Here is a 57,671-nt window from a genome sequence, read left to right on the forward strand (position 1 = left end):
GAGTCGACGAAGGAGATGCTGCGCGACCGTGCGTCCGTGCGGGTCAACCAGCTGTGGGAGCGGCTCGGGCCGCGCGGCCTCGACGGGGTCGAGCCGCCGAGCACGCAGTACCGCAGGGCGCGGCTGAAGATGCTCGACGCGGAGCGCAGCGAGGTGCTGCGACTGCGTGACGAGGGGCGTGCCGACGACGTCGTGCTGCGCACGGTGCTCGGCGCCCTCGACCTCGAGGAGACGATGCTCGACCGCCTCGAGGACCAGGAGAACCGACTGGCAGAAAGTGAGATGTTGCCCGTGGACACCATCGAGGCTCCGTGTGAGCATCTCCAGGAGAGCGACGCCTGCTCCGAGCCCCGCACCCCGGAAGGGTGTGAGGAGTGCCTCCGCGACGGCACGACGTGGGTGCACCTGCGCCTGTGCCTGGCGTGCGGGCACGTCGGCTGCTGCGACTCCTCGGAGTTCAAGCACGCGTCCGCCCACTTCCACGATAGCTCTCACCCGGTCATGCGCTCGCTCGAGCCCGGGGAGTCGTGGCGGTGGTGCTTCGTCGACGAGGTGGTCGGCTGAGGGTCGCGTCAGTCGCGACCCGGCGTCAGTCGAGGCGCTGGGTGATGGTGTGCGTGCCCGCGACGGGGTCGTGCACGACGGTCGTCGAGGCGCCCTGGACCAGCGCGAGGTTGGGCGCGACGTGCCCGCACTCCACGTCGGCCAGAATCGGCACGCCGAGCAGGCCCAGGGCGTCGCGGACGGCGTCGTGCTGGGTGAAGCCGTCGCGACCCGGAGCGTTCGTGCGCGACACCAGCACGCCGCTGGCCGCCTCGAAGAAGCCGTGCAGGCGCATCGCGTGCAGCGTGCGGCAGATGTCGTACGAGCCCCACTCGCAGATGTCGAGCACGACGACGAGACCCTCCGGGGCGTGCCGTGCCGCAAAGGAGTTCGCGTCGCCGTAGCGGCCGCCTGCGAGGAACCCGATCGTCTCGACGCAGCCGCCGACGACACGGCCGGCCAGCATTGCGGCCTCGCCCTCGTGGCCCGGGTCGATGCGAGTCCACGTGCCGCGTCCCTCGAGGGTCATCTCCGAGACGCTCGGGTCGGCCGCGTAGTCGTCCCAGCCGGTCGAGCGGAAGCGGCCGGGGGAGTGCTGCTCGAGCTCCGTGCCGGGGATGGCTGAGGCGACGTCGACCCAGTGGAGGATGCCGTCGGGCAGTCGGTACGGGGTGTCCATGAGGTTCTGGCCGTGGATCGTCGCGATGCCCGTGGCCAGGGTGAGTGGTGTGAGCCAGGTCGACGTGTCGGAGAAGCCGACGCACCACGTCGGTTCGGCGGCCGCGACCGCGTCGAGGTCGAGCAGGTCGAGCAGGTCCATGCCCGTCTCCCCGCCCCAGGGTGGCACGACGGCCCTGATCGTCGGGTCGAGCAGCATCGACATGAGCTCGGCCGCGCGCGCCTCGCGGGGCCCGCTCACGTGGGAGGGCGCGTGGTTGAGCTCGCCCACGACGACGTCGAAGCCGCGGTCGCGAAGGCACCCGACGGCATACGTGAACCGCCCCCAGAGGGCGTCGCCGACACCGGAGCTCGGCGACGTCACGCCGATGCGGTCGCCGGGACGGAGCGGGGCGGGGTAGCGGATCGGCATGGCCGACATGGTGCCAGCCGTGCCGATCCGCCACACCCCGGTGTTCCGGGTGTCAGGCCTTCGCGGCGGTGAAGCCCTGCTCGAGGTCGGCGACGATGTCGTCGATGTTCTCGATGCCGACCGAGAGGCGCACGAGGCCGGGAGTCACGCCCGCAGCCAGACGGTCCTCCTCCGGACCCTGCGAGTGGGTCGTCGACGCCGGGTGGATGACGAGGGAGCGCACGTCGCCGATGTTCGCGACGTGGCTGTGCAGCGTCAGCGCCTCCACGAACTTCTTGCCCGCCTCGAGTCCGCCGGCGATCTCGAAGGAGAGCACGGCACCTGCCCCGCGGGGCGCGTACTTCTGCGCGTTCGCGTGAGAAGGGTTGTCGGGCAAGGACGCCCACACGACGCGCTCGACCTGGTCGTGGGCCTGGAGGTAGGCGGCGACCTTGGCCGCGTTCTCCAGGTGACGCTCGATGCGCAACGACAGCGTCTCGAGTCCCTGCGCGATGAGGAACGCGTTGAAGGGCGCCGCTGACGGGCCGAGGTCGCGCAGCAGCTGCACGCGGGCCTTGAGGATGTAGGCGAGGTTGGCGCCGAGCGGGCTGCCGACGCCGAGGTCACGCGCGAAGACGAGGCCGTGGTAGCTCTCCTCGGGCGTGTTGTAGTTGGGGAATTTCTCGGCGTCCTTGGCGTAGTCGAACCGGCCCGCGTCGACGATGACGCCCGCGATGGACGTGCCGTGGCCGCCGAGGTACTTCGTCGCGGAGTGCACGACGACGTCGGCGCCCCACTCGATCGGGCGGATGACGTACGGGGTCGCAATGGTGTTGTCGACGACGAGCGGCACTCCGACCTCGTGGGCGAGACCGGCCACGGCCTCGATGTCGAGCACCTCGGCCTTGGGGTTGGCGATCGTCTCGCCGAAGAACGCCTTGGTGTTGGGCCGCACGGCCGCGCGCCAGGAGTCGATCGACGTCGGGTCCTCGACGAAGCTCACCTGGACGCCGAGCTTGGGCAGGGTGAACTTCAGCAGGTTCACCGTGCCGCCGTAGAGGCTCGGCGACGCGACGATGTGGTCACCGGCCTCGGCGATGTTGAGCAGGGCCAAGGTGGTGGCGGACTGGCCCGACGCGACGAGGAGCGCGCCCACGCCGCCCTCGAGAGCGGCGATGCGCTGCTCCACGACGTCGGTCGTCGGGTTCATGATGCGGGTGTAGATGTTGCCGAACTCCCTGAGCCCGAACAGGTTCGCCGCGTGGTCCGTGTCGTTGAAGACGTAGCTCGTGGTCTGGTAGATCGGCAGGGCGCGCGCCCCGGTGGCACTGTCGGCGCTCTGGCCGGCGTGGATCTGCTTGGTCTCGAAGGACCAGTTGGGCTCGGTCATCTCTCGTGTGCTCTTCCTCAGTCGTGTCGATGACCGGGCCCGTGACGGGTGATCGGGCCGGCGCACCGACGGGTCGGTGCGGGAGAGGAGCTCTCCGCGCTTGCCCGAGCGCCGGATGGCGTCGACGGGCCAGGTCCTCACCCGGGGCACCCCGCCGCGGTGGGAGGGTTGCCGGCCAGCGAGCCGGGGCTTGGCGCTGGCACTCATGACCTACTCGCGAGTGTACGTACGCGCGTCCGGCAGGTGGGAGCGCGTGTCCTCATCGTGGGACGGAGAGTCGGAAGGCGGCCGATTCGGCGGCGAGACGATTCGCCGGAAGTGTGCAAGGCTCGGTAAGTTTCGCGAAATGTTTCCGTCCCCACCCGCCCCCGTCAGCGGGCGACGCACGCCATCAGGCGGTTCGCGTCTCGCCCTGCTCGACCTGCTGCGGTTCGTGGCGGCAGCCGCGGTCGTGCTCTACCACTTCACCGCCCGCTCGGGGCCTGCGTGGCCCGAGCGCACCGTCGAGATCTTCCCGACACTGCACCAGTTCACGAAGTACGGCTACCTCGGCGTGGAACTCTTCTTCTTCGTCTCCGGCTTCGTGATCCTCATGACGGCCTGGGGCCGGGACCTGCCCGGCTACGTGGCGTCGCGCATCGCGCGACTCTTCCCCGCCTACTGGGTCGCCGTGCTCGCCACGGGTGCCCTCCTCATCTCCGCCGGCTCACGCCTCAAGCACGTAGGCCCGCGTGAGGTACTGATGAACCTCACCATGGTGCAGGCGCCGTTCGGCGTGCGTGATGTCGACGGCGTCTACTGGACGCTCTGGGTGGAGCTCCGGTTCTACGTGCTCATCGGCCTCTTCCTGCTCGTCGGCATCACGCGCAACCGCGTCATCGCGTTCGCGATGCTGTGGCCCGTGGTCGGGGCGCTCGCCCGCATCACCGGCAGCGACCTCGTCGCCGGTCTCCTCATCGCCGACTGGGCTCCGTTCTTCGCGGCGGGAATGCTCGTGTTCCTCGCCCGACAAGAAGGTTGGACGCTGACCCTGGTAGGTCTGTGCGGTTTCCAGCTCGCTTGGGCCGTGACGCTGGCCGTCGATGACTCCGCCAAGTACGCCGCTATGTCGGCCGCGCTGAGCCCCTTCGTCGTCGCAGCCGTCGTGTTTCTCGCCTTCTTGGCGGTCGCGTTCGCCACGACGACCTCGATGGCGAGCTTCCGCTGGCCCCTTGCCACTGCGCTCGGGCTGCTGACCTACCCGCTCTACCTCATCCACGAGTTCTGGGGATGGTTCGTCATCTCGAAGCTGTCACCCCAGTTCGCCGACGAACTGGTGCTGGGGCTCGCCCTGCTCACCGTGGTGCTGCTTGCCTGGCTCATCCAGCGTCTCGTGGAGCGCCCCTTCGCGCGCCCGTTGCGCAAGAGCGTGGAGTCGTTCCTCCGGGACCAGCCGGGGCCTGGCACGGTGCGCGCCCCGAAGGAGGCTGCCCACGCCCGAGAGGGTGAGGGTGGCAACGATCACGAGGACGTCCTACTGGTCCGAACTGACCAGTAGTATCGCCGCGTGAGTGCTGCTGCTGACTTCGACCTCTTCCGCACGAGCGAGGACCACGAGGCCCTCAGGGACGCGATCCGCGCGATCGCCGAGGACAAGATCGCCCCGTACGCGGCCGCCGTCGACGAGGAGGCGCGCTACCCGCAGGAGGCGCACGACGCCCTCGTCGCCTCCGACTTCTTCGCCCCGCACGTGCCCGAGGCCTACGACGGCATGGGGGCCGACGCTCTCGCGACGTGCATCGTCATCGAGGAGGTCGCCCGCGTCGACGCGTCGGCATCGCTGATCCCGGCCGTCAACAAGCTCGGTTCGCTGCCGCTCATCCTCGACGGCGACGAGGCCGTCAAGGCCCGCTACCTGCCGCCGCTTGCCAAGGGTGAGACAACCTTCTCCTACGGGCTCTCCGAGCGCGAGGCCGGCTCGGACACCGCGTCGATGAGGTGCCGAGCACGCCGCGACGGTGACGACTGGGTGCTGACTGGTCAGAAGTCGTGGATCACCAACGCCGGCGTGTCCGAGTACTACACGGTTCTCGCCGTCACCAACCCCGACGGCCCCCGCGGCGGCAACGTGACGGCGTTCGTCGTCGAGAAGTCCGACGACGGCTTCACCTTCGGTGAGAAGGAACGCAAGCTCGGCATCAAGGGAAGCCCGACCCGCGAGCTGCACTTCGACAACGTCCGCATCCCTGGTGACCGCGTCGTCGGCCAAGTCGGCGAGGGCCTCAAGATCGCGCTCCGCACCCTCGACCACACGCGGGTCACCATCGGTGCGCAGGCCGTCGGCATCGCCCAGGGCGCCCTCGACCACGCCGTCGCGTACGTCAAGGAGCGCAAGCAGTTCGGCAAGCGGATCGCCGACTTCCAGGGCATCCAGTTCATGCTCGCCGACATGGCGATGGAGCTCGAAGCCGCACGCCAGATGGTCTACGTCGCGGCGGCCAAGTCCGAGCGCGGCGACAAGGACCTGTCTTTCTTCGGCGCGGCGGCCAAGTGCTACGCGTCCGACGCCGCCATGAAGATCACGACCGACGCAGTCCAGCTGCTCGGCGGCGCCGGCTACACGCGCGACTTCCCTCTCGAGCGGATGATGCGCGACGCGAAGATCACCCAGATCTACGAGGGCACGAACCAGGTCCAGCGCATCGTAATGGCACGGCAGCTCCTCAAGTAGGCTGGGCGCCGCTCGAGCGGGTGAGGTCGGGCCGGCGAGCCCGACAATCGATCACGACGAGAAGGACCCCCTGTGGAGCCCAGCAACGACGAGCTGCCGGTGGTCAGCGTCATCATGCCGATCCTCAACGAGGAGAGGCACCTTCGTGATGCAGTCGCGATGATCTTGGCGCAGGACTACCAAGGTGGGCTGGAGGTGGTGCTGGCCATCGGCCCCTCCACCGATCGCACCCAAGAGGTGGCGGCGGACGTGGCCGCCGCCGACGCGCGCGTGCGCCTCGTCGACAACCCGAGCGGTCGCACCCCGGACGGGTTGAACGCCGCTCTCAGCGCCAGCAGCGGCGAGGTCGTCGTCCGCGTCGACGGGCACGCCGAGATCCCTGACAACTACATCCGCGTCGCGGTGGACGAGCTGCTGCGCGTCGGGGCCGACAACGTCGGCGGCATCATGGACGCGCAGGGCACGACGACGTTCGAGAGGGCAGTCGCCATCGCGATGCGCAGTCCGCTCGGCGTCGGCAGCTCACGGTTCCACACGGGGGGCGCCGCGGGGGAGTCAGACACCGTCTACCTCGGGGTGTTCCGCCGCTCAGCGCTCGAGCGGGTCGGTGGCTACGACCCCCACTTCGCCCGTGCCCAAGACTGGGAGATGAACCACCGGATCCGGGAGACGGGGGGCACGGTGTGGTTCACGCCCACCCTCAAGGTGACCTACCGACCGCGGGGCTCGCTCAAAGCCCTCGCGCAGCAGTACTTCCACTACGGCAGATGGCGTCGCGTCGTGGCACGGCACCACGAAGGCACGATCAACCCGCGCTACCTGGCGCCGCCCACGATGGTGGTAGTGACCACTGCCGCTGTGGTCGCCGGATTCTTCTGGCGACCTGCCTGGGCCCTGCCCACCGCCTACGCCGCGGCTGTCGTCGCCGGCGGCGCCGCCATCTCGCGAGGCGAGTCGGCCCGCACGCGAGCTGCTACTCCTGTGGTCCTCGCCACCATGCACTGGTCCTGGGGGCTGGGGTTCATCACGAGCCCTCGGCGCCTTTCACGCTGAGCCTCAGCGGGCCGGACTACGTGCCGGCGCCGGCGCAGGCGGTTCGCTTGTACAACGTGTAGGGGGCCCTCTTGGCTACCTTCTGCCACGCCGGGGAGCTGCCGATGTTGTCGACGCCGGTGAACTCGGCGAGAGCCCAGCTCTGCGCCCACGAGAACGGCCGCCCGCCGGTGATGGCCCACTCGACGTGCTGGCGCTGCGCCGCGGCGCAGACCTCGGGATCCGTGCCGACCCTGTCGAGGTTCTTCGACAGCAGCTGCCGGTCGCCGGGGAAGTTCGTCTTCTCGGTGGGGACCAGCAGCTGGCGCCCGCTCACGATGTAGAGGTAGGTGGGCCCGTTCCAGGGGTTGGCAGCGACCACTGCGTCAGCGGGCAGGTACTTGGAGAGAGCTCGCAGGGAGCGCAGCTCCTTGTCGCTCGCCCACGAGTCGGCGGCCTTGGGGTGGAAGTACCGGTGCACGATGTGCAGGTGGGCGGACACGAAGCCGCCTCCGGTGGTCGCCAGGAAGAGGCCCACGACCAGCAGGGGCGCCACGAGGTGCGCGCCGGGCAGCCGTGCCTTACTGAGGCGGACCAGGCCGTTCGACACGAAGACGAAGCCGGCGGTTGCGAGCAGGGCGGCGGGCAGCACGGCGACGGACTGCAGCCTGACCGCGTTGTTGTACCACGGCCAGGTCAAGTACCGGGTCCAGGTGGCGTCCACCGCCACGTTGAGCCAGAAGAGCGCCGTCAGGGTGGCGAACGCCGCGACGACCCAGCGGGCACCGCGATAGCGCCAGATGACGGCGATGATGCCGATGCCGACGACGACGCTCAACAGTGTCAGAGGTCGGGTCGAGCGAGGCGCGAAGTTGAGCACGGCATACCACGCCTTGTCCGTGGAGGCCTCAGGGCCGGGCGCGCCGGTGGCGAACATGGAAGGTCGGCGCAGTGCCACGGTGACCGCGACCGACAGGAGGAGCGTCACGACCGTGCCGGCGGCCACGAGCAGAGCGACGCGCGGCCGTCGTGCCCGCAAGGCCCATGCCTGCGCGAGGGCGCGGCCGGTGAGGCAGAGCAGCGCGAAAAGGCAGAAGCTCGCGAAGGCGTTCGGGTGGGCCATCACCAGCCCGGGTAGGCATGCCACGACGATGAGCGTGGACGTAGGACGACCGGCGATGACGTACGGGGGCCGGGCACGGCTGCCGATGGCGGAGACGAGCCCGAGCAGGCACCCGGGCAGGAGCGCTCCTCCGAAGAGGTTGGGCCAGAGCACTCCGAAGCCCATGAGGAAGTACGGGAAGCCGGTGAAGGAGACAGCAGCGATGGACGAGGCCAGGGCCACGACCGGCCTGCGCCCGAAGAGACTGAGCGCAAGGCCCGTCACGCCCAGCGGCCACACGATGCCCGCGACGGCGATGACCCACACCGATGTCGCGACGGTGACCGAGACGCCCGTGAGCATCGAGATCGTCGCCGTGAACCCGTACATGGCAGCGGGGTAGAAGCCTGTCCACGTCTCGACGTTGAACTTGCCCGCCGAGAGCGACGAGATCGTCCCGTGCTCCAGCATCCACTGTGGCGCCGCCAGGTGGAAGATCGTGTCGGGGTGCTGGGGGAACGCCTCCGGGGAGTGGATCTCGCCGAGGACCGAGAACAGGAAGATCGTGAACGCGACGATCGCGCCGAACAGCGTGGTGAGCGTCACACCGTGCCGCGACCAGAGCTCGCGGCGACCGGCAGGGTCGATCCGCACCCGCAAGGGCGTTTCGCGGCTGCTCGATGCTCGCGCACGGACCCGCACACCGATCACGGCCGCGACGCCCCACATCAGCACGGTGCCGAGTGCGAGCGGCAGCAGGCCCCAGCGCAACCCGACCAGGGGGGCGATGATGCCGGACAGCCCCAAGCACGTGGTGGAGAGCGCCGGCGCCACGGCGAGCGTGGCGACGACCCGCAGTCGCAGCAGCGCGGCTGCTACCGCTCCGGGGGTCCACAGCAGGGCCAGCGCCACGAGAAAGGCCGGCGCGGCCTCGCGCCACGTCGTCGAGCCGGGTATCAGGATCCCCATCCTTACCTCCGCCCGCGGGCACGTCGACGATGACGTCCGGTGTCGGACGCCACGTCACTGTAACCGAACCAGTCGTGCCTGCAGTTTCGCGCTCGGCAGCGGCGGAAGAGCCGCCCCGTCCACGGCTGTAGGCTTGGGCGACTTTGATCCACGAGGCGCAAGGAGCACGCAACCACATGTCCCCCCGGCTGCGACCTATCACGCGAGGGAAGAGACTGCTTCGCAAGATCCGCAAGACGGGGCCCATCGAGTGGCGTGCCTACGCTCGCGGGCTGCCCGTGGAACAGGACGTCGTCCTCTACGAGGCCTTCGCCGGCAAGGGCATGCTGTGCAACCCCGAAGCCATCTTCCGAGAGCTGCTCGCGGACCCCTCGGCCCAGCACCTCCGTCACGTCTGGGTCCTGACACATCCCCGGCGCATGACCACGGTCGTGAACGAGTTCGCGGACAACCCGCGCGTGAGGTTCGTGCGGTACAAGTCGTCGGCGTACTACCGGGCATTGGCGACTGCGGGGATGTTGGTCAACAACGCCACGTTCCCGCCCGAGTTCAACAAGCGGCCGGAGCAGGTCTACGTCAACACGTGGCACGGCACCCCGCTGAAGCGCATGGGCTTCGACGAGCCGAGCGGAGCGAACGCCACCCGCAACGTCGTGCGCAACTTCCTGATGGCCGACTATCTCCTCTCCAGCGGCACGTACATGACGGAGCAGATGTACGCCGGGGGATACCGTCTCGCCAACCTCTACGACGGCCGGATCCTGGAGTTCGGGCAGCCGCGCACCGACCGCCAGTTCCTCGACGACGGCATGAAGGACACTCTGCGCCACAGGCTGGCGGCGGCGGGCGTCCGTGTCACGGGCAGGGTCGTCATCTACGCGCCGACCTGGCGTGGTACGTCCTTCTACACGCCCGACAACGACGCGTTGTTGCTGGCCGAGCGCGTCGAGCAGCTTCGCCGACAGCTTCCCGACGACGTCACGGTGCTGCTCAAGGTCCACCAGCAGGTCTACGACTTCGCCCGCGGCCACGCGCAGATCCGACGGTTCCTCGTGCCCAACGAGATCCCGACGAACGTGGTCCTCGGACTCGCCGACGTCCTCGTCACCGACTTCTCGAGCATCTTCTTCGACTTCCTGCCCACCGGTAGGCCGATCATCTTCTTCACGCCCGAGGGCGACGACTACGTGGACAGCCGCGGTGTCTACCTGCCCATGGAGACACTGCCCGGGCCGATCGCCAGTTCCGTCCCCGAGCTTGCCCGCCTCATCTCGCTCGTGGGCAGCGACTCCCCGGAGCGTCCAGAGGCGACGCATGCAGAGCTGTACAGCGCGGCCAGGGAGCGCTTCGCGGCGCGCGAGGACGGGACGGTGACCCGCAGGGTCCTCGATGTCGTCCGAAACCGGGCGCAGGATGGCGATGGTGTCGTAGAGATGCGCAGGGACGGCCGGGAGAAGGTCCTGATCTTCCTCGGCGGAATGCGGTCCAACGGCATCACGTCGTCCGGCATCAACCTGCTGGCCAACTTCGACTTCGACCGCTACGACGTCACCGCGGTGTTCGACAACCCGCGTGGGGCCGACCGGCGCCGCAACGTCGCGGCGCTCGACCCCAGGGTGCGGCCGCTGGCTCGCGTAGGATCCTTCTCCCCGAGCAAACGACATCGCCGTAAACGTCGTGAGCTGCTCACGAAGGGCACGCGGATGAACAAGCGTGACTTCGACTCGATGATGTCGCTCGTGCGCGAGGAATGGCAGCGGTGCTTCGGAGGGGCGACCTTCGACCACATCGTCGACTTCAGCGGCTACTCGCCCTTTTGGGCCTTCCTCCTCAGCGTGGGCCAGGCACGCACGCACTCGATCTGGCTGCACAACGACCTCAGGGCCGACCAGATGCGCTTGGTGGACGGGCGGCGGCCGCACATGCGCAATCTGGGCACCGTCTTCACGGCCTACGACCGCTACGACCACCTCGTCTCGGTGTCCCACGCCCTGCGTGACGTCAATGCCGGCAAGCTCTCCGAGTTCGGGACGCCCGAGAAGTTCACCTGGGCGCCGAACACCATCGATTACCGACGCGTGCTCCACATGGCGCACGGCGACCCCGACGGGGCCGAGTCGCTCACCGCGCACCCGCTGCTCACCTCGCTCGCGAACGGGGAAATCGACCTCCAAGACGACGAGACCGTCGCAAACCTCCGCACAGCCGAGCAGCTCGAGTCGATCAAGGGCGAGCTGGAGCGACTGATCAGCATCGGCCGCTTCGTCCCTGCGGCGCCCGACACAACGACCTTCGTCACGGTCGGTCGGCTCTCGCCCGAGAAGGCACAGGACCGTCTTCTGCGTGCTTTCGACATCGTGCATCAGCGCAACCCGAAGACGCGGCTCGTGCTCGTGGGTGACGGCCCGTTGCGGCGCCCCCTCGAGCGGCTCGCGCAGGAGCTGGGTCTGGGCGAGGCCGTGACGTTCACGGGCCTGCAGCGCAACCCTTTCGCCATCCTTGCGCACGCCGATGCCTTCGTCCTGTCCAGCGACTACGAGGGCCAGCCGATGGTCATCCTGGAGGCTCGCGTGCTCGGTGTCCCAGTCATCTCGACCGCATTCGACTCCGTGGGCGGGGCACTTCCCGAGGGCGTCGGGCTGGTTGTCCCGAAGGACCACGAAGCGTTGGCCGATGCGATGACCCGCGCCGTCGAGGGCACGGTGCCGAACCCGGTCTTCGATCCGGAGGAGTACAACCAAGCGGCGATCGACCGTTTCTACGTCGCGACAGGGATCGCAGCCCAACAGCGGGGCCAGGCATGAGGCCCTCCACCCAGCTACGTGGTGTGATCGCGCGGCGCAACGTCCTAGGCACGCTCGTCCGACGGGATCTGCAGGTTCGCTACGCCGGCAGCGCGATCGGCTACCTGTGGACCATCCTCGACCCGCTTGCGATGTCCGCGATCTACTTCGTCGTCTTCACTCTCATCTTCAAGGCCCGCAGCGTCGGTCTCCAGCCGTACGTGCTGTTCCTCATCATCGGCGTCCTGGTCTGGCAGTGGTTCTCGCAGTCCATGACGGAGACGGCAAGGGCCCTGTTGTCCGAGGCACGCCTCGTGCGGTCGACGAACCTCCCGCGGGAGCTGTGGGTGGCGCGCGTCGTCATCGCCAAGGGCATCGAGTTCGTCCTCTCGCTGCCGGTGCTCGCGGGCTTCGCCATCTACTTCATCGCCTTCGGCGACGCCTCCGTGAACTGGCGCATCGTGCTCATCCCCGCCGCCATCGTCCTGCAGTTCATGCTGCAGATGGGAATCGGCCTGATCCTGGCGCCGGTCACGGTTCTCTTCACCGACATGTCACGGATCGTGCGCATCGCCCTGCGCATGGGCTTCTACGCTACGCCGATCATCTACGGCGTTCATGCCGCCCCCGACAACCTCCAGCGGCTCCTGCTGCTCAACCCGATGACCGGCGTGCTCGAGCTCTACCGTGCCGGCTTCTTCCCCGCGGAGCTCAACGTCGCGGCGACGGTGAGCTCGTTCGTCATCACCGCCCTCATCTTCGTCATCGGCTCCATCGCCTTCCGGCGAATGGAGCCCGCCGTGCTCAAGGAGATCTAGTGCGTCCCGTGATCGAGGCCAAGGGCGTCGGGATCGAGTTCTACCGCTCTCGCCGCCGCAAGATGTCCCTACGCGAGATGGTCTTCAAGGGCGGCACCTCGAGCCCCGCCGAGACGTTCTGGGCCCTCAAGGACGTCTCCTTCACCGTCGACCCCGGCGAGGCCGTGGGGGTCATCGGCAGCAACGGGGGCGGCAAGAGCACCTTGCTGAAGATGATCGCGGGCGTCCTCATCCCGGATGAGGGCACGGTCAAGGTCCGAGGCGGTGTGGCGCCGCTCATCGAGCTCACGGGTGGCTTCCTCGGCGAGCTCACCGCCCGCGAGAACGTCTACCTGGCGGCGGGCCTGCACGGCCTCACCAAGAGGGACATCGACGAGCGCTACGACGAGATCGTCGACTTCGCCGGCCCGCAGGTGAAGGCCGGGATGGACATGCCGTTCCGCCACTTCTCCTCGGGCATGCAGGTGCGCATCGCCTTCGCCCTCATCACGACGCTCGACCAGCCCGTCGTCCTCGTGGACGAGGTGCTGGCCGTCGGCGACCGGGCGTTCCGGGAGAAGTGCTACACGCGGATGGAGACGATGCTCTCGGGGGGCAAGACCCTCTTTCTCGTGTCTCACAGCGAGGCGGATCTGCGCCGGTTCTCCGACCGGGGTCTGTACCTGCGGTCAGGGAGACTGCTCGCCGACGGCCCCATCCACGACGTCCTCGAGCAGTACAACGCCGACTCCGACGCGGACGCTGCTTCGTGAGGCTCGACGAGCCCCCGCTCGTCGGCGACGCGAAGGCTCGTGCTGTGCACGGCACGTCGGCCGGCGGTGACCTCGTCGTTCTCGGTGACGGACCGGCCGACGACCTCGTCGACTCGCTGGAGCAGTTGGGAGTACGCCGCGTAGCCCTGAGCGCTGGCTGCCGCGATGTGGCGGGGGAGCTCCGGAAGGCAGCAGCAGTTGCGGAGTCGCCCGCAGCCACCGGGCCGCTGGTGCTCGTCAGTCACGACGTGCGGCTCAGTCCGGTCGCACTGCTGGACGTCCTGGACGCGGCTCGCGACCTGACGTCGACCGCGGTGGTGACCGGTCCCCTCCACGCGCTGCGTCAACAACCCGTGTCGGAGGCGCCCGGGGGCTTCGCGCCCGTGTCCGTCGACGAGATCTCCCGCCGTGTCTTCTCCGTCGGCACGGCCCGGCACGTGGCCAGCGACCCTTCGGCGTATGCCGTGGGCGTCCTCCGCGTGGCGGCGCGCGACCGCGGCCGCGTCGCCCACGTGCTCCGGGCTGCAGCAGAGAGCGAGTCCGCCCGCCAGCCGGGCATGCAGGCCTTCGACTTGGCCCTGCTCGCGGTCGTCCGCGACGCGGCCGTGCCCGTACTGGCCACGCCGCTCGCCCACGTCACCGTCGAGCGCGGTCACGAGCAGCGCCCGGGAGTCGCCGGATCGGCGTGGCAACAGCGGCTCCGGGCAGCGTCGCGCGGCAACGACGGGGTGTTTTCGACGCACGCGATACGTCCGCTCTCACGCCGACTCACCGCACACGGCCTCGGGCGGGGATGGAGGCCCAATGTCGTCACGCTCGTGAGCCTCCTGCTCGGCCTTGCTGCCTGCGCGCTGGCCGCTGTCGACGCACGGTGGGCGTGGGTGCTCGCCGCCGTCCTGCTCATGGCGTCACTCGTCGTCGACTGCGTCGACGGGGAGATCGCCCGGTTCACGCGCCGCTACAGCTCGCTCGGTGGGTGGCTGGACGCGGTGAGCGACCGGGTCAAGGAGTTCACGATGGTCGCGGCGGTCGCCTGGGTCTCGGCGAGGCGCGGCACCGACCTGTGGTGGCTGGCCATCCTCGTCCTCGCGCTGCTCGCCGTCCGTCACGTCGAGGACCTCGCGTATACGAGTCGCCGGAAAGCCTCGCTCGACCGGCCCTTTTCCGCGCAGCCGCTCGACGTGCCGCACGACGGAGGTCGGGCAGGGGCGCGCACGAAGGTGCCTGAAGCCCCTGTTGGGCGCGCCAGGCTCGTCCGTGACGCCAAGCAGGTGCTGCACCTGCCGATCGCCGAGCGCTACCTCATCATGTCGGTGGGCCTGCTGCTCTTCGACCCCGCGTTCCTGCTGTGGGCGCTCGGCCTCGCCTCGGCCGTCGCGTTCGGCTGGACCCAGCTCGGTCGTCTCGCCCGGGCTGTCACCGGGCGGGACGGCTTCCGGCCCGACCGGCCCGACACGATGCTCCCGCACCTCGTCGACCTCGCTCTGGCGCCCCGGCCGACGGGCCGCGGACGCCTTGCGTGGCAGGTCCCGGCGCTGCTCCTCGCTCTCGAGGCGACAGCGCTGCTGCTCGTCGCAGGGGTCGACACTGCGGCTCGCGCGGCAGCCTACGCCTGGCTCGCCGCCGTGTGCTGGCACGTCTACGACAACGTCTACCGCCTCCGCGAGACCGGCCGCGGGACTCCCCGGCGCCTCGTCCGCGCGACCCTTGGCGTCGAGGGTCGCGTCGTGCTCCTCGCCTTGGTCGGCGGGATTACCGACCAGCCCGCAGTCCCGCTGTTCGTGGGCGCTGCCCTCCTCCTGCTCACGTACGCTGTCGAGTCCGCAGGCGCGTGGCGCGCCGTGGTCGGTGGTGCGGCCCGCGCCGATGCGGTGGCCGGGCAGACCGGGCAGGATGGCCCCTCGTGACGCACGACCCGAACGAGGACCGACCGACTCTTGCCGATCTGAGGGCGGTCGCGCAGCCGCCCGAGCACATCGCGCGCTACAACGCCGAGCACTGGGCCGGTGCTCTCTACATCCGACACCTGTCGATCTACGCGACCCGGGCCCTCCTACCGACGCACATCTCGCCCAACGGTGTCACGTGGCTGATGATCCTCACCGGTCTCGCCGGCGCACTGGTGATCCCGTTCGGCGGTGTCGTCGGGCCCCTCCTTGCTGTGGTCGGGATGCAGCTGCAGATCCTGCTCGACTGCTCCGACGGAGAAGTGGCACGGTGGCGCCAGCGCTTCTCACCCGCTGGCATCTACCTCGACCGCATCGGGCACTACGTCACGGAGGGAGCCATCCCGATCGCAATAGGCCTGCGGGCGGACGGCTGGAGCCCGGCGCACGCCGGCGAGGTCGGCGGGTGGACGGTGCTAGGCCTGCTGGTAGCCGTCGGTGTGCTGCTCAACAAGGCGTTCACCGACCTCGTCCACGTCGCACGCGCCAAGACGGGTCGGCCACCTCTGGAGGATGTCGCCGGCACCGCGCGGCCCAAGGTCACGGGCGTCGCAGCACTGCGGCGCGCGTTCGACTACCTCCCGGTCTTCCGTGCGTTCGTCGCCGTCGAGGCCTCCCTGCTCGCGCTCGCCGCGGCGCTCGTCGACGCGGTGCACGGAGATCTGATCGGGACGCAGGCGCTCGTCGTCGCCATGGTGCCGCTCATCGTCGTCACTGCCGGGGGGCACCTGCTGGGTGTGCTGTCCAGCTCGAGACTCGACTGATGGCTGTGCGAATCCTGCCCGTTCACCAGTGGGCGCAGGAACACGGTGAGGTCGGCGGCGTGCGCACGAGCCACCACCAGCTGACGACGGTGCTGCGGGCCCAAGGCATCCCGGTCGACTACGTCGACACCGGGTCAGTGAAGAGAGCAGTCGCGAAGCTGCCTGGTCTGCGTCACCGCGCCCTGCACCTTCTCCACCTGACCCGTTTGTGGCGGGCGATGCTGCTCGCCCCCGCCTTCGCAGTGCTACGGGGCCGCACCGTGCTCGTTCTGCACTCCGGCTCGACGGGCGGACAGCTGGCGCGGCTGTCTGGCTGGCGTCGGCGGGTCCTCCTGCTGGCCCTGCACGCGTACGACGAGATCTGGGCGGTCAACGACGAGATCGGAACGATCCTGCCGCCGTCGCTCCAAGGGAGGGTCACGGTGGTGACACCCTTCGACCCTTCGGCCGCCCCGGTTCCCAGCCCGTTCGCGAGGGAGCCGCATGCGGTGGCCCTTGCCACCAACGCGGGGCTGGCGCACTACAACGCGCTGCTGGGCGTGGACGTCGTGCGCAAGGTCAGAGAGCGCTGGCCGGACGCGACGCTCACCGTTCTCGCGTACGGCAGCGACACGCCCGAGGTCGAGGATCTGCGGAGGATTGCCGAGTCCGCCCATTGGGTGCACGTGGACTTCGACGCCAGCCCGGACGAAGTCTCCAGCGTCCTCTCCAGGGTCGGCACCTTCCTTCGTCCCACGAGCTGGGACGGCGATTCCGTCATCGTCCGCGAGGCCCAGGCGGCCGGTGCGACGGTGGTGGCCAGCGACTGCGCACCGCGACCAGCGGGCGTGGTAGTGGCGCCGCTCGACGTCTCTGCCCTGGCGACCGCGGTTCTCGACGGCGGAGCCGCCAGTGATGGACGAGGTCTCGCGTCGACGACGCTCGCCGAGGCTGCGCAGGCAGCCCTCGCGCGAACGCGGCGGTGACCTACTCGGGGGCATCGCAGGTAACCTCGTCTTCCCGAGACCAGTGCCCGAGCGGCACGAGCACGCACCGCACTCAAGGAGCACCGTGAGCAACCGCACCGTCATCACCTTCGGCACGTTCGACGTCTTCCACGTCGGCCACGTGCGCGTGCTGGAGCGCGCGGCAGCGCTGGGTGACCGTCTCGTCGTCGGCGTCTCGGCGGACGCGCTCAACGTGGCCAAGAAGGGCCGCGCACCGGTGTTCTCGCAGGACGAGCGGCTTGAGATCGTGGCCGCCCTCAAGGTCGTCGACGCCGTCTTCGTGGAGGAGTCGCTCGAGCTCAAGCGGGACTACATTCTCGAGCACAAGGCGGATGTCCTCGTCATGGGCGACGACTGGGCCGGGAAGTTCGACTGGGTCGGCGACGTATGCGAAGTCGTCTACCTTCCGCGGACGCCTTCGGTGTCGACGACGGGCCTCATCGAGCACATCGCGACGCTCGGCTGACCTCGCCGGGACCGGAGCTCACTGCCCCCACCGGCTGCTGTTGCTGAGGACGCCGGCGTCGAGCGGCGACACAGCGACTCGGGCCGAGTCCACGACGCGGTAGACCAGCAGCTTCCCGTCGCTGATCCGACGGGCGACGAGGTCGGTGCGTCCGTCACCGGTCAGGTCTCCGATACCCCGGACGGCGGTCATGGCCAGCCAGTTCGAGCCGTCCACGACACGCGGCGAGCGGAAGCCGCCGGCACCCGTGTTGGAGTAGAACACGAGCGCACCGTCGGACGCGCGCACTCCCATCAGGTCCACGTGTCCGTCGCCATCGAAGTCACCCGAGGTGACCTGGGCAAGGCCGTTCCAACTGGTGCCGATGCGGCGCTGAGAGACGAGGTGGCCCATCCCGTCGCCCTTCCAGAGCGTCAGGTCCCCACTGGTGTGGCGGGTGAGCACGTCGGTGTAGCCGTCGCCGTCCCAGTCGCCCGCACCGATGACGAGGTTCACGGTCGTCCACCCGCGGGCGAGCACGGCGCGCGATGCTGCCAGGCCGCGAGCTCCCATGCCGGGGTAGACCCATGCGGTGCCGTCCGTGGCGACCGTCACGACGTCGCCGAGGCTATCGGGGGTGAGCGCACCCACGGCGGCCACTGTCTTCATGCCGGACGTCGCCGAGGACGAGATGGACTTCGTGGCGAATCCCATCGACCCCGTGTAGACAAGCGCCAGGAGGCCGCCGTTGAAGGGGATCACCGCGTCGGCGCGACCGTCGCCCGACACGTCCCGCGGTGCGTAGGGAGTCGATGCGTCGGGAGCCGACGACACCGTCCACAGCGTGCTCTTGAGAGCGAGGGCGGAGCGAAAGGAATCGCCGGAGACAGTGACGCTGCCCGATGCTCCCGACAGCGTCACGGACGCCGTGCGACCACCCCACGGAGCGGCAGTGGTGCCGCCGGTACGGGACGGGATGGCGAGAGTGCGCAGCGTCCCGATCGACGGGTAGGCGCGCTGGATCTCGATGGCGGTGAGACTGCGGGTCCACGCGCGCGGGTTGGATGTCGAGGCGACGACCCCGTCGTACGGGTCGGACTGGGCGGGCAGGTAGGCGACCGAGCCGCTGTGCGACCAGCCACCGTTGGAGGCGCTGAACTGGGTAAGCGCCGGCTTGCCCCCGTAGCTGAGCACGAGTCCTGCGCTTGCCTGGACTGCGGCGGTGCTGCGGGCATCGGCCCAGGTGCGCTGGAGCGCGCCGGCGGAGCTGTAGTCCGCGCTTCCCTTGTAGACCTGGCACGAGACGTCGCACGTGTCATACACGCGCGAACCGGCGTCGGCGCGCTGGCTGGCGGCGTAGCTGCGTGCCGCTACCGCCTGAGCGGTCAGAGCGGCGGCCGGCCAACTGGGCGACATCTCGACGGGCACGACGCTGCGCAGGTAGGTCTCGAAGGGGACGACGTTGACGGCGAGCGCTTTGCCCGCGGACGGCACGACCCGAATGAAGCCGGGGTAGTCGCGCTGGGTGCTGCCCGGCAGGACCGTACGCACCGGGCTCGTGCCGCGGCTGAAGGTGAACGGCACGGTGGATGCGCGCCACGTGCTGCTCGTGACCCAGGTGCTGCCGGAGAGGTATTGCAGGTCCAGGTTGCTGCCGGCGGCCACAGTGCGCCAGCTCGCCGTCGCCGCGAGCTTCGCGGTGCGACGGCCGTCGGTGACGGTCAAACCTGTCTGCTTGGCGAACCGCGGGGCGGCGGTGCCCAGGGCGGACAGCCACACCCTGAGGGCGGGGGACCCCTGGGACCCCAGCGTGGTGCCGGGGTAATAAAACGCCAGGATCTGCTGCCACGTCAGGCCCTTGGTCGCGGCGCCGTACGCCCCCCACTGGGACATGCCGATCCCGTGTCCGAAGCCCGCGCCAGAGAGCGCGAAAGCGGCTGAGGCCGGCAGCGGGTAGGTCTCCACTGCCGTCTGGGACGCGACCGGGCGCCATTGGCCCGCCTTCCAGAGCGGGCCTGCGTTGCTGCGGATGGGAGCGATCTGCTTGGCGTACGCCGTGTCGCCGGGGCATCCGGTGAGACTGAGGTCGCGGTGTCCGACGGTGCGCGGGACGGTCACCTTCGCACCAGCGGGGTACTTCGACCCACCTGCCGACGTCAACGTCACGGACGATGTCGGGTCGAAGAGCGAACGGTCGGCCTCCCACGCCACAAGCCTGGTCACGGTGTCCTGCGTCGCTGCAGGGAACGGCACCGACGTGAAGTCGCCGATCACCGAGATGCCGGTCGTGTCCGCGTTGAAGCCGCCGACCTGGGCGCCCTGGACGAAGCCGGTGGTGCTGCCCTTCCGGCCCTCGTACGCCCTGCCGAACCGGTCGACGAGGATCTGGTAGCCGAGATCGCACCAGCCCTGCGACTTCGTGTGGTACGCGTAGATCGAGCGGATGATCGACGCAGCCTGGTCCGCGGTGTAGGTGTTCGCGTTCACGGTGTGGTGGATCACGACGGCCTTGAAGCCGGTGAGCCGCCCAGGGGTGCAGGTGCTCAGACTCTCGTCCGCACCCCACTGGGCACGGGTGATGATGGTCGGCTTCGTCACGGAGGCGACTGCCGAGCCCGCCGGAGCTGCAAGGTTGCCGTCCGCGGGTGACTCCCCGCCGTCGACCAGGCTGGCACGCACACCGCTCGGGACCGAGCCGTCGGGAGTGCTCACCCGCACGTCGATCGCGTCGGAGCCCGGGACTGTGATCGGCTCGGTGCCTGGGCGCGCGTGCAGTGCGTCGGGGGACCCCGGGTCTGGTCCGTCGTCACCGAGACCCAGGACGTTCCAGCCGGACCAGCCCGCCGGCCCGTGGGTGCGCACTTCGATCTTGGTGCCGGCGGGCGGGTTTCGGTCGAAGGTCACTCCCGCGAGGTCGAAATCGACGCCCGAGACCTGACCGGAGGCGACGACTTTCTCGCCCGTGCTGCGTGCCGAGGACGTCCGGGCCGACGCTGCCGCGACCGTCGGGATGCGCATCTCGTGGACGGAGGGGGAGACCGGGCGCGGCGCCGCCCCCGTCGTCACCGTTGGGACGACGACGAGGGCTGAGCTCAGGGCGACGACGGCGATGGAGGAAGGAATGACGCGCACGGTTCGTGACTCCTGGGTCAGTTGATGACAACAGCCCCAAATGTCGCATTGCACGCACAATCCCCGCCAGTGAATCGACGACAAATCCCTGTGAAAATGGAGATATTCATATGTCAGGTAACAGATCGGACACCAAAGTGTCTCAATCGGTAAAACCCGCAGGAAAGCCGTGGGTCGGCGGTACGGCCGGCACCGATGACACCATCTACGTTTCGTCTGAGCCGCGCGAGGGCGCCGGTTGCAGGTCCACGACGAGCTCCGGCTCGGTCTTCTTGCGCACCTCGTCCTCCGTGACGCCCGGGGCGAGCTCGCGCAGCACCAGGCCGGCATCCGTGACATCGAGAACGCAGAGGTCGGTGATGATGCGCTGGACGACGCCGCGGCCGGTGTAGGGCAGCGAGCACTCCTTGACGATCTTGTAGGAGCCGTCCTTGGCGTTGTGCTCCATGAGGACGATGACCTTCTTGGCCCCGTGGACGAGGTCCATCGCGCCGCCCATGCCCTTGACCATCTTGCCGGGGATCATCCAGTTGGCGATGTCGCCGCCCGCCGAGACCTGCATGGCGCCGAGGATCGCCGCGTCGACCTTGCCGCCGCGGATCATGCCGAAGCTCGTCGCGGAGTCGAAGAACGCCGCGCCCTTGCGCAGCGTCACGGTCTCCTTGCCGGCGTTGATGAGGTCGGGGTCCTCCTCGCCGTCGAACGGGTAGGCGCCGACGCCGAGGATGCCGTTCTCGGACTGGAGCACGATCTCGACGTCGTCGGGCACGTAGTTGGGCACGAGGGTCGGCAAGCCGATCCCGAGGTTGACGTAGGCGCCGTCGGACAGCTCGGCCGCCGCGCGGGCCGCCATCTGCTCACGGGTCAGTGCCATCTCAGGCCTCCTTGCTCTGGTCGGCCGTACCGGTGCCGGCGGGGCGCGGTCGGACGGTGCGACGCTCGATGCGCTTCTCGGCCGCCTGCTCGGGGGTGAGCGGCAGCACGCGCTGGACGAAGATGCCCGGCAGGTGGATCTGGTCGGGGTCGAGCGCACCGGGCTCGACGAGCTCCTCGACCTCGGCGACGGTGACGCGGCCGGCCATGGCGCACAGCGGGTTGAAGTTGCGGGCCGACTGGTTGAAGACGAGATTGCCGTGCCGGTCGCCCTTCGCGGCGCGCACGAGCCCGAAGTCGGTCGTGATGGCCTGCTCGAGCACGAAGGTCTTGGTCTCACCCATCCACTCGAAGTCCTGGGTCTGCTTCGGCGGGGACGCGACGGCGATGTTGCCGGCATCGTCGTAGCGCCAGGGCAGCCCGCCCTCGGCGATCTGGGTGCCGACGCCGGTCATCGTGAAGAAGGCGCCGATGCCCGAGCCGCCGGCCCGCAGGCGCTCGGCCAGTGTGCCCTGCGGGGTCAGCTCGACCTCGAGCTCGCCGGACAGGTACTGCCGCTCGAACTCCTTGTTCTCGCCGACGTAGGAGCTGACCATGCGACGGATCCGCTTGTCGCGCAGCAGGATCCCGAGACCCCAGTCGTCGACGCCGCAGTTGTTGGAGACGGCCTCGAGGTCGCTGATCCCGGCGTCGTGGATCGCTGCGATGAGGACGGAGGGAATGCCGCAGAGGCCGAAACCGCCGACCGACAGTGACATTCCGTCACTGATGCCGGCGATGGCCTCCTGGGGAGAGGAGACGACTTTGTCCATGCGTCGGACTCTATCCGCGCCGCCGTGCGCGGGAGCCGTGGGGTCGCCCCACAGGGCCACCGATCATGTGTTCGCGGCACACGTGCTCCACCTCAGAAAGTACAGCTCTGTAATTCGCGCAACTGCCTTGTGAGTCCTGTGACTGGAGTGCATAAATGGTGCGGGAGTTGCGTTTATCGCGAGCCCCGTCCGATCCGCGACCGACGACAAGAGGTTCCTCATGGCCCTGCGCCGACGCCCGCTGGGCCTCGTCCTCGCCCTTCCCGCCCTCACGGTGCCGATGGCCGCGGCTCCCGCAGCGGCGGTCCAGGCGCCCCCGACGCGCCCGCTGCCGAGCGGGCTCGACGTCTACGTGCCCTACCAGGGCCAGACGGTCTGCGACCCCGTGGCGCGTCCCGGGGTCCTGGCCTTCGCCCGCCTCATGACGTCGCACTACGGGATGGGCTCGACCGCCCTCATCGGACGCACGTGCGGCAGCGGGCCGTCCGAGCACTACGACGGCCGCGCGTGGGACTGGATGCTCAGCGTCGACAACCCGGCGCAGGAGGCCGTGGCGCAGTCGGTGCTGAGCTGGCTGACCGCGCCCGACGCGAACGGTGTCCAGGGCGCGATGGCCCGGCGCTTCGGGATCATGTACATCATCCACAACCGGAAGATGTGGCGCGCCTACGCGACCGACCGGGGCTGGGCCCCCTACACCGGGGTCTCGCCGCACACCGACCACATCCACTTCAGCTTCAACTACGACGGCGCCGCGGGTCGCACCTCGTGGTGGACCGGGGTGCCGACCCGCAGCTACCTCACCGCGCTGCCGCGGGCCGGCTCGCCTGCCACGCCTCCGGCCCCGGTGCCGACGACGCCGGTCCCGGCGACCACCCCCGTTCAGCTCTCCAGCGGCATGCGCTCGGAGGCCGTGCGCCAGCTGCAGGCCCGGCTGGGCAACCTGCCGACCACCGGCTTCTACGGCGACCTCACCAAGGCCCGGGTCACCGCCTACCAGGCCTTCGTGGGTCTGCCCCGGACGGGCGTCGCCGACCTGCGCATGCAGGAGATCCTCGCGACGCGGGCCTGGAAGAGCGTCACCGCCGCCTACCCGACCCTGTCGTTCGGCACGACGTCGGCGGCCGTACGCATCCTGCAGGCCAAGCTCGGCTCGCTGCCGACCACCGGCTACTACGGCACCCTGACGCGGGCGCGGGTGACGGCGTACCAGAAGCTCGCCGGCCTGCCGCAGACCGGCGTCGCCGACCCGGTCACGCAGGCCCGGCTCTGGGTGCGCGGCTGGAGCGGCGGCGCGACCACCAGCTCGACCGGCTCGACCGGCTCGACCGGCTCGACCGCCACTGCCGCCACCTACCCGACGCTGGCGTTCGGCACCACCTCCACGGCGGTCAGGACGCTCCAGACAAGGCTCGGGGCGCTGCCCGTCACCGGCTACTTCGGCCCGCTCACCCGGGCGCGGGTGACGGCGTACCAGAAGTTCGTCGGCCTGCCGCAGACCGGCGCCGCCGACTCGCGCACCCAGCAGACCCTCGTGACCCGTGGCTGGACGGCGACGGCGCGCACCGTCGCACTGACCCAGCCGACCGGTTCCGCACAACCCGGAGAGGACATCGTCATGACCGCCTACGCCAGCTCGTCGACATCCGGCACCTGGTCGACCTCCAGCCCGGGGGTGGCGAAGGTCGACGTCGCGACGAGCTACACGGCGTACAAGAGCCTCACCCTCGCGACCGGCTCACGTGGCGCGGCCGTCCGGGTGCTGCAGCGGGCGCTCGGAGGCCTCGCGGTCGACGGCGTCTTCGGTGCGGTGACCCGCGACAAGGTCGTCTCGCTGCAGCGCTCGCTCGCGTTGGCGCAGACGGGCGTCGTGACGCCCGAGCTGTGGGACGTGCTCGAGGCGCGCGACTTCCCGTTCGTCGCCGACCGCTCGACGGTGCTGCGTGCCGGTGACAGCGGACCGCAGGTCGTCGCCGTGCAGCGCCTGCTAGGGGTGGCCCAGACCGGGGTCTTCGACCTCGCCACCCGTGAGGCGGTCAAGGCCGCTCAGGCCCGTGCCGGCCTCGCCAGCACGGGCGTCGTCGCCTCGCGCACGTGGTCGCTGTTCGACCGGTTGTCTGCGTAGAACGTCGTGGCTCAGGCGTCCTCGCGGACGTCGTGCGTGACGCCCTCCGAGGCGAAGCGGTCGGACAGGTCGTCGCGCGAGCCGCGCACGAGCACGACCGAGCCGCCCGCCGACCATGCCGCGAGGCTCTGACGGAGCACCCGGTCCAGGCCGCCCCCGACGACCACGCGTGGGGCCTCACCCCACGACGGGTCACCCTCGACGACGTCGCCGTATGCCGTCCCGCCGGCCTGCGAGCCCGGCCCGACGATCGCGACGTCGCCCGGCTCGGGGTCGGCCATGGGGGAGAAGAGGTCGCCGTGGGTGGAGAGCTCACGGGCCTCGTCGACCGCGCCGGGCGCCGACGCGGCCTCGGGGTGGCTGCGCGCGAGCGCGGGCAGGGCCACGAGCACCGTGTCGCCGCCGTGCGCGGCCGCGGCCTCCGGCGAGTGCGTGACGAGCACGTCGGCGCCGGACGCCTCGGCGCCGACCACGACGGTCGCGCCGACCGACCAGGTCGCGAGCGCCCAGTAGAGCGAGCGCCAGTGCGCGGGCAGGTCGAGGCCGACCGTCGTGCCGGGCCCGGCTGCAGCGTCGTCCTGCAGCAGGTTCGCGGCCTTGGACACCCAGTTCGCCAGCACCCGCGCGCTCAACTCGATGCGCTCGCCGGCGGTGGGGCCGGGCTCGTCGTCGTACCAGGTGAGGCGGGGACGGCCGGGGTCGGCCGCGAGCATCCGGGCCAGCACGTCGGCGGGCAGCAGGGGGGCGGTCATCAGCTGTTCTTCGCACCCTCGACGGTGGTGCCGGCCGGTGGCTCGGTCAGCGGCTCGTCGTCCTTGAGCGCCTTGAAGAGCGCCTTCGCCCGCTCCGTGTCCCACTTGATGGCGAGCGCGCCACCGCTGGTGCGGTAGGCGAGGTCGGAGGTCGGCACCGTCAGCGACAGGCCCTCGTCGTTGCTCACGGAGCGCATCGCCTGGAGCACGCGGACGGCGTCCATGATGCCGGTCTCACGGCCGACGGCCAGACCGGCGGCAGACGCGTCGGCGAAAGCCTTGTAGCGCCAAGGGATCAGGACCGTGGACGGCGTGGCTGCCTTCTTCATGAGGGCGCCGAGGAACTGGCGCTGGCGGGCGGCGCGCCCGATGTCGCCGAGGGGGTCCTCGTGGCGCGAGCGCACGTAGCCGAGGGCGTTGCCGCCGTCGAGGGTCTGGCACCCCTTCTTGAGGTCGATGCCCGCGAGCTTGTCCTTCATGTCGCGCGCGACGCACAGGTCGACGCCACCGACGCTGTCGACGACGCCCGCAAAGCCGCCGAGACCGATCTCGATGTAGCCGTCGACGTGGACGCCGGTGACCTGCTCGACGGTGTTCGTCAACAATTTCGGGCCACCCATCGCGTATGCGGCGTTGATCTTGTTGGAGCCGTGCCCCGGAACGGGGACGTACGAGTCGCGCGGCAGCGAGACCATGACCGGCTTGCCGCCGCTCTCCGAGACGTGCACGAGCATGATCGTGTCGGTGCGGTTGCCCTCGGCGTTGCCCGTCGCGTACTTCTTCCTCTGCGTTTTGGTCAGTCCCTCGCGACTGTCGGAACCGACGAGGAGGTAGTTGTACCCCGACGTGTCGGTGGGTCGCTCGCCCGAGGGGATGTTGTCGACCTTGGTCACGGCACCCCAGGCCTGCATCGGCACCCACACGAGGAAGCCGAGCCAGGCGAGGAGCAGCACGAGCAGCACGATGATGACGAACCGACCTCTGTGCCTGGGGCGGCGCGGCCCGCGATCGCCGTCGTGCCGGGCGGGGACGCCGTTGTCGGGCCGGCCGGCGCGCCGGTCGTCTGGCCCAGAAACGGTGGCGCGGCTTCCCGGGCTCTTGGCGCGGCGTCGGGTGTCGACGACGTAGGCGTCGTCGGGGCCGCTGGGGTTCTGTTCAATCGGCATCGGCGGCCTCCACGCTCGGGTGCGGTGGGACGTCGCCCGACACGGTGGCAGCAGAACCTGTCGACCTCGCGTGCTGGGCAGCCGGCACGGCCTCGTCGAGCGCGATCCGCCGGGCGAGGCGGGTGTAGCGGGTCTCCATCGCCCGGAACCGCTTGTACGTCGTCACGACGAAGCCGAGGAAGGCGACGACGAGGCCGTAGAGGATGAGGTCGGCGCCACGGCCGATGCCGAGCCAGTTCGCGAGCCGCGTCCACGTCCGGCTCGGGTCGACGATCGAGTAGACGGCAAGAGCGGCGAGGACGATGAGCCCGAGCCGCCGCACGGCCTGGGTGCGTTGGCCCGAGCCGACGAGCAGGCGCCACGCGACACCAAGCGTGCCGACGATGAGGAGGACCTGGATGAGGCTCTGCCTGCTCATCGCCACATCAGCTCCGCAAGGATGTTGACGGCGTTCCAGAGCGACTGCCCCTTGGCGCGAGAATAGTCTGTATACAGAATGTGGACCGGCTCCTCCGCGTAGCTGACTGGTTCACCGTCGAAACGCATCGCCCCGATCTGGGACACGATCTCGGAAGCGTGCGCCATCCGGTTCTGGGTGATGTCAAGTCGCTCCACAACTTGGCGATCGATGACGCGTAGGCCATTGTGGGCATCGGTCAGGCGAGTGCCGGTGGTGGCGTTCGTGTAGGTTACAGCGGCCCGCAGGACGAGTCTCTTGAGAGCAGTGGCCTCGGTTCGCTCGTCGAGGAACCGCGAGCCGAAGACCACGCGCACGTCACCGCCGCGGATGCGTTCGAGCATGACCTCGACGTCGTGGATCTGGTGCTGGCCATCCGCGTCGTAGGTGACGACGTAGCGCATGGCCGGGTCGCTCAAGGCGTAGTCGAACCCGGTCTGGAGCGCTGCGCCCTGACCGAGGTTGACGGGATGGCGCACCACGGCCGCCCCCGCCTGCTCAGCACAATCCGCCGAGGCGTCACGCGATCCGTCGTCGACGCACACGATCTTCGGAAAGACAGGAAGGGCTTTCGCCACTACGTCGCCGATCACGGGTGCTTCATTGTAGAGCGGCACCACCAGCCACACGTCCTCGTTCTGCATGCGCCCAGCCTAGAGCGGTCGGGGTGCCCCGCCCGACACGCGACGTGAGTGGGGAGCGCGCCCGACGGCGTACGCGTGGAACTAGAGTCGGGGGACCATGACGGACGCGTTGTCACACGGCCCCCTGCCGGGAGCCGGCCAGGCTCGGGATGAGGCTCCCGACAACACGGGGTCGGCCGCGCTGCGCATCGCGATCGTCGGCCCGAGCCACCCGCACAAGGGCGGTGTCGCCGCCCACACGACGATGCTCGCCCACCACCTCGCCGACGCCGGCCACGACGTCACGCTCGTGTCGTGGGCGCACCTCTACCCGTCGAAGCTGCACCACGCCGACGCGACGGTGCCCGACGGCGTGCCCGAGGTGACGCCGTTCCCCAGGACCATCCGGGCGCTCAGCTGGGCGCGGCCCGACACGTGGGTGCGGGCGGGGCGCCGGCTGCGTGACGTCGACGCCATCCTCGTCGTGCACGTGATGCCCGCCGTCGTCCCTGCCCACCTGGCCCTGCTGCGCGCGGCCGGTGCGGTGCCGGGTGCGGCACGACCTCGTCCGCAGTCGGTGGTCGTGTGCCACAACGTGCTCCCGCACGAGCCGCACGCCGGCGACGCCCGGCTCATGTCGCTGCTCTTCGCGCGGGTCGACTCGGTGCTCGTGCACAGCACCGACCAGGCGCGGGTGGCCCACGACTTCGGCGCTCGCCGCGTCTCGGTGGCCGACCTGCCCCCGCACCTGCCCGGCGGCGACCCGATCTCGCGCGACCCCCGCCCCGGCCCCACCCGGCTGCTCGCCCTCGGGCTCATCCGCGAGTACAAGGGCATCGACGTGCTCCTGCGCGCGATGCGCACCGTGCCGGAGGTGACGCTCACCATCGCCGGCGAGATCTGGGGCGCCAACCGTGGCGTCATCAGCCGGCTCGCGTCGGACCCGGCGCTCGCCGGCCGGGTCGAGATCCGCGACGGCTACGTGCCGGCCGACGCGCTGGCCTCGCTCCTCGCCGACCACGACGTGCTCGCGCTGCCGTACCGCTCGGCGACGGCCTCGCAGAACGTCATCCTCGGCCACGCACACGGCCTGCCGGTGCTCGCATCCGACATCTCGCCCTTCTCGCAGCAGGTCGACGACGGTGTCAACGGCCTGCTCGTGCCGCCGGAGGACGAGCGGGCGCTCGCGGGTGCACTGCGCCGTCTCGGCGACCCGGAGGTACGCCGCCGGCTGGCCGAGGGGGTCCAGACGCCCGACCTGTCCGGTCCGTGGGCGCACTACCTCGGCACGGTCGAGGCGCTGTCGTTCGACGAGAGCGCCCTCCTGCCCGAGCCGGAGCCGTACGCCGTCGTGTCGGGTGAGCCGGACGACGTCGACCCGCCGCACGACGAGCTCGACGACGACCTCGACGACGACCTCGACGACGACCCCGACGAGAGGGCGGAGGGCGGCCCCTCCTCGGTCGCCCGGCGGGCGGCCGTGCGGGTGGCCGCGCGCGCCGTGCGCCTGGGTCGTCGCGCCCGGCGCACCGCCTCGCACGCCGTGGCCTCCCGGCGCCCGCTCGTCGAGCTGCGACCCGACGACCTGCCCGACTGGGTGCTCGCGACCGACGTGCTCGGCGAGCCCGACGAGGCCGACGACGCCCGGCGCCTCGCCCGCCTGCTCGGGCTGCCCCGCTCGCTCGACAGCGTCTCGGCGTGGGCTGCGCTCGGGGCCTTGGCGGCGATCGTCCGCGTGCGCGACGACGGTCGCCGCAGCGCCGTCATCGTCGACGAGGGCGGCACCCGCTCGCTGCTCTCGCGGTGGGCCCGTGCGGTCGGCTTCGCACCGGTGGAGATCGACTTCACCGGCAGCCACCCGAGCGTCGCCGCGCTCGACGTCGACACCGGCTCGCTCGACGTCATCGTGCGGATCCACCCGGACGGCTGCGACGCCGGCGACGTCGACCACGTGCTCGAGCAGGCGTCCTGGGCACTGCGGTCGGGCGGACTGCTCGTGGTGACGATCCCGATCGGGCCGCGAGCCGTCGAGGGCGCCGTCGGTCCCGCCGACGTGCGCGGCATCCTCGCGCGGGCCCACGACCTCGGCTTCGTGCTCGTCGGCGACCTCGACGGAGACGTCAACGCCCGCATGCGCGACGCCGCGGCGCGCGCGCGGGCCGACGACGCGGCATACGGCCTCGTGCGCCTGACCCTGCGCCGGCGCTGAGGCGCTCGAGGACCCTGCGATGATGGTGACGACATGAGCCGACAGAAGATCATCACCGTGCTGCGTGTCGGCATCGCCGTCGTCACCCTCGCGGCTGTCGTCTACGCGGTCGTGCGCAACTGGGCCGACATGTCGGTCCACCTCGACAAGATCTCGTGGGCCACCTTCGCCTGGTCAACGCTCGCGGCCGCGGTCGGCACGTGGCTGACGATGATCGGCTGGAAGACGCTGCTGGCCGACCTCGGCTCCGACCTGCATCTCGCGCCCGCGTCAGGCGTCTACTTCGTCGGGCAGCTCGGCAAGTACCTGCCGGGCTCGCTCTGGTCGGTGCTCGTGCAGGCCGACATGGCGAGCGCCCTCAAGGTGCCTCGCCGGCGCACCGCGGTGACGGGGCTGCTGGCCCTCGGCCTGGCGCTCGCCACCGGCTTCCTCGTCGGGTTGCCGGCGGCCTCCTACCTGCTCACGCGAACCTCGTCCGGCTTCGACTGGTGGCTGCTGCTCGGCATCCCGATCCTCGTCGTGCTGTGCGTGCCGAGGCTGCTCAACGCCCTCATCGCCCGCATGCTGAAGACGCTGCGGCGCGACCCGCTCGAGCACGACCTGTCGGGGGGCGCCGTGCTGCGCGCCGTCGTCATCTTCGTGCTGGTCTGGGTCGCCTTCGGCGTGCACACCCTGTTGCTCGCTCGGGCCGTCGCCGGCGAGGGTGCCCACCCCGACCTCACCACGGCGGCGATGACGGGCTACGCCCTGTCGGTCTCGCTCGGCATGCTCACGGTCGTGCTGCCCGCCGGCCTGGGCGCGCGTGAGGGTCTGCTCACGCTGATCCTGTCGACGGCGATCCCGACGCCGGCTGCTGCCGCCGTCGCGATCATGTCGCGCTTCATCGTCACCGTCGTCGACGTGCTCGCCGCCCTCGGCGGGTGGCTGTACGCGCGCTCGCACCACCTGCTGCGGCAGCGGCAGTCCGAGGCCGAGCAGGTCGACGACCTGTCGGTCTGAGCCCCGGGTCTGGTCGTGGCTCAGACGCGCTCGAGGACGAAGACGGGGATGAGCCGGTCGGTCTTCGTCTGGTACTCCGCGTAGGGCGGGAAGGCGGCGACGCAGCGCTCCCACCACTGCTCGCGCTCCTCACCCGTGAGCTCGCGGGCACGCGCCGGCCACGTCTCGGTGCCGACCTGGAGGTCGATGTCGGGGTGCGCCTGCAGGTTGCGGTACCACTTCGGGTGCTCGGGTGCGCCGCCCTGGCTCGCCACGGCGGCGAAGTCCCCGTCGTGCTCGACCCGCATGAGCGGCACCTTGCGCACCTTGCCGCTCTTCCTCCCGCGCATCGTCAACAGCACGACGGGCCGGTTCTGGATGTGCACGGACTCGGTGGTGCCGGTGCGCTCGATCTCCTCGACCTGCTTGCGCACCCAGTCGCTCGGGCTCGGGAGGTACTCGCCGGTGATCGTCATGAAGGCGACAACCATCGCGAATGCACCTCTTGTTCCCGCCGCGAGCACACCGAAGGCCCCCGGTCGGGAACCGGGGGCCTTCACTGGACGGCGTCGGACGGCGTCGGACGGCGTCAGGCCGCGTCAGCCGGCGTCAGGCCGCGTCAGGCCGCGCCGGGCTCGGGAGCCGAGCTCCACGGGTGCTTCTTGACGAAGTCCTCGACGACGGCCGTGTTGAGGCCGCCGCACAGCTGGCGGTGGCCCTTCTGGTTCGAGACCTTGCCGCTGGCCTGGTCGTAGTCGGCGGACCAGTGCGACAGGGCGTACTTCTTGCCCTCGGGGAAGGCGCCGTAGGCCGGGTCCCACGGGCTGATGATGAACTTGTTCGCCGACTCCTTCATCGCGTTGACCTTCGTGCTGAGCGCCTCGAAGCTCGCGGCCTGCTCCTTCTCCACCGAGCGGTCGTACCAGAGGATCGTGTAGCCGTGCTCGAGGTTGTGCACGAGCGTCTCGATCTTGGGGGCGTCGGCGACGGTGTAGACCCTGCGCTTGTCGACGGCCGGCACGGCGAAGTGCTGGCCGCTCGAGGGCGGCACGGTGGCGTACTGGATCTTCGTGACGTCCGCCTTGTTCGTGCCCGGCCCGACGTGGTCGCTGGAGCCGCTCGCGGCGTCGTCGGTGACGGGGTCGCAGGAGGCCGCGGCGATGTCGCCGCTGATGCTCTGGAGCGCCTCGGCCTTCTTGTTCTGCTCGCCGACGATCGCCCAGGCGACGGCGCCGCCGATGATCGCGATGACGGCGACGCAGGCGCCGATCACGACGAAGAGCCGGCGACGCTCGGCCTTCTTCTGTGCTGCCTGCATCTGGGCGACGCGCTCGCGGCGGTCTCGGCTCGTCTCGCGGGCCATCGTTCCTCTTCCTGTGGGCTCTCGGTCTGCCGGTCCGGTCGGCCGGCGGGGCTGAGGTCGGGCGGTGCAGGTGTGAGTTGCGTGTGCCGACGGGCCGTTGTCGTCTCGTTCAACGACCGAGGCGAGTGTAAGCGAGGATGTTGTGATGACCGCACCCGTGACCGCCCCCGTCACCAGGGTCTGGCGCAGCGAGCGCGAGATCTCCCTGCGCGGCCAGCTCGGAGCGTTCCGTCGCGGCGGTGGCGACCCGACGTCCCGTTTCTCCCGCGAGGGCTCGGCCACGCGCGCCGTGCAGACGCCCGAGGGGGTGGGCACCCTCCACCTCGTGTGCCGTCCCGGCGACTCCGAGGTGCACGCGCACGCCTGGGGGCCGGGCGGGCCGTGGCTGCTCGAGTCGGTGCCGGCGCTGCTGGGCGAGGAGGACGACCCGACCGGGTTCGTGCCGCACCACGACCTCGTCGCGGAGGCGTGGCGCCGGTTCCCGCACTGGCGCGTGCCGCGTTCCGCGCTCGTCTTCGACGCGCTCGCCCCCGCGGTCATCGAGCAGAAGGTCACGGGTCAGGAGGCCTTCGCCGGCTACCGCACGCTCGTGCGGCGCTTCGGCGAGGTTGCGCCGGGGCCGTTCCCTGGGCTGATGGCGCCGCCGACACCGGCCGGGTGGGCGGCCATCCCGTCGTGGGCGTGGCTTCAGGCCTCGGTCGACGGGGCGCGCTCGCGCACCGTCGTGCGCGCCGCCGGGTATGCCGGCCGGCTCGAGGAGGGCGCACGCGTGTCGGTCGCGGAGGCGCAGCGTCGCCTGCGCGCCCTGCCGGGCATCGGGGTGTGGACGTGCGCGGAGGTGGCGCAGCGCGCGCTGGGCGACCCCGACTCCGTCTCGTTCGGCGACTACCACGTGGCCAAGGACATCGGCTGGGCCCTCACCGGGACGCCCGTGGACGACGACGGCCTCGCCGAGCTGCTCGAGCCGTACCGCGGGCACCGCTACCGGGTGCAGCAGCTGCTCGGGATGGCCGGGCACCACCGCCCCCGCCGCGGGCCGCGCATGGCGCCGCGCACCCACCTGCCGACACGCATCCGCTGAGCCGGGCGGCATACGCGACCAGGCGGCATACGTCACCGGGCGTGCGAAGGCCCGACACCCCCCGTGAGGTGCCGGGCCCCCGCGGTCAGGCGAGCCGGGAGCGGTGGCTCACCTGCGGTAGGAGACGACGACGCTCGGGCGCGGGAAGCCGTCGGTGTGCGGCCACGTGCTCGACGGCGTCTCGAAGGTGGCGCCGTCGGTCTCGCCGGGGTGCTGGACCGCGATGAAGACGGACAGCTGGTCCTCGGTGACGAGCGGGCCGCAGGTCTCGGCGCCGAAGGGCACGGTGAGGAACTGCTCGACCCTGCCGCGGTCGGGGCCCGAGACGGGCACGCGGAAGAGACCGTCGTTCGAGCCGAGCACGTTGCCGTCGGTCGAGATCCAGAGGTTGCCGACCGCGTCGAAGGCGACGTTGTCGGGGCAGCTGATCGGGCTGACCTTCGACTTGTCGTAGCCGGCGAAGTAGGTCTCGGGGGCCTCGGGGTCACCGCAGACGAGGAAGAGGTCCCACGTGAACTTCGTTGCGGTGTGGTCGTTCCCGAGCTCGGTGAGCTCGAGCACGTAGCCGTTGCGGTTGCCCGACTTGCTCGTCAGCGGGGCGCCGAGGGCCGAGCGGACCATGCTCGAGCCGAGCGGGTTGGTCTCGTCGGTCGGGTACTTCACACCGCGGTCGGAGTTGTTGGTGAGGGCGGCGTAGATCTTGCCGTTGACCGGGTTGGGCTCGACGTCCTCCGGACGGTCCATCTTCGTCGGGCCGACGGTGTCGGCGGCGAGGCGCGTGTTGACCAGCACCTCGGCGACGCTCATGCCGGGGACGAACGAGGTCGTGTCGGACGTCAGGGCGACCCAGGTGCCGGCACCGTCGAACTCGCCGTCGCCGGCCCCGTCACCGACGAACTTCGCGACGTAGAGCGTGCCCTTCGTCAGGAGCGCCTTGTTGTGGGTGCGGGCCGAACGTGAGTCACCCGTGCGGAAGCGGTCGGCCGAGACGAACTTGTAGAGGTAGTCGCCGCGCTCGTCGTCGCCCATGTACGCCACCGCGTGGCCGTCGTCGGAGATCGTGACGTTCGCGCCCTCGTGCTTGAAGCGACCGAGCATCGTCTGCTTGACCGGTGTCGAGCCGGGCTCGTAGGGGTCGACCTCGACGACCCAGCCGAAGCGGTAGGCCTCGTGCGGGTGCTTCGCGAGGTCGAAGCGCTCGTCGACGCTGGACCAGCCGCGGTTCGTCGCGGCCGCGGTGGCGAGGCCGTAGCGCTTGAACGAGGTCGCGTTCGCGGCGTCGACCGGGCCGGAGGCGTCGAAGTAGCCGTTGAAGTTCTCCTCGCCCGACAGGACCGTGCCCCACGGGGTCGTGCCGCCGGCGCAGTTGCCGAAGGTGCCGAGCACGCGGGTGCCGGTCGGGTCGGCGGCCGTGCGGAGCAGCTCGTGCCCGGCCGCCGGGCCGCGGAAGGCGAACTCGGTGTGCACGGTGATGCGGCGGTTGTGCTTCGCGCGGTGGTGGTCCGAGCGGATCCACGAGCCCTTGGCGCGGCCGCGCTCGATGGTGACGACAGCCATGCCGTGGGCCGCCATCGCGATCTTCTTGATCGTCGCGTCGTCGTACTCGCCCGTCGGGAACATGAGGTTCTCGTCGGTGTACTCGTGGTTGGTCACGAGCAGGGCGCTGCGGCCGCTGAGCGGCAGCACGCCGACGTAGTCGTTGTTGTAGCCGAACTGCAGGGCCTGCGCCTCGGGCGTCTGCGCGTGCACGTCGAAGCGCGGCGCGCCGGCCTCGACCGGGTCACCCCAGCGGATGACGACGTTGTGCGTGAACTGCGGCGCGTTGGTCACCGCGTCCGCACGGTTCGGGGCGACGGGCGTGAACGCGGCGCGGCCGACGTCTCGCGTACGGCCCGCGGCGGCGCCGGCGGCTGCAGGCGTGGGGGCAGCCGTGGTTGCAGCGGCCGCCGGAGCCGCGGCTGCGACGCCCGTGAGGCCGCCGACGACGAGGGCTCCGGCACCGAGGCCTCCCTTGAGGACCGACCGGCGGGCGAGGGCACCCTCGACGAGGTCGCGCATCCTGGGGTTGTCGGACTGGTTCGGCACGGGCGCGTCGCACGCGTCGTTGCAGCGGTAGTGACACGTCATACGGCTGCGCGAGCCGTGGCGCGGCGTCGCGACCAGGGGCAGAAGCCTGGGGGTCATGTGAGTGCTCCTTGTGCGGGCGGGTCGAGGGGCGCGGGTTCGGCACCGCGCGGACCGCTCGTGACGCTAGGGCTCGCGCGGTCGCTCGCCGGTGCTCCTGCAGTGGCCATCAGGTGAACTCCGCGTGACCGCTTCGGGCCCGCGACCCTGCCCCGCGGTGCGACCCTGGGCCATGCGCGTCCTGTTCTCGACGACGGCAGGCACCGGCCACTTCACGCCGATGGTGCCGCTCGCGCGGGCGTGCGCGGCGGCCGGTCACGAGGTACGCGTGGCCGCACCGGAGTCGTTCGCGAGCCACGTGGCCCGCGCCGGCCTGGACCACGCCCCGTTCGACGACGTCGACCCAGAGGTCATGGGTGCGGTGTTCGCCGGTCTCTCGTCCGTGTCGCCCGACCTCGCCAACTCACCGTCGTGCGCGACGTCTTCGGCCGTCTCGACGCCCAGTCGGCCCTCCCGAGAGTGCGCGACCTCGTCGACGAGTGGCGCCCTGACGTCGTGCTGCGTGAGCCGTGCGAGTTCGGGTCGCTCGCGGCGGCCGAGCGTGCGGGGGTGCCGCACGCCGAGGTGGCGATCGGGATGGGCCGGATGCGGGAGTGGGTGGGGGAGCAGCTCGACGAGCCACTGGGCGAGCTGGACGAGATCGTGGGTCTGCCCGCAGGCACGTGCACCGCCGCCGCGGCGTCGGCCCGTGTCTTCACGTCGGTGCCCGCCGGGCTCGACGACGCCGGCTCCGCAGCGCCTGCCGAGTCACGCGCTGCGGTCGTGCGGTTCCGCAACGGGTCGGCCCGGAGCCGAACGGGCTCGCTGCCGGCGACCTGGGGCGACCCCGACCAGCCGCTGGTCTACGTCTCGTTCGGTTCGGTGACGGCCGGCTTCGCCGAGCTCGGCACCGTGTTCCGTGGGTCGCTCGACGCCCTCGCAGGCCTGCCGGTGCGCGTGCTCCTCACGAGCGGGCAGGCCGGCGAACCGAAGTCGCTGCACCCCTGGCCGGCCAACGCGTACGTCGCCAAGTGGTGGCCGCAGGAGGACGTCATGCCGCTCGCGGGGGCGATGGTCGGACACGGTGGCTTCGGGACGACGATGGCCGCCCTCGCGGCCGGGGTGCCCCAGGTGGTCGTGCCGCTCTTCGCGGCCGACCAGGAGGCCAACGCCGCCCGGATCGAGCAGGCCGGCGCGGGCGTCCGGCTCGGTGGTCGCACGGACGCCGTGACCGAGCTCGCGGCGGCCGTCGAGCGGGTGCTGGGCGACGACGGGTCGCGCGCTGCCGCTGGTGCCCTGGCCGACCAGATCGACGCGTTGCCCGACGTCTCCGAGGTCGTCCCCGCCGTCGAACGCCTCGCCACTCAGGGGATGTGACGCTCGGCGTCGACCCTGTTGCGCATCTGCACCAGCGCGAGGGCGTGGTCGCGCAGGGCGACGTCCTCCTCGCTCACCGGGGTCCACGGCTTGGCGGGCACGGCGTTGCCGTCGTCGTCGAGCGGGACGAAGACGATGAGCGAGTGGGTGGTGAGGGCGAGCTCGCCCGTGGCGGGGTCGCCCGAGCGCACGTGGACGCTGACGTGCATGCTCGACGTTCCGGTCAGCAGCAGCCTGGCCTCGACCTCGACGACGTGGCCGATGCGGAGCGGGCGGTAGAAGCGCACGCCACCGGCGTAGACCGCGACGTTGGCAGCCGACCCCGTCCACTGCGTGGCGAGCACGTGGGCAGCCTCGTCGATCCAGCGCATGACGATGCCGCCGTGCACCTTGCCGCCCCAGTTGACGTCGGTCGGGGCGGCGAGGAAGCGCAGCACGACGCGTGGGGCGGTGCCGGCGTCGCTGTAGGTCTGGGCCGCCATCGCGTCGGCGATCTCGCTGCGCAGGGCGATCCGCTTGACGGCGCTCTGCTGCCACTCCCGGTCGTGGTCGTCCTCGGCGACGAGCTGCGGCACGGGGATCGGCCTGCCGTTCTCGTCGACGGCGACGAAGACCATGATGCAGTCGGTCGTCGGCTGCAGGTCGACCTCCTTGGGGTTGCCCGCGGCGACCGTCACGTGGATGTGCATGCTCGTCGTGCCGGTGTGGACGACCCGCGCGGTGGCCTCGACGAGGTCGCCGACCTCGACCGGGCGTGAGAAGCGCACGTTGCCGACGTATGCCGTGACGCTGTAGGTGCCGCTCCATCCCGCGGCCGCCGCGTAGCCGGCCTTGTCGATCCACTCGAGCACGCGGCCGCCGCCCACGGTGCCGGAGTAGCCGGCGTCGGTCGGGGCCGCGAGGAAGCGCAGGGTGATCTCTCGGGCACGGCGCGGCATGGTGGTCCTCCTCGGGCCGGGTGTTGGGAGAACACTGGCAGAGCCGCACCCCCGGCGGCGGGGATGCTCGCTCCTCAGACCGGCAGTGCCGGCTCGCGGGTGAGCGGAGTCGTGACGAGGCCCGTCAGGCCGACCTGCACCGGCTCGGCGATGCCGTCGAGCACGAGGTAGCCGCGCCCGGGCCTGCGCTCGACCGGCACGTCGAGGCGCGTCCCGAGCACGTCGCCGTCGCTGGGCGTGCTGGGCTGGAGCAGCAGGCCGCACCCGTCGCGCGCGACCTCCGGGACGAGCCCCCGGAACGCCGCGTTGGCCCGGGCGAGGTCTGCGCCGAGGGCGACGAGTCCGTGGGTGGGGTCGACGAGGCGGGTGGCCTCGACGAGCGCGGCCTCGACGGGGCTGCCGTCGACGGCCTCCGCGTCGTCGACGAGGAGGCACAGGTCGGGATGGAGCCGGCGAGCCGCCACCAGCTCGGCGGCGTCGTGCTGCGAGAGGTGGGGCAGCCCCTGCGCCCTGGCCCAGTCCGAGAGGGGTGAGCGGCGGGGGCAGACGGTGAGCACGGATCGTCCGCGGGCCACGAGCGCCTCGCCGATGGTGACCAGCGCGGACGAACGCCCGGACCGGCCGGGACCGGCGACCAGCAGACGACGCACCGTCCCGAGCGGGAGGGCCAGCGGGCTTGCAGCGTCCCCGCCGACACCGAGGACGACATGGTCGGGACCACCCAGCATCGGGGTCGAGCCGACCCGGTCGGGCAGAGCCCTGATCTGCCACGGAAGACCGGCTGCGGCGGTGTCAGGTCGCAAGGCCCGGGCCGCCCGGTCGATGGCCTCGCTCGTGTCGCGGGCCGACGGGCCGGCGCCGGGGTGGGCCAGCTGCACGTCGTGTCCGGTGAGCACGTCGACGGCCCTGCCTGCTGGCCGCCCGGCCGACACCTGGGCCGGGGTGAGGCCGGCGAGCACGAGGTCGAGCGGGTCGGGCATCTGCAGGACGAGCCTCCTCGCGAGCAGCCCCGGCAGGCGACCCGAGACGACGGCCCGGCCCCCGGCCACGACGAACTGCACTCCCGCAGAGGGACCGTCGCGCAGCAGCCGGTGCAGGGCGTCGACGGTGGCGCCGTGGTCGACTGCGCCCAGCGACTCCTCGAGGGAGTCCCATCCGTCGACGAGCACGATCGTGTGGCGAGCCCGCTGCTCCTCACCGTCGACCGCACCGTCGACCAGGCGGCCGAGTCGCGCGATGAGCCGACGGCACAGTGCCGCGTCGGTGCCGTCGGCGACGGTGCCCACGTGCGGCAGGTCGCGGAGGCCCGAGCACGGGCCGGCCATGCCCTGCAGCACGTGCACGTGGACGTCGGTGGGCGCGAAACGCTGTGCGAGGCCCAGGGCCAGCGCGACGAGAGTCGTCGACCGGCCGCTGCGAGGGCCGCCCGCGAGGCCGAGGTGCTGCCCGTCACCCACCTGCCACACGTACGGCTCGCGCCGCTGCTCGGACGGGAGGTCGGCCACACCCAGCGGCACGCCGGACGCGCCAGTCGAGTGTCCCGGCAGCGCGGTGACGGGCAGCGCGGTGACGGGCAGCGCCGACGGCAGGGGCGGCAACCACGGGGGAGGGCCCGGAGCGATGCCCAGCCGGGCAGCGGCCGCGACTGCGGCGTCCACGACCGCGGTCAGCTCGGTCGCGGGACCGACGGCCGCTCCGCCTGCGAGAAGGGGAAAGGTTGCCTGCGCCAGCAGGTCGCGGCGGACCACCCGCGGCCGGTCGGGGGAGGTGCTCGGCTCGCGCACCGTGCCGCCGAGGTAGGCCGCCTGCACCGGGGTGAGCGCGTCGTCGCCGGCCCTGATGCACGCCCTCCCGGGTGAGCGGGGGTCGAGGGAGGCGGCGTCGGGGGCGTCGATGACGTCGACGCTGTCGCTGCGGTCGCGCACGCGCAGCGCGATGCGCAGGGCGACGTTGGCGCGCATGTCGGCGGAGACGATCCCGGCTGGGCGCTGCGTGGCGAGCACGAGGTGCAGGCCGAGCGACCGACCCAGCGCCGCAACCCGCACGAGTCCGCTCACGAAGTCGGGGAACTCGTCGGCGAGGGCCTTGAACTCGTCGACGACGATGACGAGGCGCCCGAGCGAAGGACGCTCCCCGCGTACGGAAGCCGCACGACGGAAGTCGTCGAGGTCCTTGGCGCCCGCCTCGGCGAGCAGGCGCTCGCGGCGCTTCATCTCGGCATCGAGGGAGGTGAGAGCGCGGGCGGTGAGGCCCGCGTCGAGATCGGTGACGAGTCCGACGGTGTGTGGCAGCCGGGCGCAGTCGCTGAAGGCCGACCCGCCCTTGTAGTCCACGAGGACGAAGGCGAGGTCGTCGGGCCGGCTCGTCACGGCGAGACCCGTCACGAGGGTCTGGAGCAGCTCGGACTTGCCCGAGCCGGTCGTGCCGCCGATCAGCACGTGCGGGCCGTCTGCTGCGAGATCGATGCGGAGCTGCCCCTGGGGCGTGCGGCCCACGAGGGCAGAAGGCACTCCGCTGCCGCCCGCCCAGGACGCGGCCAGCCCCTCGGGGGTGACGGCGTCGACGCCCGCCTGCCGGTGCAGCCCGACGAAGGACACCGCGCGAGGAAGGGCGACGGAACCTGCGTCGGGGGTCGCGTCGACGAGCGGCGCCATGGCGCGGCACACACCTTCCAGCCAGCCCAGCGACGGCAGGTCGGGAACGATGTCGTCGAGGCGACCGGAGTCGGCCCGCATCGTGGCCCGCAGACCCGTCGCGTCGACCTCGACGACGGCCCTCGACTCCGTCGGCAGGGAGGTCACGTCGTCGTCGACGCAGAGAAACGCGAGGCCGAAGGGCGGGCCGTCGACCAGCAGGTCCGAGACCCCGGGCACGGCCCGGAGCGCGCTTGCGCCGTCGAGCACGACCACGACGTCCGCGGTGCGGCTCGTGTCGAGGGTCCACCGTTCCTCACGAGCCGCGCGACGGCTCTCCACCAGGGTGCGCAGCGCCTCGACGTGGACGCCCACGTCGGCGGCTCCGCCCGCGATGCGCGGAGCGGCCTCGTCGGCGTCCGCCGCGTGGGGCAGCTGGGCGGCCCACTCCCAGTCCCGGGCCGTCTCGGGCGAGGCGGCCAGCACGTGCAGGGAGAGCCGTCGCGGCGTGTGCCACGCGGCGACCTGCAGCGCGAGGCCACCGGCCAGCGGGAGAGCGTGCCTCCGGGGCCCGGCGATACCGACGACCCCGGACCCTCCGAGATCGACGAGGGCCGGCACGTCGTCCACCTCGGGAAGGGCGTCGACCGCGTCGCCCTGCAGCTCGACGCGCGCCGGCTGTCGCGCCGTGCCGAGGCGCAGCACGAGGTGGTCGGGGTCGCCGGGGCGGCGCTCCCACAGCCGCGTGGCGCGCCGTCGCACGGTCGCCTCCACGTGGCCGAGGTCCGGGTGCTCCCGCCGTCGCCTCCCCGCGTCGTCGCGGGCGGCCAGCTCGAGGTCACGTCGCGCCTGCCTGAGCGCCGCGGCGTGCTCCTTGAGCTGACGCCGATGCGTGGTGCGGCCGGCCCTCCGGTCGCTCCACCACTGCCCGAGGAGCAGCACCGGAGACATGAGGGCGAAGAGCAGCAGCGCGGGGGAGGAGAGCGCCACGGCCAGCACGGCCGAGAGCACCAGTGGCGCGGACGACGCGAGGAGCGGCATCCGGCCGTGCTCCGGGCGCGTGGGCGCCGTCTGGAACGTGACAGTCGCGGGAGGGCGGGGGTCGACGAAGCGGGGCCGGCGGTGGATGCGCACCCTCCCGTCGACGATCTCGTGGTGACCGGGTCGCACGTCGACGGCTCCCAGCACCACGGTGGTGGAGCCCAGTCGGAGGTGCTGCCCCTCGCCGAGCGTCGCGCCCTCCGTTGGCAAGGGGACCCCGTCGACGCGGGAGGGGTTCGTCGTGCCGAGGTCGCGCACGCGTACGCCCTCGGCGCTCACGTCGACCACGGCGTGGGCTCGCGAGACGCCGGGGTCGTCGAGGCGGACGTCCGCCGAGGCCGCGCGGCCCACCAGGTGGCCGCCGCGGCCGAGACGGATGAGCCGTCCGGCGCCGTTGCCGCTGACCACCCGCAGATCCACCGCGCGTCCGTCGCGCCCCCGGGGCCGCTCGGGCTCGTGACTCGTCACCGTGAGCAGGGCTCCACGGACCAGCGGGAGCTCACCGACGCGGTGCTCGTCGCGCACGGCGACGCCATCGACGATGAACGTTGCGCGCCCGCCGGACCCCGCCTCCCAGCCCACGGCCGCGGCCAGCGGGGTGCGCACCTCGGCGAACGGGGTGCCGACCGCGGCCTCGATCGTGGCGTGGCGGGGGCGGGTGCCCAGGTGCTCGGGGTCGATGACGGTCACCGTCAGCCGCACGTGTGCCTCCTCGTGTCCCGACCATCACAGCGCTTCCTCGCCCGGCGCCTGCCGGCTCGTGCACAGCTGTGGACGGCGAGCGACGCCCTACGGCGCCGGACGCTACGGTGTCGCGCCCCTCGCCGGTTGCGCGGTGGCGCGGCTGTGGATGACCGGAGCGCGGGTGCTCGCGGGGCGCCTAGCTTGGACGCGCCAGATCCGGTGACACCGGGCAGGATGTCCGCGAAGCAACTCACAGGGGTTCAGGGGAACGCATGTCGACACACGAAGCGGTGCGCCACGTCGAGGGCGAGGTCCGGGAGCTGATCCGACGGTCGGGGCTCGATCCCGCGAGCGACGCCAAGGCCGTCCGCCGTCTCGTGCAGGACGCCGTGCAGGACTACGACGAGCGGTCGCTGCACGGGGGCCTGCCCTCGCTGGGCGACCAGCGGCTCGCCGTCCACTCGATCCTCGCAGTCGTGGCCGGCTACGGGCCGCTCCAGCAGTACTTCGACGACCCGACGGTCGAGGAGATCTGGATCAACGAGCCCAGCAAGGTGTTCGTCGCGCGCGGGGGCATCTCCGAGCTCACCCCCACGATCCTCACGGCCGAGGACGTCCGCGACCTGGTGGAGCGCATGCTGAGGAGCAGCGGCCGCCGCGTCGACCTGTCCAGCCCTTTCGTCGACGCGACCCTCGCCGACGGCTCCCGGCTGCACGTCGTCATCCCCGACATCAGCCGGACCCACTGGCAGGTCAACGTCCGCAAGTTCGTCGTCAAGGCCGACCACCTCGACGACCTCGTGCGGCTCGGCACCATGCCTCGCCAGGCGGCCACCTTCCTCGAGGCCGCGGTCGCCAGTGGCCTCAACGTCCTGGTCGCGGGTGGCACGCAGGCCGGCAAGACGACCCTGCTCAACTGCTTGGCGGCGGCGATCCCGCCACGGGAGCGAATCGTCACGTGCGAAGAGGTCTTCGAGCTGAAGATCCCGCAGCGCGACGTCGCGTCCATGCAGTGCCGCCAGCCCAGCCTCGAGGGCACCGGTGAGGTGCCGCTGCGCCGCCTCGTCAAGGAGGCGCTGCGCATGCGCCCCTCACGCATCATCGTGGGGGAGGTGCGCCAGGAGGAGAGCCTCGACCTGCTCATCGCCCTCAACAGCGGCGTGCCCGGCATGTGCACCCTCCACGCCAACAGCGCCCGCGAGGCGGTCACCAAGATGTGCACGCTGCCCCTGCTGGCAGGTGAGAACGTGTCGAGCAGGTTCGTGGTGCCGACTGTGGCGGCGGCCGTCGACCTCGTGGTGCACGTGGCCCTCGAGCGTGACGGCGTCCGCCGGGTGCGCGAGATCGTCGCCGTGCCCGGCCGCGCCGAGGGCGACGTCATAGAGATCGCCGACCTTTTCGTCACGCGTGACGGGGCGCTGAGGCGTGCCGATGGCTTCCCGCCGCACCGAGAGGCGTTCGAGCGGGCGGGCTACGACGTGGCCGCTCTGCTGGGGCAGGTACACCCGTGATCCCGCCGCTGGCTGTCGGGCTGATCCTGGGCGTCGGAACCTTCTTCGTCTACTGGTCCTTCTGGCCGCAGGAGCCGGCGCGGGAGCGCACCCGTCAGGGCGGCTTCACCGCACAGCTGAGAGACCATCTGCACCAGGCCGGCTACGCGTCGCTGACGCCGGTGAACCTCGTGGTCGGGTCGTTCGTCCTGCTCGCCTTCACCTTCGTGCTCGTGGCCGCCCTGACCCGCGTGGTTCCCATCGCGCTCTGCTTCGGGCTGATGGCCGGCGCGTTGCCGATCTCGCTGGTGCGCATGCGAGCGCGCAAGCGCCGCAACAAGCTTCGTGACCTGTGGCCCGACGTCGTCGACAACATCACCTCCGGCGTACGAGCCGGGCTCGCGCTTCCCGAGGCGCTCTCGCAGCTGTCGGTCCGAGGTCCGGCCGAGCTGCGCCCAGCGTTCACGGCGTTCGCCGAGGACTACCGCACCACCGGGCGCTTCCACGACTGCCTCGACCGCCTCAAGGACCGGCTCAGCGACCCCGTCGGCGACCGCATCGTGGAGTCGCTGCGCATCGCGAGGGAGGTCGGCGGCAGCGACCTCGGCAAGCTGCTGCGCACGCTGTCGTCCTTCCTGCGGGAGGACGCGCGCACCCGGGCCGAGCTCGAGACACGCCAGAGCTGGACGATCAACGCAGCGCGGCTCGCTGCCGGTGCGCCGTGGGTCATCCTCGGCCTGCTGGCCCTCAACGGCAGCTCGCTCGAGGCCTACTCCTCGCCGACGGGCTGGGTGGTGCTCGCCGTCGGGGCCGGGCTGTGCGTCATCGCCTACCGGGCGATGGTCTGGATCGGCCGGCTGCCTGAGGAAGAGCGGGTGCTGCGGTGAGCGGCGCGGCTGGAGGCGTCGTGGACCTGCTGCGCGACGGCTGGTCGTGGACCGGTGCGGCGGCGGGGCTGCTCCTGCTCGCCGGTGTCGCTCTCGTGGTTGCGGGCCTTCCCGCGAGCCGACGCCCGACGCTCGACGACCGCCTCGAGCCCTACCTGCGCGACACGCCCCGGCCGTCCAGCCTGCTGTCGCGGCCGGCGCCGGCCCGGGGTCCGTTCGGCTTCGGCGAGCTGCTCGCCCCCTACGTCAGCCGGCTCGGCGCCCGCGTCGGTGCGGTCATGGGCGGTGCGTCGTCCGTCGAACGACGGCAGCTGCGGGCCGGGCGGCCCGCCGACGTCGACCGGTTCCGTGCCGAGCAGGTCATGGCCGGGGCCCTCGGTGGCCTCGCGGGGCTCGTCTTCACCGGGGTCGTGGCGGTGGCGCAGCGCCGGTTCCCCGTCCCGGTCCTCGTGTCGATGGTGCTCGTCGGGGTCTTCGGCGGCATCGCGGTGCGTGACTACCTGCTCACCCGGGCCGCAACGCGTCGCGAGGCTCGCATGCTGACCGAGTTCCCCACTGTCGCAGAGTTGCTCGCGCTCGCGGTGAGCGCGGGGGAGGGGGCGGTCGGTGCGCTCGAGCGCGTTTGCCGGCTGTCTCAGGGTGAGCTGTCCGACGAGCTCAGGCGGTGCCTCGCCGATGCCCGAGCAGGCGCCAACCTGCCCACCGCGCTCCAGGGACTCGCCGACCGCACGGGCCTGATGAGCCTCACCCGCTTCGTCGACGGCATCGTCGTCGCCGTCGAACGCGGCACGCCGCTCGCCGAGGTGCTCCGTGCCCAGGCGCAGGACGTCCGCGAGGACGGCCGGCGCACCCTGATGGAGCAGGGAGGGCGCAAGGAGATCTACATGATGGTCCCGATCGTCTTCCTCACCCTGCCCGTCACCGTGCTCTTCGCGCTCTACCCCGGCCTCAGCTTCCTGCACTTCCGGCTCTGATCACCTCGAGCCCGTGCAACCACCACACCGATCACAGGGAGAAAGACATGAACCGCATCATCGCCGCCCAGGCCCGCGCCCGAACGGCGTTCAACGCCGTGGGCCACCGCATCTCCGGTCCCCGTGACCGTGGTGACGTGCCCGGCTGGGTCCTCATAACGATCATGACCGCGGGGCTGGTCACCGCCCTCTGGGCCATCGCCGGTCCGCAGCTGGGGCAGCTCTTCAGCGACGCCATCTCCGACGTCAAGGGCCCGTGAGCCTGACGGTTCTCGGCACGCTCCCGACCCCGGCGACGCTGGTCGCGCGTGCCGAGCGGCATGCAGGCACGCACGCGCTCCCGCACGCGCGCGCCTTCGCCTCGAGGGACCGGGGCTCCGCCATCCCGGAGTTCGTGATGGTCGCGGCCCTGCTCCTCTTCGTCGCCATGGGGGTCTTCCAGCTCGGCCTCGCGCTCTACGTGCGCAACACCCTCATCTCCGCGGCGTCCGAGGGCGCGCGCTACGGTGCCCGAGCCGATGCCTCGCCCGGCGACGGTGTGGCCCGCACCGAGGCCCTCATCACCAGCTCTCTCAACGGCTCCTTCGCGGTGGACGTGCGAGGGGCACGCACGGTGACCGACTCCGGGGTGCGTGTCGTCGAGGTCCGGGTCACGGCGCCGCTGCCCGTGATCGGGCCCGTCGGCCCCTCCGGCATGCTCACCGTCTCCGGTCGCGCCTTCAGCGAGGAGCAGGTCACCACGGGGGTGTCCCCGTGACGACTGCCGAACGCCTGCTCGCTCGGGCAGCACGGTGCGGCGCCCGGCGCGATCACCCACGCGTCGGCGCCGACGACGGTCGGGCCATCATCGAGTTCATCTTCCTCGGGATCCTGCTCCTGCTGCCGCTGACCTACCTCGTCCTCACGGCTGCCCGCATCCAGGCGGCGTCGTTCTCGGCCTCGCTCGCCGGGCGCGAGGCCGGCCGTGCCTTCGTGACCGCGCAGTCCGACGACGAGGGCCTGGTCCGGGCCCGTGCAGCGGCGGCCCTGGCCTTCGGGGACTTCTCGTTCGACCAGGGGGCCGCGGTCGCCGTGACGTGCGACGGCCAGCCGTGCCTGCGTCCGGAGGGCAGCGTCACCTCCGTCGCCACCATCGAGGTCCAGCTGCCCCTGGTGCCTGACTTCATCGCCGACCACGTCCCCTCGTCAGTGACGGTCACCTCGACGCACGTCGCGTCCGTCGACAGGTTCGTGGCGCGATGACCCTTGCGTATGCCGCCGGGCGCGCAGGCGCCTGCCCCGCCCCCCGCCGCGTCCTCCGTCGCGTCCTCCGGCGCCTTCGCCCACCCGGTGCGGCGGACGAGGGGCAGATCGGCGTCCTCGTCCTCGGGCTCTTCGTCCTCGTGACGCTCCTCGTCCTTGGCGCCGTCGACGTCACCGCCGCGCAGCTGGCCCGGATGCGCCTGCTCGACACCGCCGACGCGGCAGCTCTCGACGCCGCGGACGCCCTCGACGAGCGCGTGGCTTACGAGGAGGGAGTGCTCGACCGGCTCGCGATCACCGACGGGTCCGTGTCACGGGCGGCTCGCGACCACCTCGCTCGCACGCCGTTGCCCCCGGGCATCACGTCGTGGGCCGTCGTGCCCGACACCGGCACCTCCGACGGCGCCACCGCCGTGGTGACCCTCCAGGGCACCGCCACCCTGCCCATGAGCGGGTGGGTCCTCGAGTCCCTCGGCGGCAGCGTGACGATCACCGTCACCTCCCGGGCACGCGCCCCGCTCGGCTGAGGCTCCAGACGTAGCTGGGTCTCCCGACGTAAAGGGGCAGTTCTCGCAAAACGGACTCACGGGCGTGCTTCTGGCCGTAGCCTCCGAGTCGACGCCCGCGCCGTGCCCAGCACGTCCAAGGTCGGCCGGTGCGGTGCGTCAGGACAGGGATCCGTGGCGCCGCCCATCGGGCGGCGCCACTGGCATGCGACGCGGCCGCCGAGCCGCCCGGGTGAAGGAAGCACATGCACGCGTACGTCAAGAAGGCCGTCGTCGCGGCCACCGGCCTCGGCCTCGCCGTGGCAGCCCCGATCGCCGCCGCCGGCTCGGCCCAGGCCCTGCCCGCGATCATGATCTACAAGGTCCAGTACAACTCGCCGGGGTCCGACACCGGCAGCAACACGAGCCTGAACGCGGAGTACGTCGTCATCAAGAACACGACGCGCACCGACCGGTCGCTCACCGGCTGGACGCTGCGCGACAAGACGGGCTACACGTTCAAGTTCCCCGCCTTCACGCTCAAGGCGGGCGCCACCGTGACGGTGCACACGGGCCGTGGCACCGCCACGGCGACCAACCGCTACTTCGGCTACACCTGGTACGTCTGGAACAACTCCGGCGACACCGCCTACCTCCGGACGGCCGCCGGCACGACGGTCCACACCTGCTCGTGGGGCAGCTCGGGCAGCGCGAAGTACTGCTGACGATCCCAACCCCCCGACGAAAGGCCCAGCCCGCTTGCGCGGGGTGGGCCTTTCCTCGTTCCAGTCCCGGCCGCCCTGTCCACCGAAAGGCCCGCAAAGGTCAAGAGATCGTCAAAAATGCCTCACGCAAGGACGAAGTCGATAATTTGGACAAACAGCGCCACCCCCCGGCGCACGCGGCGTTCACGGAGCAGGAGCACGGACATGAAGCGAATCGTCCTTGTCGCACTCGCGACGGCCGGAGCAGCAGGCATCGCACTCGGTGCAGCCGCCCCCTCGCAGGCCGCCAAGCCGGCCCCGGCCGCCCCCACCGCGGCGTACCTCGGCCGGTGGGCCACGCAGGCCGTCGTCTACGACTCGACCGGTGGCGGCAACTGGTTCCGCATCGCCGAGGCGGTGAGCGAGTGGCGCACCTCCGGGTGGAACGTCGTGACGACGAGCGACCCAGCCGCGGCGAACATCACCGTCGTCGCCCAGGACTCCTCGATCTTCGGGGCGATCGGCGACGCGAGCCCGTCGAGCAGTGGTGGCGTCATCACGTCCTGCGTCGTGCACCTCTCGCCCTCGTGGGCCACGCTCAAGGGCGGCCAGCAGCTGGCCATCCACGAGCTCGGTCACTGCGGGGGTCTGCCCCACTCCAGCTCGAGCAAGAGCGCGATGTACGCGTACACCAGCTCCTCCTCGACCCTGTCCAGCCCGACCCGGGACGACCTCAGGTGGATGGCCGGCAACTACAAGTAGGCCGCCCCTCCGGCGACACGACGAGGGGCCCACGGCAGTCCGCCGTGGGCCCCTCGTCGTGACGGGCACCGGCCAGGAGGCCGTACGCCGTCAGGGCGTCACGGCGTCAGCGCCGTGAGGTACGCGTGCTGGAACCGGAACTGACGCATCGTCGCGTCCTTGTACTGGTCAGAGCCGGACTCGAAGTTGACGTACAGCCAGTCGCTGACCGGCCCGGCAGCGCCGCGCGGCACGTTGACGATGCCCTCGCTCATCGGGGGGATCTCGATCGGGCGACCGTAGGTGCTCGAGCCGATCTTGCGGAACTTCAGGCGGCTGTAGCAGTTTCGGCCGTACGAGGTGCTGAAGATGTAGTGCCCGTCGGCGACGACGGCGCCCTGCACCCGCGTCGGGGTGCTGATCGCCACTGGCGTGCCGGTCGGGGCCTGCGTCGAGGTCAGCCGGTAGCGCCACATCGTCGAGCTCCCGTTGAGGGCGTCGCTGAAGGTGCCGACGTAGAGGTAGCCGCCCGAGGCGGTGTTGTACGAGCTGGCCTTGACCGACCAGGAGCCGTTCGTCTTCAGGGCGGTGTTGTGGGGGGCGAGCTCGAGCGCCCGCAGCGAGAAGCGGAAGAGGTTCCTGCCGTTGGAGCTCGTGGAGAGCAGCAGGCTGCCGCCGGCGACGGAGACCCCACCCATGTGGCCCTCGATCTGCGCGCCGTTGGAGTACTGCACGAAGACCTTCTTGACGAGGGCGCCCGTCGAGCGGTTCTTCACCGCGAGGATGTTCTTGCCCGGCAGCCACGTGTCGTCGCTCAGCGAGGTGATGAGCCAGTCCTTGGCGGGCCAGTACGCCAGGCCCTGTGACACGTAGTCGGTGTTCGTGTAGGGGATGGTCGTCCCCTCGTCGAAGTTGTTGTTGAACCACGTCAGTCCCAGCCGCGGTGGACACACGACCGCGGCCTCGGACGCCGTGGACGTGACCACTCCCATCGGAGCGACGAGCCCGACGACCGCGATGAGCCGCACGAGCGCAGAACGAATGCGCATACCCCTGTCCTTCCCCTGTTTTCCCCTGCTCTGCCGAGTGGCCTGATGCTCACCCGGTGTGCGCATCCTGACCCACCGGGGCGCCGGTGGCAATGGGCAGGACTACCCGTGTCGCCGGCGCCCCGCGAATGCGTCATGACGCATTCAGGAACGTCATCACCGCGTCGTCCCAGCGGCCGCGGTCGCTGTTCCACGACTCCGCGTGCAGCGCCCCGGGGAACTCGACGAGCGTGACGAGGTCGGGGCGGGCGTCGCGCAGCCGCCGCTGGGTGGACGGCGGCACGGTCGGGTCCGCGGACCCCTGCGTCACCAGGGCCGGCACGTCGAGCCAGCCCGTGTCGTCCAGGTAGTCGACGGCGCCCCAGTCGATCCCGTAGCGCAGCGAGGCGATCCGCTCGGCCGACCACAGCAGGGTCCCGGGCACCGCGTAGCCTCCCGGCAGCGCCGCGCGCGCGCCGAAGGCGACGACCTCGCCGAGCGAGAGCATGGGGCAGTCGAGGACGATGCGCGAGACGGCCGAGCGCCGGCCGGACTGCTCGAGGAACGCCGCGACGACGGCACCTCCCATCGACTGGCCCGCGAGCACGACCCGCGTGGCACCGTGCGCCTGCACCCACGCGACGGCTGCGTCGAGGTCGCGCCACTCGGTCGCGCCGTACTGCAGTCGACCCGAGGGATCGGCCGGAGCGGCGGCGTCGTTGCGGTAGCTGATGACGAGCACGGGCAGCCCGGCCCGGTGCGCGGCCTCGGCGAAGCGCAGGCCGTCGAGACGGGTGCCGTTCTGGCCGTGCACGAAGACGGCCGCCGTCCCCGCGACGGCGTCACCGGCAGCGCCGGCGTCCGCCGCGATCCACCAGGCCGGCATACCGGCGACGGTGACCTCACTGAGGGTGAGACCGAGCTCCTTCGACGGGTCGGCGACGAAGTACGCGCGCTCGACCGCCGCGCCCGCGCCGGGCTTCGGCGCGACTCCCGTCACGACCTCGAGGGTGCGGGTGACGGTGCCGTCGGCGTTGACGGTGGCCGGGCCGATGTGACCGGCCCCGCCGTCCCACGCCATGCCGTAGGACGCCACGGCCTCGAAGTTGGAGGCGGCGTCGACGCCCCGCGCCAGGGTGACGCGGTCGCCGTCGACCGCCGTGACGCGTACGTCGTCGTGGGCCGGCGACATGGTGCCCGGCGTCGCGGCAAGGGCCTGGCTCTCGATGCGGCCGGCGAAGTACCAGCCTCCGGCGGCGTGCACGACGAGCAGGAGGGCGGCGAGTCCCGCGAGCCACCAGCGGAGCCGGTGCGGACGACGTCTGCGGGATGTCGTTGCTGCGACGTCGGTTCGTGGCCTGTCGGGCGCGGACCGGATGGTCATGACGCCCACCTCCTCCGCGTCCGTCCGGGACGATACGTGCGCGGGGACGTCGGACGCTCAGCCGTTCCCATCCGACTCTCGTCCCGCCACAGCGCACGGGTCAGAGGACAACGTCCCGCGCCGCCTGTGGCGTCGCTCACCAGTCCCGGCCGCACCGGCCACCGCAGCACCCGTGCACGGCGCGGCCCGTGCTGCCGTAGGCTGTTGGATCGTGGCTGTTGACTTCACGCAAGAGATCAAGGAACTGCGCGCGACGATGGATTCCGTGCGTGGGGTCACCGACCTCGACGCCCTCGGCGTGGCCATCGCCGATCTGGAGAAGCAGGCCTCCGCCCCCGACCTGTGGGACGACCCCGACAAGGCTCAGCAGGTGACGAGCGCGCTGTCTCGCGCCAACTCCGAGCGTGACCGTGTCGTCAACATGGACGCGCGCATCGAGGACCTCGAGACGCTCGTCGAGATGGGCCAGGAGGAGGCCGACCAGGCCACCCTCGACGAGGCCGAGCGTGAGCTCGACGCGCTGCGCAAGGACGTCGGCGAGCTCGAGGTGCGCACCCTGCTGTCGGGGGAGTACGACGAGCGCGAGGCGGTCGTGACGATCCGCGCCGGCGCCGGCGGCGTCGACGCCGCCGACTTCGCCGAGATGCTCATGCGGATGTACCTACGCTGGGCCGAGCGCCACGGCTACCCGACCAAGGTCATGGACACCTCGTACGCCGAGGAGGCCGGCCTCAAGTCCGCCACCTTCGAGGTCAACGTGCCGTACGCGTTCGGCCACCTCTCGGTCGAGGGCGGCACGCACCGCCTGGTGCGCATCAGCCCCTTCGACAACCAGGGCCGCCGCCAGACGAGCTTCGCCGCAGTAGAGGTCATCCCGCTCATCGAGAGCGACGACTCCATCGAGATCCCCGAGAACGAGCTGAAGATCGACGTCTTCCGTTCGAGCGGCCCCGGCGGCCAGAGCGTCAACACGACCGACTCGGCCGTGCGCATGACCCACCTGCCGACCGGCATCGTCGTGTCGATGCAGAACGAGAAGAGCCAGATCCAGAACCGCGCCGCCGCCCTGCGCGTGCTCCAGTCGCGCCTGCTCCTCCAGCGCAAGGCCGAGGAGGCGGCGGTGAAGAAGGAGATGGCCGGCGACGTCAAGGCGAGCTGGGGCGACCAGATGCGCTCGTACGTCCTCAACCCGTACCAGATGGTCAAGGACCTGCGCACCGAGTTCGAGACCGGCAACCCGGCAGCGGTCTTCGACGGTGACATCGACGGTTTCATCGAGGCCGGCATCCGCTGGCAGATCGGCCAGAACCGGCGCCAGGGCTGACGTCCCGGGCCTGCGGTCCGAAGTCGCGTTTCGGCGGGCGGGAGTCCCTCATCACTCGTAGGGTCGCGTCATCGGCTCCACCCGAGAGGCTCCACCCATGTCTTCCCTCCACGTCCTCCGGCGCGCCCTGACGACCCTGGTCGCGGCCGCCGCCACCGTCCTCGTCACCGTCGGTCCCGCGTCTGCGGCCCCAGCGGCCCCAGCGGCAACGAGCGCCGCCGCCCCGAGCGCGGTCGCCGCCACCTCCGCGCCGTGCTCCAGCGTGCGCCAGATCGGCGACAAGAAGGTCGTCGCCGACCTCGGCATCTCCGCCTTCACGGTGCGCCAGTACATCGGCTGGTGCCGCGATGCCGGCGGCTCGACCTGGATGAACTTCGCCTCCGTCTACGTGTGGGACCAGTACCACGCGCGGGGCACGGCCTACCGCTCGATGGTCGGGGTCGCCGTGCGCGGCGAGCCCGACACTCGCGGGTTCACCACGGGTGCGCTGCGACAGCAGCTGAGCTACTCCGTCCCGGTGCGCACCACCGCGCTGTGCACCCAGGGCTGGGGCAAGCTGGCGCGCTCCGGCGCGGAGTCCGCGCAGGGCCTCACCACCCTCGTCTGCTGACTGCCGGACGGCGCCCGGCCGCCACGCCGGGGCTGCCGGTTTTCCACGGGTTTCGCCGCCGCGGCCCGTAGCCTCGGAGACGGTCCTGCGCTCCCGCCCACGTATGCCGTCCACGCTTGCCGTCGACGTATGCCGCCCGGGTGGCCGCCCAGCCCGACCGCTGTCCCGCTGCAGTCCAGTACGAGTCGAGGCCCGACGCATGATCCTCTTCGAGAACGTGACGAAGACCTACCCCCGCACGACCCGTCCGGCGCTCGACGACGTCAGCCTCGAGATCCCGCGGGGCGAGTTCGCCTTCGTGGTGGGCACGTCCGGCTCGGGCAAGTCGACCCTCATGCAGCTCGTCATGAAGGAGCAGGACGCCACGCGCGGCCGCATCCTCGTCGCCGGTCGCGAGCTCGACCGGCTCCCCGAGCGCAAGGTCCCGGCGCTGCGCCGCGAGATCGGCTGCGTCTTCCAGGACTTCCGGCTGCTGCCCAACAAGACGGTGTTCCAGAACGTCGCCTACGCCCTGCAGGTGCTCGGCAGCAGCCGCGCGCGCATCCGCCAGACGGTGCCCGAGACGCTCGAGCTCGTCGGCCTCGCCGGCATGGAGAAGCGACTGCCGCACCAGCTGTCCGGCGGCGAGCAGCAGCGGGTCGCGATCGCCCGCGCCTTCGTCAACCGGCCGCCGGTCCTGCTCGCCGACGAGCCCACGGGCAACCTCGACCCCGACACGAGCCTCGGAATCGTGCAGCTGCTCGACCGCATCAACCGCACGGGCACCACGGTCGTCATGGCCACGCACGACACGGTCACCGTCAACGCCATGCGCAAGCGCGTCATCCGGCTCGACCGCGGCGTGCTCGTCAGCGACATGGAGGCCGGCGACTACACGACCGGGTCGATCCCGCGCGTCCGGCTCGACGAGCCGGACGAGGCGCCCCGCCCGCTCGGTGCCGACACCCCGGACGTCGCCGACGGCTTCGACGACGCCGACCCGACGGCATACGGCGACGGGGATGCAGGGGCCGAGGTCGACTCCGACGCCCTGCCGCCCATCGGCCGCGACGCCGACGAGCCGCGCCCTCGTGGAGGGATCTTCAAGCGGCACAAGGCCGTCCAGACGAGCGACCGCTGACCGCGAGACGGAGCCAGACACACCATGCGATTCCAGTTCCTCCTCGGCGAGATCGGCAACGGCCTGCGGCGCAACCTGTCGATGGCGGTCTCCGTCGTCATCGTCACGATGATCTCGATGTACCTGCTGGGGCTCGGTCTCATGGGCCAGCGGCAGGTCGACACCATGAAGGACTACTGGTACGACCGCGTCCAGGTCACCGTCCTGCTCTGCGCGGAGAAGACCCGCTTCACCAACTGCGCGGGTGAGCCGACCACCGAGGCCCAGCGCGAGGCGATCAAGGCCGAGCTCGAAGCGCTCAAGCCGACGGTGAAGGAGGTCTACTACGAGTCGCGCGACGAGGCGTACGAGCGGTTCAAGCAGACCTACAAGAACTCGCCGCTCGCCCGGGCGGGGGAGTCGTACTTCGCCGACTCGTACCGCGTGAACCTCAACGACGCCGGCAAGTTCGACGTCGTCGCCAGCTCGATCAAGGGCATGCCCGGCGTTGCCGACGTGCAGGACCAGAAGAAGCTGCTCGAGAAGTTCTTCACCTTCATGAACACCGTCTCGTGGGCGGCCATCGCGCTCTCGTCGCTCATGGTGCTCGCGGCCGTCATGCTCATCTCAACGACGATCCGGCAGACGGCGTTCAGCCGGAGACGCGAGACCGGCATCATGCGCCTCGTCGGTGCCTCGAACTTCACGATCCGCTTCCCGTTCGTCATGGAGACGGTGCTCTCCAGCGTGCTCGGGGCCGTGCTCGCGATGGGCATGCTCTGGGCGACGGTGCGCTACGGCGTCGTCGGCTTCCTCAGCCAGACCCTCACCGACACCGCCTTCATCGGCGTGGCCGACGTCTACTACGTCGCGCCGTTCGTCGTGCTGGGCGTCGTCGTGCTGTCGAGCCTCACGTCGTGGGTCACGCTGCGTCGCTACCTGCGCGTCTGACGCATTCCCCGTCGCCGCCGCGGGCGAACCGGCACAATCGTGCCGAACCCTCCCCAACTCCAGTGGCGTGTGGTACCAATGACACGTATGTGGCTCATGAGGCGTGATTCCCAGCGCAGGCCCGCGACCGCTCTGACGGCCGCCGGCCTCGTCGTCGCGTGCACCGTCTCGGTCGGCACCGGCCTCGCCGCACGCGCCGACTCGGTCTCGGACCAGAAGAAGCGCAACGACAAGCGGATCGCCGCGCTCGGGCAGCAGCTCGAGGGCACCAACGCCGCCCTCGCCCGGGCCTACGTCAACCTCGAGCGCACCAACGCCGCCCTCCCGATCGCCCAGCAGCGGGTCGCCTCCGCCCAAGCCACCCAGGCACGTGCGCAGGCTGCGCAGGTCGCGGCCGAGGCCACCGAGGCACGCGCCATCGCCGCCGAGGCCAGTGCGCGCGCCCACAACGAGGAGGTGGCCCAGAAGCTCGCGGTCGCCCAGGCCAACGAGCAGCGCGCCAAGGAGCGCCTCGCCAAGAGCGCGACCGACCTCGTCTCCAGCCAGGACGCCCTCGACTCCTACGCGGCCGAGGTCTTCCAGGGCTCGAGCCAGGAGTCCCAGCTCGGCATGGTCTTCGGCTCGACGTCGCCGCAGGACTTCGCCGACCGCCTCGTGATGGCCGACACCGCCAGCGCCGTCGCGAGCGACACCATCGACAAGCTCGCCGCCATGACGGCCGACAACACCTCGACCCGCTCGTACCTCACGTCGGTGCGCGGCGAGATCGCCGAGCTCAAGCGCCAGGCCGAGGCAGCCCTGCGCAGCGCTGAGGCTGCTGCCGCCGCCGCGACCGACGCCAAGAACCAGGCGATCGTCGCCAAGAACAACGCCATCACCGCCGCCCAGAACGCGGCCGCGGCCAAGACCCAGCTCGACCAGCTCAAGTCGAAGCAGTCCACCTACGCCGCCGACCTCGCGGTGCAGCGCAAGAGCGAGGCGGCCGAGCTGTCCGCAGCCCGTGCCGAGTCCGCGCGCCTGCAGGCCATCCTCGTCGAGCGCGCCCGCAAGGCCCGCATCGCCGAGCAGAAGCGGCTGGCCAAGCTGCGCGCCGAGCGGGCCGCCAAGATCCGAGCCGAGCGAGCCAAGGCTGCGGCCGCGAAGAAGCGCGGTCAGGTCTACGTGCCCAAGACGCCGCCGCCCGTGCAGAACACCGACAACACGCCGTCGAACTACCTGACCTACCCGGCCAACGGCCCGACGACCTCCGGCTTCGGCATGCGCTGGCACCCGGTGCTGCAGAAGTGGATGCTCCACGACGGCCTCGACTGGGGCATCGCCTGCGGCACCCCGGTGTATGCCGCCGCGCCGGGTGAGGTCATCCGCGCCGGCTGGCGTGCGAGCGGATGGGGCAACCAGGTCCTCATCGACCACGGCATCCACCGGGGCGTCGACCTCGTCACGAGCTACAACCACCTGTCGAGCATCGTGAAGTTCGGCGGCAGCGTGCAGCGTGGCCAGCTCATCGGCTACTCGGGCACCACCGGCTACTCGACCGGCTGCCACCTGCACTTCGGCACCTACGAGGACGGCACCCCGGTCAACCCCCGCCGCTGGCTCTGACGGCTCGCCTCAGGCCCGGCGAAACCCGCTCTGAGAAGAGCAGCCCTTCGGGGTAGCGTTGGTGCGCCCACCGCGCCCCGCGGCGGAGCAGAACCGCGCAGCCGCAGTCGGAAGGACGGTCCGGTGCCCAAGGAGAAGGGGCGGTCGCTCGTCGCGAGCAACCGCAAGGCCCGACACGACTACCTCATCGACGACACCTTCGAGGCCGGCATCGTGCTGTCCGGCACCGAGGTCAAGGCGCTGCGCATGGGGCGCGCCTCGCTCGTCGACGGCTTCGCGATGTTCACCGGTGACGAGCTCTACCTGGAGAACGTCCACATCCCCGAGTACCTCAACGGCACGTGGAACAACCACGCCCCGCGCCGCAAGCGCAAGCTGCTCCTGCACCGCGCCGAGCTCGAGAAGATCGCGCAGAAGACGCGCGAGAGCGGCCGCACCATCGTGCCGCTCTCGCTGTACTTCAAGGACGGCCGTGCCAAGGTCGAGATCGCGATCGCGACCGGCAAGAAGGAGTACGACAAGCGGCACGCCCTGCGCGAGCGGCAGGACCGTCGCGAGGCCGACCGCGCCATGAGCGCGGCCAACCGGCGTCGCTGACCAGCCCGGAACCTCACGCACCCGGGCAGCGTCCGGTGTCAGGATGCAGGGACGACGACTGGAGGGACCCTGATGATCGGATCGAGCGTGCGGCGCGGCAGGCGCCTCGGCGTGCTGGCCGTGCTCCTCGCGGCCGCGGTGCTGCTGGCCGGCCCGGGGGTCGCCGCGCACGCTGCCACCGACGAGGGGATGGACTCCTACGCCGCCGTCTACGACCTCCAGCCCGACGGGAGCATGAAGGTCACCGAGACGATCACGTGGCGCTTCCCGAGTGGTGCCGAGAAGCACGGCATCTTCCGCAACATCGTCGTGCGGATGGGCTGGAACGACGAGGAGGACCGCTACCGCTACTTCGACCTCACCGACGTCGACGTCTCGAGCCCGAGCGGCGCCCCCGACGCCTTCCGCGTGAGCGACAACGGGGCCTCCAAGGAGATCCGCATCGGGTCGGCCGACGAGTTCACGAGCGGCACCCAGGTCTACGAGATCCACTACACGCTGCACGACGTGCTGAACCCCATCACCGCCGACGGCCGGCCGGCCACGGGCACGGCCCCGGCCGACACCATCGAGCTCTACTACAACGTCTTCGGCGCCAACGAGATGACCGAGCGCGACCGGGTGTCGGTCACCGTCAACGCCCCGGCCGGGTCGACGAGGGTCGCCTGCTACCAGGGCGTCACGCGCTCCGACACCCCGTGCCAGGCCACGTCCGGCGAACCGGCGAGGTTCTCGGCGCAGGGCCTCACGTCGGGTGAGGCCATGTCCGTCCTCGCGTCCTACCCGGCGTCGGCCTTCGGCGACGTACGGCCCGACGTGCGGCAGGGCAGCTCGGGC

49 protein-coding genes and 1 riboswitch (2 of these 50 cut by a window edge) are annotated in these 57,671 nt (G+C 71.1%); of the genes, 32 read left to right on the forward strand and 17 right to left on the reverse strand.

The window, feature by feature from the left end; translation table 11 throughout:
• A protein-coding gene (locus ACXR8F_RS16740; RefSeq protein ID WP_458802154.1) for a Na+/H+ antiporter crosses the window boundary here: on the forward strand, positions 1–564 show its end. The gene continues 1,323 nt to the left of window position 1, outside the view; only the last 564 of its 1,887 coding nucleotides appear in the window; its start codon lies beyond the left edge, outside the window; the stop codon is at positions 562–564.
• A 25-nt stretch (positions 565–589) separates the two neighbouring features.
• Here ACXR8F_RS16740 and ACXR8F_RS16745 read toward each other — a convergent pair whose 3' ends face one another.
• Positions 590–1,633 carry an LD-carboxypeptidase gene (locus tag ACXR8F_RS16745; RefSeq protein WP_458802156.1) on the reverse strand — a complete coding sequence of 348 codons (1,044 nt, stop codon included), beginning with the start codon at positions 1,631–1,633 and terminating at the stop codon, positions 590–592.
• Between the two features lie 52 nt (positions 1,634–1,685).
• Positions 1,686–3,002 carry a bifunctional o-acetylhomoserine/o-acetylserine sulfhydrylase gene (locus ACXR8F_RS16750; protein WP_458802158.1) on the reverse strand — a complete coding sequence of 439 codons (1,317 nt, stop codon included), beginning with the start codon at positions 3,000–3,002 and terminating at the stop codon, positions 1,686–1,688.
• 91 nt (positions 3,003–3,093) lie between these two features.
• Positions 3,094–3,213: riboswitch (SAM riboswitch) on the reverse strand.
• Between the two features lie 135 nt (positions 3,214–3,348).
• On the opposite strand from ACXR8F_RS16750, the gene ACXR8F_RS16755 reads away from it, so the two are divergent.
• From ACXR8F_RS16755 to ACXR8F_RS16765, 3 genes are all read left to right on the forward strand, one after another.
• A complete protein-coding gene (locus tag ACXR8F_RS16755; RefSeq protein ID WP_458802159.1) occupies positions 3,349–4,539 on the forward strand; it encodes an acyltransferase family protein in 1,191 nt (396 codons plus the stop codon).
• 9 nt (positions 4,540–4,548) lie between these two features.
• The gene (locus ACXR8F_RS16760; RefSeq protein WP_458802161.1) at positions 4,549–5,712 is read left to right on the forward strand and encodes an acyl-CoA dehydrogenase family protein; all 1,164 of its coding nucleotides are present in this window, start codon (positions 4,549–4,551) and stop codon (positions 5,710–5,712) included.
• A gap of 72 nt (positions 5,713–5,784) precedes the next feature.
• Positions 5,785–6,765, forward strand: a complete 981-nt coding sequence (locus ACXR8F_RS16765) for a glycosyltransferase family 2 protein (RefSeq protein WP_458802163.1) — start codon at positions 5,785–5,787, stop codon at positions 6,763–6,765.
• A 16-nt stretch (positions 6,766–6,781) separates the two neighbouring features.
• Here ACXR8F_RS16765 and ACXR8F_RS16770 read toward each other — a convergent pair whose 3' ends face one another.
• Positions 6,782–8,815 carry a DUF6541 family protein gene (locus ACXR8F_RS16770; RefSeq protein ID WP_458802165.1) on the reverse strand — a complete coding sequence of 678 codons (2,034 nt, stop codon included), beginning with the start codon at positions 8,813–8,815 and terminating at the stop codon, positions 6,782–6,784.
• Positions 8,816–9,093: 278 nt separating this feature from the next.
• Between ACXR8F_RS16770 and ACXR8F_RS16775 the strand changes: the two genes are divergently transcribed.
• From ACXR8F_RS16775 to ACXR8F_RS16805, 7 genes are all read left to right on the forward strand, one after another.
• The gene (locus ACXR8F_RS16775) at positions 9,094–11,619 is read left to right on the forward strand and encodes a CDP-glycerol glycerophosphotransferase family protein (protein ID WP_458802167.1); all 2,526 of its coding nucleotides are present in this window, start codon (positions 9,094–9,096) and stop codon (positions 11,617–11,619) included.
• A complete protein-coding gene (locus ACXR8F_RS16780) occupies positions 11,616–12,416 on the forward strand; it encodes an ABC transporter permease (RefSeq protein WP_458802169.1) in 801 nt (266 codons plus the stop codon). Before ACXR8F_RS16775 ends, ACXR8F_RS16780 begins: the two co-directional genes overlap by 4 nt.
• Entirely contained in the window at positions 12,416–13,168 is a 753-nt protein-coding gene (locus tag ACXR8F_RS16785; RefSeq protein WP_458802171.1) for an ABC transporter ATP-binding protein, read from the forward strand. The genes ACXR8F_RS16780 and ACXR8F_RS16785 overlap by 1 nt, the downstream gene beginning before the upstream one ends.
• Positions 13,165–15,075, forward strand: coding sequence for a DUF5941 domain-containing protein (locus tag ACXR8F_RS16790; protein WP_458802173.1), 1,911 nt, complete (start codon positions 13,165–13,167; stop codon positions 15,073–15,075). The genes ACXR8F_RS16785 and ACXR8F_RS16790 overlap by 4 nt, the downstream gene beginning before the upstream one ends.
• Entirely contained in the window at positions 15,072–15,878 is an 807-nt protein-coding gene (locus ACXR8F_RS16795; RefSeq protein ID WP_458802174.1) for a CDP-alcohol phosphatidyltransferase family protein, read from the forward strand. Before ACXR8F_RS16790 ends, ACXR8F_RS16795 begins: the two co-directional genes overlap by 4 nt.
• Before the next feature lie 5 nt (positions 15,879–15,883).
• Positions 15,884–16,843 (forward strand): glycosyltransferase, encoded by a 960-nt coding sequence (locus ACXR8F_RS16800; RefSeq protein ID WP_458802176.1) that lies wholly within the window; start codon positions 15,884–15,886, stop codon positions 16,841–16,843.
• Between the two features lie 85 nt (positions 16,844–16,928).
• Positions 16,929–17,330: an adenylyltransferase/cytidyltransferase family protein gene (locus ACXR8F_RS16805; protein ID WP_458802178.1), complete on the forward strand. Its 402-nt coding sequence runs from the start codon at positions 16,929–16,931 to the stop codon at positions 17,328–17,330.
• An 18-nt stretch (positions 17,331–17,348) separates the two neighbouring features.
• Here the strand turns inward: ACXR8F_RS16805 and ACXR8F_RS16810 are convergent, their stop codons facing one another.
• From ACXR8F_RS16810 to ACXR8F_RS16820, 3 genes are all read right to left on the reverse strand, one after another.
• Positions 17,349–20,441: a SpoIID/LytB domain-containing protein gene (locus ACXR8F_RS16810; RefSeq protein ID WP_458802180.1), complete on the reverse strand. Its 3,093-nt coding sequence runs from the start codon at positions 20,439–20,441 to the stop codon at positions 17,349–17,351.
• A 205-nt stretch (positions 20,442–20,646) separates the two neighbouring features.
• Positions 20,647–21,315, reverse strand: coding sequence for a CoA transferase subunit B (locus tag ACXR8F_RS16815; protein ID WP_458802182.1), 669 nt, complete (start codon positions 21,313–21,315; stop codon positions 20,647–20,649).
• A 1-nt stretch (position 21,316) separates the two neighbouring features.
• Entirely contained in the window at positions 21,317–22,126 is an 810-nt protein-coding gene (locus ACXR8F_RS16820) for a CoA transferase subunit A (protein ID WP_458802184.1), read from the reverse strand.
• A gap of 220 nt (positions 22,127–22,346) precedes the next feature.
• Between ACXR8F_RS16820 and ACXR8F_RS16825 the strand changes: the two genes are divergently transcribed.
• Entirely contained in the window at positions 22,347–24,251 is a 1,905-nt protein-coding gene (locus ACXR8F_RS16825) for a peptidoglycan-binding domain-containing protein (protein WP_458802186.1), read from the forward strand.
• A gap of 11 nt (positions 24,252–24,262) precedes the next feature.
• On the opposite strand, the gene ACXR8F_RS16830 is transcribed toward ACXR8F_RS16825, so the two are convergent.
• Genes ACXR8F_RS16830 through ACXR8F_RS16845 form a run of 4 tightly spaced genes read right to left on the reverse strand, consistent with a single transcriptional unit; the run spans position 24,263 to position 27,270 of the window.
• Positions 24,263–25,003: a TIGR03089 family protein gene (locus ACXR8F_RS16830; RefSeq protein ID WP_458802188.1), complete on the reverse strand. Its 741-nt coding sequence runs from the start codon at positions 25,001–25,003 to the stop codon at positions 24,263–24,265.
• The gene (locus ACXR8F_RS16835; RefSeq protein WP_458802190.1) at positions 25,003–26,169 is read right to left on the reverse strand and encodes an LCP family protein; all 1,167 of its coding nucleotides are present in this window, start codon (positions 26,167–26,169) and stop codon (positions 25,003–25,005) included. The genes ACXR8F_RS16830 and ACXR8F_RS16835 overlap by 1 nt, the downstream gene beginning before the upstream one ends.
• On the reverse strand, positions 26,159–26,587 hold the full coding sequence (locus ACXR8F_RS16840; RefSeq protein WP_458802192.1) for a DUF2304 family protein: 429 nt from the start codon (positions 26,585–26,587) through the stop codon (positions 26,159–26,161). Before ACXR8F_RS16840 ends, ACXR8F_RS16835 begins: the two co-directional genes overlap by 11 nt.
• A complete protein-coding gene (locus ACXR8F_RS16845) occupies positions 26,584–27,270 on the reverse strand; it encodes a glycosyltransferase family 2 protein (protein ID WP_458802194.1) in 687 nt (228 codons plus the stop codon). The genes ACXR8F_RS16840 and ACXR8F_RS16845 overlap by 4 nt, the downstream gene beginning before the upstream one ends.
• A 97-nt stretch (positions 27,271–27,367) precedes the next feature.
• Between ACXR8F_RS16845 and ACXR8F_RS16850 the strand changes: the two genes are divergently transcribed.
• Both ACXR8F_RS16850 and ACXR8F_RS16855 read left to right on the forward strand, forming a co-directional pair.
• Entirely contained in the window at positions 27,368–29,458 is a 2,091-nt protein-coding gene (locus ACXR8F_RS16850; RefSeq protein ID WP_458802196.1) for a glycosyltransferase, read from the forward strand.
• A 33-nt stretch (positions 29,459–29,491) separates the two neighbouring features.
• Positions 29,492–30,457, forward strand: a complete 966-nt coding sequence (locus ACXR8F_RS16855) for a lysylphosphatidylglycerol synthase domain-containing protein (protein WP_458802198.1) — start codon at positions 29,492–29,494, stop codon at positions 30,455–30,457.
• A gap of 20 nt (positions 30,458–30,477) precedes the next feature.
• On the opposite strand, the gene ACXR8F_RS16860 is transcribed toward ACXR8F_RS16855, so the two are convergent.
• Entirely contained in the window at positions 30,478–30,912 is a 435-nt protein-coding gene (locus ACXR8F_RS16860; RefSeq protein WP_458802259.1) for a nitroreductase family deazaflavin-dependent oxidoreductase, read from the reverse strand.
• A gap of 143 nt (positions 30,913–31,055) precedes the next feature.
• Positions 31,056–31,799 (reverse strand): DUF3105 domain-containing protein, encoded by a 744-nt coding sequence (locus ACXR8F_RS16865; RefSeq protein WP_045192176.1) that lies wholly within the window; start codon positions 31,797–31,799, stop codon positions 31,056–31,058.
• 145 nt (positions 31,800–31,944) lie between these two features.
• On the opposite strand from ACXR8F_RS16865, the gene ACXR8F_RS16870 reads away from it, so the two are divergent.
• A complete protein-coding gene (locus tag ACXR8F_RS16870) occupies positions 31,945–32,880 on the forward strand; it encodes a DNA-3-methyladenine glycosylase family protein (RefSeq protein ID WP_458802200.1) in 936 nt (311 codons plus the stop codon).
• 108 nt (positions 32,881–32,988) lie between these two features.
• Here the strand turns inward: ACXR8F_RS16870 and ACXR8F_RS16875 are convergent, their stop codons facing one another.
• Positions 32,989–35,064 (reverse strand): PhoX family protein, encoded by a 2,076-nt coding sequence (locus ACXR8F_RS16875; RefSeq protein ID WP_458802202.1) that lies wholly within the window; start codon positions 35,062–35,064, stop codon positions 32,989–32,991.
• A 411-nt stretch (positions 35,065–35,475) separates the two neighbouring features.
• Here ACXR8F_RS16875 and ACXR8F_RS16880 point away from each other — a divergent pair, with 411 nt between their 5' ends.
• Positions 35,476–36,420, forward strand: coding sequence for a glycosyltransferase (locus ACXR8F_RS16880; RefSeq protein WP_458802204.1), 945 nt, complete (start codon positions 35,476–35,478; stop codon positions 36,418–36,420).
• Here ACXR8F_RS16880 and ACXR8F_RS16885 read toward each other — a convergent pair.
• Both ACXR8F_RS16885 and ACXR8F_RS16890 read right to left on the reverse strand, forming a co-directional pair.
• The gene (locus ACXR8F_RS16885) at positions 36,408–37,358 is read right to left on the reverse strand and encodes an acyl-CoA thioesterase (protein WP_045192172.1); all 951 of its coding nucleotides are present in this window, start codon (positions 37,356–37,358) and stop codon (positions 36,408–36,410) included. The two genes, ACXR8F_RS16880 and ACXR8F_RS16885, sit on opposite strands and share 13 nt — an antisense overlap.
• Before the next feature lie 74 nt (positions 37,359–37,432).
• Positions 37,433–41,734 carry an FtsK/SpoIIIE domain-containing protein gene (locus ACXR8F_RS16890; RefSeq protein WP_458802207.1) on the reverse strand — a complete coding sequence of 1,434 codons (4,302 nt, stop codon included), beginning with the start codon at positions 41,732–41,734 and terminating at the stop codon, positions 37,433–37,435.
• A gap of 254 nt (positions 41,735–41,988) precedes the next feature.
• Here ACXR8F_RS16890 and ACXR8F_RS16895 point away from each other — a divergent pair, with 254 nt between their 5' ends.
• From ACXR8F_RS16895 to ACXR8F_RS16935, 9 genes are all read left to right on the forward strand, one after another.
• Positions 41,989–43,227, forward strand: a complete 1,239-nt coding sequence (locus ACXR8F_RS16895; protein ID WP_458802209.1) for a CpaF family protein — start codon at positions 41,989–41,991, stop codon at positions 43,225–43,227.
• Positions 43,227–44,093 carry a type II secretion system F family protein gene (locus ACXR8F_RS16900; protein ID WP_458802261.1) on the forward strand — a complete coding sequence of 289 codons (867 nt, stop codon included), beginning with the start codon at positions 43,227–43,229 and terminating at the stop codon, positions 44,091–44,093. The genes ACXR8F_RS16895 and ACXR8F_RS16900 overlap by 1 nt, the downstream gene beginning before the upstream one ends.
• Positions 44,090–45,067, forward strand: coding sequence for a type II secretion system F family protein (locus tag ACXR8F_RS16905; protein WP_458802211.1), 978 nt, complete (start codon positions 44,090–44,092; stop codon positions 45,065–45,067). The genes ACXR8F_RS16900 and ACXR8F_RS16905 overlap by 4 nt, the downstream gene beginning before the upstream one ends.
• A gap of 47 nt (positions 45,068–45,114) precedes the next feature.
• Positions 45,115–45,327 (forward strand): hypothetical protein, encoded by a 213-nt coding sequence (locus ACXR8F_RS16910; protein WP_045192157.1) that lies wholly within the window; start codon positions 45,115–45,117, stop codon positions 45,325–45,327.
• Positions 45,324–45,824, forward strand: a complete 501-nt coding sequence (locus tag ACXR8F_RS16915; RefSeq protein WP_458802213.1) for a TadE/TadG family type IV pilus assembly protein — start codon at positions 45,324–45,326, stop codon at positions 45,822–45,824. Before ACXR8F_RS16910 ends, ACXR8F_RS16915 begins: the two co-directional genes overlap by 4 nt.
• Positions 45,821–46,309, forward strand: coding sequence for a pilus assembly protein (locus ACXR8F_RS16920; protein ID WP_458802215.1), 489 nt, complete (start codon positions 45,821–45,823; stop codon positions 46,307–46,309). Before ACXR8F_RS16915 ends, ACXR8F_RS16920 begins: the two co-directional genes overlap by 4 nt.
• Entirely contained in the window at positions 46,306–46,836 is a 531-nt protein-coding gene (locus ACXR8F_RS16925; protein WP_458802217.1) for a pilus assembly protein TadG-related protein, read from the forward strand. The genes ACXR8F_RS16920 and ACXR8F_RS16925 overlap by 4 nt, the downstream gene beginning before the upstream one ends.
• Positions 46,837–47,060: 224 nt before the next feature.
• Positions 47,061–47,519: a lamin tail domain-containing protein gene (locus tag ACXR8F_RS16930; RefSeq protein ID WP_458802219.1), complete on the forward strand. Its 459-nt coding sequence runs from the start codon at positions 47,061–47,063 to the stop codon at positions 47,517–47,519.
• Between the two features lie 204 nt (positions 47,520–47,723).
• The gene (locus ACXR8F_RS16935) at positions 47,724–48,260 is read left to right on the forward strand and encodes a matrixin family metalloprotease (RefSeq protein WP_458802221.1); all 537 of its coding nucleotides are present in this window, start codon (positions 47,724–47,726) and stop codon (positions 48,258–48,260) included.
• A 98-nt stretch (positions 48,261–48,358) separates the two neighbouring features.
• On the opposite strand, the gene ACXR8F_RS16940 is transcribed toward ACXR8F_RS16935, so the two are convergent.
• Complete coding sequence (locus tag ACXR8F_RS16940; protein ID WP_458802223.1) at positions 48,359–49,288, reverse strand: hypothetical protein; 930 nt, start codon at positions 49,286–49,288, stop codon at positions 48,359–48,361.
• 133 nt (positions 49,289–49,421) lie between these two features.
• Positions 49,422–50,651: an alpha/beta hydrolase gene (locus ACXR8F_RS16945; protein WP_458802225.1), complete on the reverse strand. Its 1,230-nt coding sequence runs from the start codon at positions 50,649–50,651 to the stop codon at positions 49,422–49,424.
• Between the two features lie 211 nt (positions 50,652–50,862).
• Here ACXR8F_RS16945 and prfB point away from each other — a divergent pair, with 211 nt between their 5' ends.
• The 7 genes from prfB to ACXR8F_RS16980 form a co-directional block, all read left to right on the forward strand.
• The gene (gene prfB, locus ACXR8F_RS16950) at positions 50,863–51,975 is read left to right on the forward strand and encodes a peptide chain release factor 2 (RefSeq protein ID WP_458802227.1); all 1,113 of its coding nucleotides are present in this window, start codon (positions 50,863–50,865) and stop codon (positions 51,973–51,975) included.
• A 97-nt stretch (positions 51,976–52,072) separates the two neighbouring features.
• Positions 52,073–52,585, forward strand: a complete 513-nt coding sequence (locus ACXR8F_RS16955; protein WP_045192149.1) for a hypothetical protein — start codon at positions 52,073–52,075, stop codon at positions 52,583–52,585.
• Positions 52,586–52,784: 199 nt separating this feature from the next.
• Positions 52,785–53,705 (forward strand): cell division ATP-binding protein FtsE, encoded by a 921-nt coding sequence (gene ftsE / locus ACXR8F_RS16960; RefSeq protein ID WP_045192148.1) that lies wholly within the window; start codon positions 52,785–52,787, stop codon positions 53,703–53,705.
• A gap of 24 nt (positions 53,706–53,729) precedes the next feature.
• On the forward strand, positions 53,730–54,635 hold the full coding sequence (gene ftsX, locus ACXR8F_RS16965; protein WP_045192147.1) for a permease-like cell division protein FtsX: 906 nt from the start codon (positions 53,730–53,732) through the stop codon (positions 54,633–54,635).
• A gap of 96 nt (positions 54,636–54,731) precedes the next feature.
• The gene (locus tag ACXR8F_RS16970) at positions 54,732–56,237 is read left to right on the forward strand and encodes a peptidoglycan DD-metalloendopeptidase family protein (RefSeq protein WP_458802230.1); all 1,506 of its coding nucleotides are present in this window, start codon (positions 54,732–54,734) and stop codon (positions 56,235–56,237) included.
• A gap of 123 nt (positions 56,238–56,360) precedes the next feature.
• A complete protein-coding gene (smpB, locus tag ACXR8F_RS16975) occupies positions 56,361–56,834 on the forward strand; it encodes an SsrA-binding protein SmpB (protein ID WP_045192145.1) in 474 nt (157 codons plus the stop codon).
• 72 nt (positions 56,835–56,906) lie between these two features.
• Positions 56,907–57,671 carry the 5' portion of a DUF2207 domain-containing protein gene (locus ACXR8F_RS16980; protein ID WP_458802232.1) on the forward strand. The gene runs 1,194 nt beyond the window's last position, so only the first 765 of its 1,959 coding nucleotides appear in the window; it begins with the start codon at positions 56,907–56,909; its stop codon lies off the right edge, out of view.

It is taken from the genome of Terrabacter sp. AAH1, assembly GCF_054456855.1.

Coding starts and splice junctions, on each gene's coding strand:
- ftsX (WP_045192147.1), top strand. CDS start 53,730: ATGCGATTCCAGTTCCTCCTCGGCGAGATCGGCAACGGCCTGCGGCGC.
- ACXR8F_RS16970 (WP_458802230.1), top strand. CDS start 54,732: ATGAGGCGTGATTCCCAGCGCAGGCCCGCGACCGCTCTGACGGCCGCC.
- ACXR8F_RS16860 (WP_458802259.1), bottom strand. CDS start 30,912: ATGACGATCACCGGCGAGTACCTCCCGAGCCCGAGCGACTGGGTGCGC.
- ACXR8F_RS16745 (WP_458802156.1), bottom strand. CDS start 1,633: ATGCCGATCCGCTACCCCGCCCCGCTCCGTCCCGGCGACCGCATCGGC.
- ACXR8F_RS16815 (WP_458802182.1), bottom strand. CDS start 21,315: ATGGCACTGACCCGTGAGCAGATGGCGGCCCGCGCGGCGGCCGAGCTG.
- ACXR8F_RS16895 (WP_458802209.1), top strand. CDS start 41,989: ATGTCGACACACGAAGCGGTGCGCCACGTCGAGGGCGAGGTCCGGGAG.
- ACXR8F_RS16865 (WP_045192176.1), bottom strand. CDS start 31,799: ATGGCCCGCGAGACGAGCCGAGACCGCCGCGAGCGCGTCGCCCAGATG.
- ACXR8F_RS16835 (WP_458802190.1), bottom strand. CDS start 26,169: ATGCCGATTGAACAGAACCCCAGCGGCCCCGACGACGCCTACGTCGTC.
- ACXR8F_RS16855 (WP_458802198.1), top strand. CDS start 29,492: ATGAGCCGACAGAAGATCATCACCGTGCTGCGTGTCGGCATCGCCGTC.
- ACXR8F_RS16870 (WP_458802200.1), top strand. CDS start 31,945: ATGACCGCACCCGTGACCGCCCCCGTCACCAGGGTCTGGCGCAGCGAG.
- ACXR8F_RS16955 (WP_045192149.1), top strand. CDS start 52,073: ATGTCTTCCCTCCACGTCCTCCGGCGCGCCCTGACGACCCTGGTCGCG.
- ACXR8F_RS16910 (WP_045192157.1), top strand. CDS start 45,115: ATGAACCGCATCATCGCCGCCCAGGCCCGCGCCCGAACGGCGTTCAAC.
- ACXR8F_RS16925 (WP_458802217.1), top strand. CDS start 46,306: ATGACCCTTGCGTATGCCGCCGGGCGCGCAGGCGCCTGCCCCGCCCCC.
- ACXR8F_RS16945 (WP_458802225.1), bottom strand. CDS start 50,651: ATGACCATCCGGTCCGCGCCCGACAGGCCACGAACCGACGTCGCAGCA.
- ACXR8F_RS16875 (WP_458802202.1), bottom strand. CDS start 35,064: ATGACCCCCAGGCTTCTGCCCCTGGTCGCGACGCCGCGCCACGGCTCG.
- ACXR8F_RS16935 (WP_458802221.1), top strand. CDS start 47,724: ATGAAGCGAATCGTCCTTGTCGCACTCGCGACGGCCGGAGCAGCAGGC.
- ACXR8F_RS16825 (WP_458802186.1), top strand. CDS start 22,347: ATGGCCCTGCGCCGACGCCCGCTGGGCCTCGTCCTCGCCCTTCCCGCC.
- ACXR8F_RS16780 (WP_458802169.1), top strand. CDS start 11,616: ATGAGGCCCTCCACCCAGCTACGTGGTGTGATCGCGCGGCGCAACGTC.
- ACXR8F_RS16940 (WP_458802223.1), bottom strand. CDS start 49,288: ATGCGCATTCGTTCTGCGCTCGTGCGGCTCATCGCGGTCGTCGGGCTC.
- ACXR8F_RS16885 (WP_045192172.1), bottom strand. CDS start 37,358: ATGCCGCGCCGTGCCCGAGAGATCACCCTGCGCTTCCTCGCGGCCCCG.
- ACXR8F_RS16830 (WP_458802188.1), bottom strand. CDS start 25,003: ATGACCGCCCCCCTGCTGCCCGCCGACGTGCTGGCCCGGATGCTCGCG.
- ACXR8F_RS16820 (WP_458802184.1), bottom strand. CDS start 22,126: ATGGACAAAGTCGTCTCCTCTCCCCAGGAGGCCATCGCCGGCATCAGT.
- ACXR8F_RS16770 (WP_458802165.1), bottom strand. CDS start 8,815: ATGGGGATCCTGATACCCGGCTCGACGACGTGGCGCGAGGCCGCGCCG.
- ACXR8F_RS16850 (WP_458802196.1), top strand. CDS start 27,368: ATGACGGACGCGTTGTCACACGGCCCCCTGCCGGGAGCCGGCCAGGCT.
- ACXR8F_RS16845 (WP_458802194.1), bottom strand. CDS start 27,270: ATGCAGAACGAGGACGTGTGGCTGGTGGTGCCGCTCTACAATGAAGCA.
- ftsE (WP_045192148.1), top strand. CDS start 52,785: ATGATCCTCTTCGAGAACGTGACGAAGACCTACCCCCGCACGACCCGT.
- ACXR8F_RS16930 (WP_458802219.1), top strand. CDS start 47,061: ATGCACGCGTACGTCAAGAAGGCCGTCGTCGCGGCCACCGGCCTCGGC.
- ACXR8F_RS16750 (WP_458802158.1), bottom strand. CDS start 3,002: ATGACCGAGCCCAACTGGTCCTTCGAGACCAAGCAGATCCACGCCGGC.
- ACXR8F_RS16755 (WP_458802159.1), top strand. CDS start 3,349: ATGTTTCCGTCCCCACCCGCCCCCGTCAGCGGGCGACGCACGCCATCA.
- ACXR8F_RS16840 (WP_458802192.1), bottom strand. CDS start 26,587: ATGAGCAGGCAGAGCCTCATCCAGGTCCTCCTCATCGTCGGCACGCTT.